This is a genomic window from Streptomyces tatrensis, assembly GCF_049310065.1.
GTDB lineage: Bacteria > Actinomycetota > Actinomycetes > Streptomycetales > Streptomycetaceae > Streptomyces.
The window spans coordinates 171,118-228,788 of record NZ_JBMDLB010000011.1 but is presented as its reverse complement, the minus strand read 5'-3'; the positions used below and the strand labels follow the sequence as shown (position 1 = coordinate 228,788).

Sequence of the window (57,671 nt, the reverse complement as noted above, 5' to 3'; positions counted from 1 at the left end):
CGAAAGGCTCCGACACATGGCCGACGGGCATCCCGCGCGTCGCGTGGTGGACCTCCTCACCGGCGCCTGGCAGGCACAGGCGCTCCACGCGGCCGCCGTACTCGAAATCCCCGACCACATCCACGCCGGCCGCACCACCACCGCCGAACTCGCCGAGGCGACCGGCTCCGGGACGGACGGGATCGAACGCCTGATGCACCTCCTGACCGCCATGGACGTCTTCACGGGCGGCGGAGCCGAGGGCTACCGGCTGACCAACGTCAGCGATCTGCTGCGCACGGACCACGAGCGTTCGATGCGGGACATGGCGGTGATCTACGGCGAGGAGTTCCACCGCGCGTGGGGCGCCGTCGTGCCCGCCGTCCGCACCGGGATCTCCGGGTTCGAGCACACCTTCGGCACCACCCTGCGCGGGCACCTGGCGGCGGACGCGGGAGCCGCCGCCAAGTTCCAGCGGGCGATGAACGCCGGGAACGTCTTCTTCCAGGACGTCCTGGACTCCTACGACTTCGACTCCGCCCGCACCGTCGTCGACGTCGCGGGCGGCGGCGGCATGCTGCTGTCCACCGTCCTCGGCGCCCACCCTGATCTGCACGGGGTGCTGTTCGACCTACCGCACGTCGTGCCCGTGGCCGAGGCCCACCTGACGAGCACGCTCGGGCCCGGCCGGCACCGAACGGTCGGCGGGGACGTCTTCGAAGAGGTCCCCGCGGGCGGCGACGTCTACCTGCTGTCGCGGGTCCTGCAGGACTGGGACGACGCGCACGCGGTACGCCTGCTCTCCTCGATCCGCGCCGCCATGTCCGACGGGGCCCGGCTGCTGATCGTCGAGCGGGTCATCCCCACCGACGGCACGGCGCTCCTTCCGCTGCTGTGGGACCTGCACCTGCTGATGGCGGCGGGCGGCCGGGAGCGCACCCTCGACGGCTACCGGACGGTGCTCGCCGCGGCCGGCCTCCGCCTCGAATCCGTGACTGAACTGGCCCTGGAGACCAGCCTGCTGGTCGTGGCACCGGCGAAGGAAGAACGATGAACGCACACGCCCGGCCCGGCGCGGCCGCCGACCGCCGCGTCCCCGTCCTGATCGTCGGAGCAGGCGGCTCCGGACTCACCTCCTCGCTGGCCCTGTCCGGCCTCGGCATCGAATCGCTCCTTGTGGAACGCCACCCCTCGACGTCGCTCCAGCCGAAGGCGCACATCCTCAACGCCCGCACGATGGAGATATTCGAGCACCTCAAGGTGGCCGAGGACATCTACCGCGAGGGCTCGCCGCCGGAGAACAGCGGGGCGATGGTGTGGCTGTCCAGCCTCGGCGGGGACGAGCCGTACGACCGCAAGGTGCTGCACCGTACGAGCGCGTTCGGCGGCGGCGAACTGGCCGCCCGCTACGCGAAGGCCTCCGCGCAGCCGCACGCCAACCTCGGCCAGCGCTGGCTGGAACCGCTGCTGCGCCGGCACGCGGAGGAACGCGCGCCCGGCAGCCTGCTCTTCCACCACGAACTGCTCGACCTCGCCGAGGGCGAGGGCGAGGACGAGGGCGGGGACAGGGAGGGGATCACCGCGACCGTGCTCGACCGCGGCACCGGCGAGAGCTTCCGCGTGCGCTGCTCGTACGTGATCGCCGCGGACGGCGGCAAGACGGTCGGGCGACTGCGGGACGACGTCGAGATGGAGGGCACCCCGACCTTCCTCGAGTGGATCAACCTCCACGTCCGGGCCGACTTCTCGCCGTTCATCCCGTACGACGACGCCGTCGTCAACCGGGTGTCGAGCCTCTCGCAGGACGGCACCCTGGAGCACTGCGGGGTGGTGCCCATGGGACCGCGCCGCTGGGGCCGCCACTCGGAGGAGTGGACGCTGATGTTCTCGCGCCCGCCGGGGGCCCGGGGAGCCGCCGAACTCGACGACGAGACCATCGTCAAGATGGTGCGCGGCACGCTCAAACTGCCCGACGACCACCCCATGGAGGTCGAGAGCATCAGCCGCTGGCCCGTCGAGGGAACCGTCGCACGCCACTTCCGCTCGGGCCGCGTCTTCCTGGTCGGCGACGCCGCCCACCGCCACCCGCCCTCGGGAGCACTGGGCCTGAACACCGCGGTCCAGGACGCCCACAACCTGGCGTGGAAGCTCGCCCTGGTCCTGCGCGGCCATGCGGACGAGCCCCTGCTCGACAGCTACGACGCCGAACGCCGCCCGGTCGCCGTCCGCGTCGTGGAGCGCGCGCTCTTCTCCCTCTTCAACCAGATCGCGTTCACCGCGGGCACCGGCGTGGTGCAAGGGGCCCGCCCGGAGTGGAACCGCGCCCAGATGACCGCCCTCTTCTCCGACACCCCGGACGGCGAGACCCGCCGCGCCGTCCTGCGCGAGTACTTCGACACCAACCGGATCACCACCGCGCACCTCGGCCTGGAGATGGGCTACGACTACGCCGACGCCGGCCGCGTCACCCCCGACGGAACCCCCCGCCCCCGGACGGACCCACTGGGCCTGCACTACCCGCAGACCGCCCGGCCCGGCTCCCGGCTGCCGCACGCCTGGCTCCACCGGGAGGGCCGGCGCGTCTCCACCCACCAGCTGCACACCGCACCCGGATCCTTCCTGCTGTTCGCCGGCGCCCACGGCCGGGCCTGGCTGGAGGCCGCCGAGCTGCTGGCCCGCCGCCACGGCCTCCGCATCGACGCGTACGCCGTCGGCTCCGGCGACGGGCTCGAGGACGCCGACGGCGATTGGCACCGACTGCGCGGCCACGACGAGGACGGAGCCGTCCTGGTCCGCCCCGACGGCTTCGTGACGATGCGCCTGCTCTCCGCGTGCCCCGATCCTGCGCAGGCGCTGGATGAAGCCCTCCTCACCGCCCTCGGGCGCACACCGGGCGCCCCACGCGCACCGGGCACCCCACCGACACCGGCCGCCGGCACGACCGGGCGGACGAGCGCCGGCGCGAAGGGGCGGTGCTAGATGGACGTCACCTCCGCCGTGCACACCCCCGTCGCGATCGTCGGCGGGGGACCGGTCGGCCTGATGCTGGCCCTGTTCCTCGACCGCCACGGCGTCCGCTCCACCGTCTTCGACGCGGCGCACCACCCGTACGGCGAGCCGCGCGGCAACACCCACAACGCGCGGACCATGGAGCACTACCGCCGCCTGGGCATCGCGGCGCCGATCCGCAGACTCGGCCTGCCCGTCGAACACCCCGCCGACATCGCCTACTTCACCCGCTACGACGGCCACGAGCTGGCCCGGCTGCCGCTCGCCTCCCGGAGCCGGCGCATGAGCCAGACGGCAGGCGCACCCGCCACCGACCAGACACCCGAGCCGGTCCACCGTGCCAACCAGATGTACGTCGAGCGGTTCCTGTACGAGCACGTCCGCACCCGCCCCCGCATCACCCTGCGCCTCGGCCGCACCGTCCACGGCCTGCGGCAGGACAAGACCCAGGTCGTCCTGAGCACCGAGGACGCCGAAGGCCGCACCGAGCACACCCGGGCGCGCTACGCGGTGGGATGCGACGGCGGACGCAGCTTCGTACGCCGCTCCCTCGGAGTCCACTACGAGGGCCCCGGCTCGCTCGACCAAGAGGTGCTGGGGCGCCGGGCCACCGCCGCCCACCTGCGGCTGCCCACCTTCCACACGGACGTCATGACCGGCCCGCGCGCCTGGAGCTACTGGGCGCTCAACAGCGAACTCGTGATGAACCTGATCGCCCTCGACGGCGCGGACGAGTTCTTCCTGCTCACCAGCTCCGTCGACCCCGACACCGCCGACCCCGGCCGGCTCACGGACCTGGTGCGCCGGGCCGCCGGCACCCCGTTGCCCGTGGAGGTCCTCGGCCACCGGCCCTGGACCCCGGGCGCGGCCCTGGTCGCGCAGCGCTTCACCATCGGCCGGGTCCTGCTCGCCGGGGACGCCGCGCACCTGTTCACGCCCAACGGCGGGTTCGGGATGAACACCGGCGTCGACGACGCCGCCAACCTGGCCTGGAAGCTCGCCGCGGTCCTCCAGGGCTGGGGCGGCCCCGGCCTGCTCGCCACCTACGAGGCGGAACGGCGCCCGGTGGCCCTGCGCAACACCGCCGCGGCCCGCGAACTGAACGCGGGACTCGGCTCCATCGACCGACCGCCCGCCCTGGAGGAGGACGGCCCGGCCGGGGAAGAGGCCCGGGCCAGGGTGGGCGCCCTGCTGCGCGACTACGGGGAACGCACCCATTCCCTCGGCGTCCAGCTCGGAGCCCGCTACGACGGCTCGCCCATCGTCGCCCGTGACGGGGAACCCCCGGCGGACTCGTGGGGTACGTACACCCCCTCCGGCGTCCCCGGCGGCCGGGCCCCGCACCTGTGGCTCGACGACTGGCACGGACAGGGCAGCTCGCTGTACGACCGGTTCGGCACCGGCTGGACCCTGCTGCGCCTCGGCGGCGGCGCACCCGACAGCAAACGGCTGGAGGCCTCCGCCCACGGGCTCGGCATGCCGCTGTCCGTCCTCGACGTGGACATCCCGGAAGCCCGGGACCTCTACGGGCGGGACCTCGTGCTGATCCGTCCCGACCAGCACGTGGCCTGGCGCGGCAACAGGCTCCCCACCCACCCGGGCGAACTCGTCGCCCAACTGACCGGCTCGGGGCGGGCCGGGGCGAGGGAGGCGGCATGAGCGGCACCACCGCGCTGGCGGTCTGCATCGTCGGGGCCGGTCCGCGCGGCCTGTCGGTGCTGGAGCGCATCTGCGCCAACGAGCGCAAGTCCGCCGCGCACGGCTCGGTCGTCATCCACCTCGTGGACCCCTATCCGCCCGGCGCCGGCCGGGTCTGGCGCACGGACCAGTCACGGCTCCTGCTGATGAACACCGTCGCCTCCCAGGTGACGGTCTTCACCGACGGGACGGTGGAGATGGACGGGCCCGTGGACCCGGGGCCGAGCCTCCACGAGTGGGCCCGCACCGTCGTGCCCTGCGACGACACCGGCGCGTACGACGAGGCGACCCGCGCGGAGGCACTGCGCCTGGGCGCCGACGACTACCCCACCCGCGCCTTCTACGGCCGGTACCTGGAATACGCCTACCGCCGCGTGACGCGGGAAGCGCCCACCCACTGCACCGTCGTCGAACACCGCACCCGCGCGGTCGCCCTGGAGGACGACGGTCCCGCCCCCGGCGGCGCGCAGACGCTCACCCTCGCCGACGGCACCCGCCTGGCCGGCCTGGACGCGGTCGTGCTCGCCCAGGGCCACGTACGGGGACGGCCGTCGCAGAAGGAGGCCGAGTGGTCGCGGAAGGCCGCCGCCCACGGCCTCGCGCACTTCCTCCCCGCCAACCCGGCGGACCTGGACCTCTCCGGGGTCACAGCGGGACGGCCGGTCCTGATCCGGGGCCTGGGCCTGAACTTCTTCGACCAGATGGCCCTGCTCACCCACGGCCGCGGCGGCACCTTCGTCCGCCGCGCCGGCCGACTCCGCTACCTGCCGTCCGGGCGGGAGCCGCTCGTCTACGCCGGTTCGCGGCGCGGCATCCCTTACCACGCGCGCGGAGAGAACGAGAAGGGCGCGCACGGCCGTTACGAGCCCAGGCTCCTGGACCCGGACACGATCCGCGCACTGCGGCGCCGCACCCTCGAAGGCGAGCGGGTCCACTTCTCCACCCACCTGTGGCCGCTGATCGCCAAGGAGGTGGAGAGCGTCTACTACGAGACGCTGCTGATCTCCCGAGGGCAGGCCGAGCGGGTCCCGGCCTTCGCCGAGGCCTACCTCGCGGCGCCCGGCAAGGCCGCCGAGCGCGAACTCCTCGACGCCCACGGCGTCGAGGAGGGCGCCCACTGGGACTGGGACGTGCTCGCACGCCCCGCGGGCTCCACCCGCTTCACCGACCGCGCACACTTCCGCCGCTGGCTCCTCGACTACCTGGCACGGGACATGCGGGAGGCCGCCGCGGGCAACGTCAGCGGCCCGCTCAAGGCGGCCCTGGACGTCCTGCGCGACCTGCGCAACGAGATACGGCTCGCCGTGGACCACGGCGGACTGGAGGGCAACTCCTACCGCGACGACCTGCAGGGCTGGTACACGCCCCTGAACGCCTTCCTCTCGATCGGCCCTCCCGTCTCCCGCATCGAGGAGCTGCACGCGCTCATCGAGGCCGGAGTGGTCGAGATTCTCGGACCCGGCCTGGAGATCGCCATCGAATCCGACGGCCCGGCTCCCGCGTTCGCGGCCCGCTCCCGGAGCGTGGACGCCGAACCGGTACGCGCGCCCGTGCTCATCGAGGCCCGGCTGCCGGAGCCCGACCTGCGGCGGACCGGCGACGCCCTGCTCCTCCACCTGCTGCGCACCGGCCAGGCCGTCCCGTACCGGCTGGAGGGCAGCTGCGGCACCGTGTACGAGTCCGGCGGACTGGCCGTCACCCAGCGCCCGTACCGGACCGTGGACGCGCACGGCCGCGCCCATCCGCGCCGCTTCGCCTACGGCGTGCCCACCGAGGCCGTGCACTGGGTGACCGCCGCCGGGATCAGGCCGGGCGTCAACTCGGTGACCCTCGGCGACTCCGACTCCATCGCCAGGGCCCTGCTGGAACTCGCCCCGTACCGGCCCCTCCCCGCGGCCGGCCTCCTGGAGGTACGCACATGACGGATCGGGCCGATCACTTCGACGGAGGGCCCGACGCGGGACTCCTTTCGCCCGTACGGGTGGGCACCCCGGTCGAGGAAGCCGTGGGCGAGCGGGCCTGGATCCAGGCCATGCTCGACGCGGAGGCGGCCCTGGCCCGGGCGCAGGCCCGGCTGGGCACCGTCCCGCCGGCCGCCGCACAGGCCATCACCGCCGCCGCCCGGGCGGAACGGTTCGACCCGCGGGCCCTGGCCGTCGCCGCCCGGGAGACCGCCAACCCCGTGGTGGGCCTCGTACGGGCCCTGACCGACCTGGTGGCGGCCGAGGATCCGGCGGCCGCCGAATACGTGCACCGCGGCTCGACCAGCCAGGACGTGCTGGACACCGGCGCGATGCTCGTGTGCGCCCGCGCCCTGCACCTGATCGGCGCCGACCTGGCACGCACCGCCGAGGCCCTGGCCGTTCTCGCCGAGGAGCACGCGGACACCGTCATGGCGGGCCGCACCCTCGCCCTGCACGCGGTCCCCACCACCTTCGGCCTGAAAGCGGCCGGCTGGCGGCACCTGATCCTGGACGCCGCGGCGCGGATCGCCGTCGTACGCGCCTCCCTGCCCGTCTCCCTGGGCGGCGCGGCCGGCACCCTGGCCGGCTACCTGGAGTACGCGACCCCGGCCCCGGACCGGTCCCCGGCGGACGCCTCCACCCTGGCGGAACCCCCCGGCCCCGAGGCCTACCCGGCCCGGCTGGCCGACGCCTTCGCCGCCGAAACCGGGCTGGCCCGACCCGTGTTGCCGTGGCACGCGCTGCGCACACCGATCGCCGACACGGCGGCCGCGCTCGCCTTCACCACGGGCGCGCTCGGCAAATTCGCGGTCGACGTACAGGTGCTGGTCCGCACGGAGATCGGCGAGGCCGCCGAGCCCGCCGTCACCGGCCGGGGCAGCTCGTCCGCGATGCCCCACAAACGCAACCCCGTGCTCTCCACCCTGATCCGCAGCGCCGCCCTCCAAGTCCCGCCCATGGCAAGCGCGCTGACCCAGTGCCTCATCACGGAGGACGAGCGTGCCGCAGGCGTCTGGCACGCCGAATGGCTGCTGCTGCGCGAGTGCCTGCGGCTGGCGGGCGGCGCCGCCTGGACGGCCGCGGAGCTCGCCCGGGGGCTGACCCCCGATCCGCGGCGCATGCTCCGCAACCTCGCCCTCACCGGCAGCCAGGTGGCCACCGAGCGCCTGGCCGCGGCCCTGACCCCCCGGCTGGGCCGGACCCGCGCCAAGGACCTCCTCTCCGCGGCCTCGCTCACCGCCGACCGCGAGAACCGTCCGCTGGCCGACGTACTGCGCGAACTGCCCGAAGTGTCCCGACACGTCACCGACGAGGAACTGAACCGCCTGCTCGACCCCACCACCTACACCGGCGCAGCCCGGGCACTGGTCTCCCGCGCGCTCTCCGAGCCGCCACCGCCCGTACCGCGTCCCGACAAGCCGGAGGAAATGTGATGTCCCGCCGCCTGTTCACCTCGGAGTCCGTGACCGAGGGCCACCCCGACAAGATCGCCGACCAGATCAGCGACTCCATCCTCGACGCCCTGCTGCGCGAGGACCCCGCCTCCCGCGTCGCCGTCGAGACCCTGATCACCACCGGCCTCGTGCACATCGCGGGCGAGGTCACCAGTCTGGCCTACGCGCCGATCGCCCAGCTCGTGCGCGAGAAGATCCTGGAGATCGGCTACGACTCGTCCGCCAAGGGCTTCGACGGCGCCTCCTGCGGAGTCTCCGTGTCCATCGGTGCCCAGTCTCCCGACATCGCCCAGGGCGTCGACACCGCGTACGAGAGCCGGGTGGAGGGCGATGAGGACGAGCTCGACCGGCAGGGCGCGGGGGACCAGGGCCTGATGTTCGGCTACGCCACGGACGAGACGCCCAACCTGATGCCCCTGCCCGTAGAAGTGGCGCACCGCCTGTCCCGGAGGCTGACCGCAGCGCGCCGCGACGGCTCGATCCCCTACCTGCGCCCCGACGGCAAGATCCAGGTCACCATCGAATACCAGGGCAGCCGACCCGTCCGCCTCGACACCGTCGTCGTCTCCTCGCAGCACGCGGCGGACATCGACCTGGAGAAGCTGCTCACTCCCGACATCCGCGAGTTCGTCGTCGAACACGTCCTGCGCGACCTGGCAGAGGACGGCATCAAGCTGGACACCGACGGCTACCGCCTGTTGGTCAATCCGACCGGCCGTTTCGAGGTCGGCGGCCCGATGGGCGACGCCGGCCTGACCGGCCGCAAGATCATCATCGACACCTACGGCGGCATGGCCCGCCACGGCGGCGGTGCCTTCTCCGGCAAGGACCCCTCCAAGGTGGACCGCAGCGCCGCGTACGCCATGCGCTGGGTCGCCAAGAACGTGGTGGCCGCCGGTCTGGCTTCGCGCTGCGAGGTCCAGGTCGCGTACGCGATCGGCAAGGCCGAGCCCGTCGGTCTGTTCGTGGAGACCTTCGGCACCCACAAGGTCGACGTCCGGAAGATCGAGGACGCGATAGCGGAGGTCTTCGACCTGCGCCCGGCCGCGATCATCCGCGACCTCGACCTGCTGCGCCCGATCTACGCCCAGACCGCCGCCTACGGCCACTTCGGCCGCGAACTCCCGTCCTTCACCTGGGAACGCACCGACCGCGCCGAGCAGCTCAAGGCCGCAGCCGCCCGGTGACGGCTCGCCTCCGGCGCCGTTCCCCTCCGGCGCCGTTCCCCCCATCCGGCCAGACCCCGCCGACAGCGTGAGCCGGCCCCAACCAGCCCAGGAGAACACGTGCGCATCGCAGTCACCGGTTCGATCGCCACCGACCACCTGACGGTCTTTCCCGGCCGGTTCCGCGACCAGCTGATCCCCGATCAACTCGACAACGTCTCACTGTCGTTCCTCGCCGACACCCTCGAGGTACGACGAGGCGGCGTGGCGGCCAACATCGCCGTGGGCCTGGCCCGGCTGGCCCTGACCCCCGTGCTCGTCGGCGCCGCCGGCCAGGACTTCGCCGACTACGCCGCATGGCTGCGGAACAACGGCGTGGACACCGGATCCGTACGGGTGAGCACCACCCTGCACACGGCCCGGTTCATGTGCACGACCGACGCCGACCACAACCAGATCGCCACCTTCTACGCCGGTGCCATGGCCGAGGCCCGGCACATCTCCCTGGCCACCGTCGCCGAACGCACCGGAACCCCCGACCTGGTGGTCATCGCCCCCAACGACCCCGAAGCGATGCTCCGCCACACCGACGAGTGCCGCCGGCTGGGGATTCCCTTCGCCGCCGACCCCTCGCAGCAGCTCGCCCGGCTCGACGGCGACGAGACCCGGCGGCTGATCACCGGCGCCCGCTTCCTCTTCACCAACGCCTACGAGGCAGCCCTCCTCCTCCAACGCACCGGCTGGAGCCGCGAGGAAGTCCTCGCCCGCGTCGGCACCTGGATCACCACCCTCGGCGCCGACGGCGCACGCCTCGAAACCCGCGACGGCCGACCCGACCGGATACCGGCCCTCCCCACACCCACCCCGGCCGACCCCACCGGAGTGGGCGACGCCTTCCGGTCCGGTTTCCTCGCCGCGATCGCACGCGGGGTGCCCGCCGCGACAGCCGCCCGGCTGGGCTGCGCCCTGGCCACCCTGGTCCTCGAATCGATCGGCACCCAGGAGTACAAGATCGTGCCGGCGGACCTCCTCCACCGCATCGCCCACACCTACGGACCCGACGAAACCGCTGTCCTGGAACCGATCCTGACGGACCTGCCGTGACGACGCCGGCTCCCGCCCCGCTCGCCGCCAAAACCCTGCGGGAGCACCTGGACGCGGGCCTCCCCTCCTTCTCCTTCGAGTTCTTCCCACCGAAGACCGAGAAGGGACACCGCACCCTGTGGGAGGCCGTCCGCCGGGTCGAGGCCCTGTCGCCCACCTTCGTGTCGGTCACCTACGGCGCGGGCGGTTCCTCCCGGGACCGCACCATCGAGGTCACCCGGCGCATCGCCGCCGAAACCACCCTGCGCCCCGTGGCCCACCTGACCGCCGTCGGCCACTCGGTGGCCGAACTGCGCCGGATCGTCGGCCGCTACGCGGACGCGGGCATCCGCGACGTCCTCGCCCTGCGCGGGGACCCGCCGGGCGCCCCCGGCGCCCACTGGACTCCCCACCCGGACGGCCTGACGCACGCCCACGAACTCGTCACCCTGGTCCGGGAACTGGGCAGCTTCACGGTCGGAGTCGCGGCGTTCCCCGAACGCCACCCCCGCTCGCCCTCCTGGGCCGAGGACATCCGGCACTTCGTCGCCAAATGCCGAGCCGGCGCCGACTACGCCATCACCCAGATGTTCTTCGACGCGGACGACTACCTCCGGCTGCGGGACCGGGTCACGGCGGCAGGCTGCGACACGCCGATCATCCCCGAGATCATGCCGGCGACCGACTTCCGCCAGATCCGGCGATTCGCCGAACTCAGCGACGCCCGCTTCCCGGACGCCCTCGCCCGGAAACTCGAAGCGGCGAAGGACACCCCGGCGACCGGCCACCGCATCGGCGTCGAGCACGCGACGGCCATGTCCGACCGGCTCCTCGCCGAGGGCGCCCCGGGCCTGCACTACATCACCCTCAACAAATCCACCGCGACCCTGGAGATCCACCAGAACCTCGGCATCACGCGGCTGTAACCCCCCACCCGCTCCCCTTCGTTAGGGGACGAGTGACCACCACCAATCCGAGCACGACCGAAACCCTGACCCGGTTCTACGCCGCAGAGACGGCCTACATCGCCGCGGGCGGCCCGGGCCGGGCCGGCTTCGAGGAGATCGCCGCCTGCCTCCACCCGCAGGTGGTGCTGCACCAGGCCCCCGGGCTGCCGTACGCGGGTGACTGGCGCGGCCCCGACGGCATCGAGCGGTTCATGGCGGTCATGGGGGAGGCCTGGCAGTCGGTCGAGTTCCTGGAGCAGCACCGGATGATCGACGGCCCCGATGTCGTCGTCACCAGCCGCGTCCGGTTCGTGGCCCGCGCGTCCGGCCGCGCCCTGGAGACCAGGATCGTCCAGCTGATGTCCGTACGGGACGGAAGGATCACCGAGATCCGCCCCTTCTACTGGGACCCGACGGCGGTGGCCACCGCACTGCGAACCCCCTGATACCGGCTCCCGGAACGCGACGTCGGAAAGCCGCCAGCACTGCGGCAGCCCGGCGCCGAGCATGGGAACCACCATGAACCTTTCCACACCGAGTACCCGCACGCGCACGACCGCTCCCGGCGCACTCGACCGGGACGAGCTGTTCCGGCAGCTGAACACCGACGGCGTGGCCCTCACCCCGCCCCTCCTCGACCGCGAGCAGTGCCGGGAGATCGCCGCCCTGTTCGACGAGCCGCGGCTGTTCCGCTCCACCGTGGTGATGCAGCGCTACCAGTTCGGCCGCGGCTCCTACAAATACTTCGCCGACCCCGCGGCGGTCCCGCTGGTGGGCCGACTGCGCGAGGAGTTGTATCCCCTCGTCGCCTGGATGGCCAACCAGTGGGCCCCGCAGCTGAAGGAGCGGAGCTACCCCGCCACCCTCGACGAGCTGCTCGCCGAGTGCGCGGCCGGCGGCCAGTCGCGGCCCACTCCGCTCATCCTGCGCTACGACAAGGGCGACTACGCCTGCCTCCACCAGGACGTCTACGGAGACATCGTCTTCCCCCTCCAGATCGCCGTCATGCTCAACGAGCCGGGCGAGGACTTCACCGGAGGCGAGAACGTCTTCGTCGAACAGCGCCCCCGCTCCCAGTCCCGGGCGCTGGTCGTCAAACCGTCCCTCGGACAGGGAATGATCTTCCCGGTCCGGCACCGGCCCGTCCGCGGCGTCCACGGCTTCCGCCGCCACCCCATGAAGCACGGCACCAACGCCGTCGACTGGGGCCGCCGCACCGTACTGGGCCTGATCTTCCACAACGCCCGCTGAAACAGCCGCTGAAGCGCCCGCTGAAACACCCGCTGACGAAATGGAAAGCCCGATGAAACTCTTCACGAGGACCGAAAGCCCCCTGGGCACCCTCCTCCTGGTCGGAGAGCGATCCACCCGCACCCCGGACGCCCTCACCCTGGTGACCCTGGCCATGCCGGACAGCCGCAACACCACCGCGCCGCACGCCGAGTGGCGGCACGATCCCGAGGCCTTCACCGGGGTGATCGGCCAGCTGGCGGAGTACTTCGAGGGCCGGCGCACCCGCTTCGAGGTGAAGTACGCCGCCGGGGGCACCGAATTCCAGGAGCGCGTCTGGGGCGCCATCGACACGATCCCGTACGGCACGACCACCACCTACGGCGCCCTCGCCGAGCGCCTCGACGTCCCCCGCGGCCAAGTACGCGCCCTGGGCGCTGCGATCGGAGCCAACCCCCTCCTGCTGCTCCGCCCCTGCCACCGCGTGATCGGAGCGGACGGCACCCTGCGCGGCTACGCCGGCGGCGTCGACCGCAAAGTCGCCCTGCTCACCCACGAGGGCGCCCTCCAGCCGATGCTCACGACCTGAACGAAAGAACCCGATGAAGCCCCAGAACTCTCCTCACCCCCTCGAGACGGCGGACTGGAAGGCCCTCGCCCAGGAACTCGACACCTACGGCTGCGCGCTGACACCGCAACTCCTCGACCCCGCCGAGTGCCGCGGCCTCACCTCCCTCTACGAGGACGCGCAACGCTTCCGCACCACCATCGACATGGCCCGCTACCGCTTCGGATCCGGGGAGTACCGCTACTTCACCCACGACCTCCCCGAACCCGTGGCAGCCCTGCGGGCCGCGCTCTACCCCCACCTCCTCACCATCGCCCGCGACTGGGCCGCACGCCTGGGCCGCCCCGCACCCTGGCCGGACACGCTCGACGAGTGGATCGCGATGTGCCACGCGGCCGGTCAGGACCGCTCGGCACAGATCCTGCTGCGCTACGACGAAGGCGACTGGAACGCCCTGCACCGCGACCTCTTCGGCGACATGGTCTTCCCGATGCAGGTCGTCATCGGCCTCGACGCCTACGGCACCGACTACACCGGCGGCGAGTTCCTGCTCGTGGAACAGCGCCCGCGCGCCCAGTCCCGGGGCACCACGACCCCGCTGCCCCAAGGCCACGGCCTGATCTTCACCACCATGGACCGCCCGGTGGGCACCAAACGGGGCTGGTCCGCGGGCGCCGTACGCCACGGCGTGAGCACGGTCCGCAGCGGCCGCCGCCACGCCCTGGGCCTGGTCTTCCACGACGCGGCCTGACCGGGTGTACCGGCTGACCGGGGCCGACGGCCGCCCGCACCCGTCCCCCACCCCGGGCCGGCTGGGCGGCCACCGGGGCGCACGCCTCTACGGACGCCTGGACTGCCCCTCGGCCCTGCGGGCCATCGCCCGCGGCGGCTACGTCCCGTACCGCGTCTTCTTCGCCGACGAACCCACCGCCCGGGCCGCGGGTTACCGCCCGTGCGCCCGCTGCCTCCCGCAGCAGTACTCCGACTGGAAGACCACCCGGAGAAACGGAGCCCAGGAATGAAGAGATCGCCCCTGCTCGGTCCGGCCGAGGCAGCTGCCCATGCCGCGCTCCCACCCCCCGCCCCGCACACCGAGGCCGAACTGGCGGCCCTCGTCACCCTCGTGACCCGATCCGGGGCCAGGACGGTGGTCATCGGCCACAGCCGCGACAGCGCTTCGGCCGCCGCCGCGTCGGCCTTCGCCACGGCCTGGCGCTCCCGCGGCGGCGAAGTCCTGGACACGGTCACCTGGCCGGAACGCGCCGCATCCTGGCTACGCCCGGCCCGCCGCCTGACGGCGCCCGCCCCCGACGCATGGGTGATCGCCGCAGCCCCTCTCGGCTGGGCCCAGATGACCCGCCGCCTGGTCCACAGCACCCCCTGGATCCCGTCGCGGACCTTCGCCTTCGACGGGCAGGGGTGGGCGGCGCCGGTTTCATCGCGCCGAGCCGGCCAGGGAGGGTGAAGGGGCGAAGTGGATCTTCTGGGCGCCCTTCCCGTCGCCCTTCCAGTCGAGGAACAAGATCACGTCGGTGAAGAGGCGGTGCCGGTTGGACCAGCTCGAGGAGTAGGCCGCGGGGGTCGTGGACCCGTCCTTCGTCCTGTTGAGTGCCTGGGCCAGGTCGGTGCGCCTGGTGACGGCCAGACCGCCTCCGACGATCATCGCCGTCACCTCGACGTACGTGCCCGTGGCGTGGAATACGGGTCCCGGGCTGGTGGAGGCTTCAGGCAGATCCCATGAGAGCGTCGCCCAGTGCCGGATGGTGTCGCCGGATTCGGTGACACAGGCTTTGACGGTGAACTTCCAGTTGTCGGGCCAGGCTCCGCTGTAGGCGGGGTTGTCAACGGTCTTGGACGACACCTTGCACCGCTCCACGGCATGCGCGGGGCTGACCCCCGCCGCACCCGCGATGACGGAGGCCGTCACAAGTACCGCCGAGAGCCGCCGGGCGGGGGATGTCCTGAGCATGGGGTGCGCCTCCAATGGTCGAGTGACCAGGTCAACGAGACGGCACCGAGAAGGAAGCGCGGCCAACGTCCTTACCTCGGCCCCCGCCGGCCGGCGGGGGCCGGACCCGCACCGGCCTCCGCGCGCCGCCCCGGACCCTCGGCGGGCAGCCGGCACTTGTCGTACGTACCCCCGCCGCAGGCCTGCGATTTTCGGACTCCGCACAGCACCTACCGCGGCCGGTCCACGTCGAGTTCGGCGGCGGATGCGAGTCGGTCCGGGGCGTCGCTCGGGGCCCCCGCGGGCGTGAACCGCCCTTCCCGGGGCACTGCCGGAAGCATTGTCCGAGGCTGCCCCTAGAGTCACACCAACGTGATCGCGGCGGCGCTGCGACCGGGGGTGTGCCATGCCGTGCCATGCCCCGGACCAGGCCGTCTGACCGAGGAGACAGCACATGGGGTGGGTTCCGGCCGGCGACTACGAAGTCGCCCTCGACGACGGGAAAGTGGTCTGCCGCAATGCGGCGGGTCGCCGGCTGAAGACGGTCCCGGGGAAACTCGCGGACGACCCGGTCGTGGTCGGACTGCGCCAGCTGGTGGAGTGGCTGGATCGGCACGAACGCCAGTGCGTCGCCGACGTGGAGCGCTGGATGGTGCGCTCGCTGTCCGTCCCCGCCGCGGTCATCGCCCAGGTGTGGCAGGACACGGCCTGGCGCTCCGCCCTGTACGACCTCGTCGTCACGGGCGAGGACGGCGAAGTCGCCGGATTCCTGCGTGACGCCGACCCCGTCCGGGGCCTCGGCCTGGTCGACCTCGACGGCGACACGGTGCGCATCAGCCCCGAGCTGGTCCGCATCCCGCACCCGGTGCTGTTGGCGGACCTGGAAGAACTCCGCGAGTTCGCGGTCGAACTCACCGTGGACCAGCGGGTGCAGCAGCTCTTCCGCGAGGTCTGGCACCGCCCGGCGGAACTGGACCCGGAGACCGCCTCGGTCGACGAGTACGCGGGCGGCGCCTTCAAGGAACTGCGGTTCCTGCACGGGCGCACCACCCAGCTCGGCTACCGGGCCCGCGGCGGCCAGGCGGTGTGCCCGGTCGTCGAGGACGGTGCGACGGTCGAGGCGCGCATCTGGATCGGCGACTACGACAGCTACGAGCGGACCGAGACCGGCTCGCTGACCTGGACCGACGCCGCAGGCCGGGCACTGACCGCCGGACAGGTCGGCCCGGTCGCCTGGTCGGAAGGCATGCGCATGGCGGCGGCCCTGTACGCGGGACGCGACATCGACGACGAGGAGCAGGCGGCATGAACACCGACGACATCACCCGGGCCGCGGCCCTGCTGGACGCCGGGGCGATCCTGCGCGCCGGCACCGTCGCCCGTGACGACGCCGACACCCTCACAGCCCGCACCTACACCCACCCGGCCCTGGACGACCGGCGCGTGGTGCGCCTGGTGGCGGGCACCCTGGGCGAGGCCGAGGACCTGGCACTGGACTTCCTGGGACTCGCCCGCGAGCCCGACGCCCCCGAGGTGGGGCAGGTGCGCCGCGAGACCCTGGGCTTCCCCGCCTGGGCCCTGGTCAACGATCCGGCCAACGGCCACCACGCGCTGGCCCTGGTCAAGGACATGGAACGGCTGGCCCGCCAGGCCAAGTCCCGGGCCGGCGCCGCCAAGGACGGCTTCGAGGCACTCGCCACCCGGCTCGGCCGCGCCGTACCGCACTTCCTGCCGACGTTCTACGAGCAGGCCGCGCGCGTCTTCCTCCAGCACGACAACAGCACCTACGCCGCGACGCTCTTCGGCAAGGCGCGCGCCGCCGAGCGCGTCCACGGCCTGCCGGTCGACGAGGAGCGGCAGCGGGCCGTCTTCCTGGAGTTCGCCTTCGCCGGGGCCCTGACCGTCAAGGCGCTCAAGGACCACGCGCAGGACCTGTCGCGTCGCCTCGACCCGGCCGAGGCCTGGGCGCAGTTCCGGCAGCTCGCCGTCGAACGCTGCGGTGCGGGCATGGCCCCGTACGCCGCCCTGCCGCAGGACGCCCGCGCACTCGTCAAGGCCGCGGGCCTGGACCGGGAGACCGCCGAGAGTGCCTTCGTCGGCGACCTGATCGCCTCACCGAGCATCGTCCGGGCCCCCGCGTCGTTCTGGACCGCCTACCGTCCGACCCTGGTGGCGCTCGCCGCCGCACGACCGGAGATCCGCACCCGCCTGCTGGAGATCATGCCAACCGGCCTCGGCGACGACCGGAAGGCCGACGAGGCCTGGCTGTCGCTCCTCGCGGAGACGGGCGCGGACGCCCTGCTGACCGACGCGGAGCCCACGGACGGCGTGGACCCCGCGGACTGGCTCAGCCGCTGGGCCCTGCACCGCAAGCACGGCTCGTCCAGTTCGCAGCGCTGCGCGCGCACCCTCGCCCTCGTCGAGCGCATGGCCCCCCGGCTGCGCTCCGACGGCCGCCCCGCCGACCTCTTCCAGGGACGCTGGCACGCGGGCGCCGACCTGGACCTGCTCGACGCCTGCGTCGCCTGGGGCATCCCCGTCACCGAACCGGCGGCGGGCGCCAACGTCCACCTCCCGCTGGAGCGCTGGATCGGCGACGACACCCCGGGCCGCCGCGACCTGACGGCCGTCGCCGGCCGTCCCCGCTTGCGCGGACTGCTGTACGACGCGCTGAACGGCATGAACGGCCATCGCTCGAAGGACTCCGTGCTCGCGGCGATCGCCGCCCACCCGGTGCTCGGCGCCGTGCTGCACGACTGGCTGCGCGACCGCGCCGCGGAACTCACCGGAGCGGCGGGACTGCCCGGTTCGCGAGCGGCGCTGCGGCGTCTGTCGTCCTTCCGCGCGGTCGCCGGCCAGGTCAACCCGGAGGCCATCGCCCGGATCGCCGCCCACGACCTGGCGCCGGTCCTCGGCGCCACCCTGCGCGCCGGCGTTCTGGACGAACTGGGCTGGCCCGCCCTGGAGGAGACCTACCGGCGGCTCGACACCGACCGGACCGACCGGAACCACTGGATGGTGGTCACCGAGGCCTGGCCCGCGCTGGTCCTCGCCAACCGCCACACGGCCGTCGTGGTCGGCCCCGAGGGGGTGCTGCTCGAACACGAGCTGCGCCTGCCCGCAGACCTGGACCGCTGGCGGCGCCCCCGCTTCCGGTACACCGACGGCGAACTGCTGGTCATCTGGGCGGAGGACGGCAAGCAGCGCGCGTACTGGTCGAACCGCCCCGCCGAACCCTTCACCCTCGGCGGCGAGCAGCTGCCGCAGTGGTGGAACGGGCAGGACGTCGGCTCCCCGTCGCTGCCGCTGCCCGGCGGCGGCCGCGCCACCGGCGGCCGCACCCTGCACGCGGGCGACACCACCCTGCCGTCCACCCGCCCCGTGCTGGGCGACGGCACCGGACACTGGCGCCAGGGCAAGCAGGGCCGCGACCACTGCTGGGTCGAGTACGACCCGGCGGGCGGCACCCACGGGCGTGCCTCGCTGCCCGCCTTCCTGCAGTCGGGAATCCGCGACGGCGCCCGCCTCGTGACCGAGGAATGCGAGGTGCTGCCGCTGCTCCCGGGCCTGGAGACCACGCCGTTCGGCACCGACGGCACCGTCCTGGGCCGCTGGGTGCGCGCCGAGGGACAGGACCCCGACCGCCGGGTCACGTCCGGGACCCCCGACGGGCGGACCGTCACCCTGGCCGTCGCGCCGGGCCGCCGCGACCATCCCGTACCGCTGGGCGCCCTGCGGCTGCCGGGAGGCGCCGCGCCCCTCGCCGCCGTCGTCGGCGGCGCCGTCGAGCTCTATCCGGCGGGCGCCGTCACCACCGACGCGCTGGGATCGGCCCCGCTGGGAGAGCAGGGCGGCGAGTACGCCGCCGGCACCCGGTACGTCCCGCCGCCCGCGTTCTGGCACGCCCTGCGCCCGCGCGACGAGCGGGGCTCGGCCGCCCTGCGCGCGGTCACCGACGCGCAGATCGCGTCCCTCCTGGACGCCGTCTCCACGGCACTGGCCGGGCGGAAGGCCGCGGTCGCCGCCGACAAGTCGTACGACGGCCCCTCCGCGGACGAGCTCATCGAGGCAGCCGTTGCCGCGGCGCTCCCGGCGCTGACCGAAGCCCGGCTGCTCACCGGCGTGAGCGTGCTCGTGCGGACGGCCGCCCGCCATCGCGCCGACATCGCCGCCTTCACAGCACCCCCGCGGGACGAGCCGCACGGCGGGAAGCGGCACGGCGACGGGATGTACGCCGACCACCGGCCCGTCCACGGGGACGACACGACCCTGACCGCCGCCGTGGACGGGATCGCAGCGCCGGGCCGATTCGGCTACTGGGGGCGCGAAGCGAAGTGGAGCTGTCTCCAGCAGATCCTCTCCGTCAACCAGGTCCTGTCCGGCAAGCCCGCCGACGGCAAGCCGCTGCCCGACCCCACCCCGTTGCCGGCCCTCGGCGACGGCTGGACGAGCGAGACCCGCACCGTCCCCGGCATGGAACTGGCCTGGCTGCCGATCCTCGACGCCCTGGGCCCCCTCGCCTACCGCGCCGCCGCCCCCATCACCACCGACGAACACCGGGAGGCGCTGCTGCTCCTCCTGGAAGCGGTCGCCACCGGCCCGCTCGCCAACCCCGCGGGCGCCCTGCGACAGGTCATGCTGTGCGAGGAGGACAGCGAGGACCAGGTCGGCAAGAAGCAGCGGCTCGGCCAGGTGCTGCGCCGCGGCGACCGCACGGTGGTGATCCTCGGCCGGGGGCACACCCAGCGCAACGACCGCGCCCACTGGCTCGCCCTCGACCACGACCCGGAAGGGGCGTTCGGCCAGATCGCGGGCTTCACCCACCACGAGGACCAGCTGTACACCCCCGCCCTCCCGCACGAGCGCCTGCTCCCGCTGATCCGTCTCGTCCGCGAGCGCGGCGCCGCGCCGTGGCGGCCCGAGGCGCCCGTCGCACTCGACGCCGCCACCGGCATCGGGCCTGCGCAGGCGGCCCTCCTCGTCGCGGCGGGGACCGATGAACCCGACGCGGCAGGGCTGGCCCTGGTGGGCCTCAAGGCCCGGCAGGCCGAACGGGCCGACGCCAGGCTGAGCGCGCTCGGGCGCACCAACCGGCTGGCACTGCTGGACGCGCTGCTGCCCGCCGACCCCGCCGACCTGTGGGAGACCGGCCCCGACACCACCGCGGCCGCCAAGACCTGGGCGGAGCGCCTGGGATCGCTGGTCCGGCTGCCGGAGGAGCTGGGAGACGTCCTGGCCGGTGTCTCCGTGGCGTCGGCGGAAGCCGTCCTCAACCCCGGCCACACCGCCTGGCTCGCCCGCACCACCCCGATGCGGCTCGACAAGGACGGCAACCTCGTGGCGGAGGACCCGGCCGCAGTCCCGGGCCGCAGCCACCTCACCAGCGCGGTGGCCGCGCTCAGCGGGCTCGCCTACGGACTGCCGTACGGCCATCCGCTGCGCGCCCACCTGCCGGCCGGACTCGCCGCGCTGCGCAGGCGCCTGGCCGATCCCGGCCTCATCCTCGATCTGGACGTCGAGTGGACGGAGAAGGGCACCGCGACCGCGGTCCCGCTGCGCACCGCGTACGGCCTGCCCGCGACGGGAGGGGCGGGAGCCGACGGCCTCACCCGGCTCGGGGACGCCCTCGTGCTGCGCCCCTGGTACGGCGACACCGAGATGACGCTGGTGCGTACGGCCGGGATCACCGGCGCGGACGACCCCGTCCTCGGACTGCTCGAAGGGCTGGTCGGCCCGGGCCGCGGCCACTCCCTGGCCGCCGTGCGGACCCTGCTCGGCGACGACTTCGAACAGGCCGTCCTGGCCGGGTCGGCTCCCGGCGGCTTCACCGGCTACGCCCAGGACCCCGCCCGCTCGGTCCCGGAGCTGGTCGCCGAGGTGGCCGCGACCCACGGGCTGGGCGACGACGCGGCCGCGCTCTACCTGCAACTGCTCGCACTGCCCGACCCGACCGACCGCGACCGCGCCCGGTGGACCGGCTGGACGCCGGGCCGGTCGAAGAAGGCCAGGACCGAACTGGCCGCCACCGGACTCGTCCTGGAGGCCAAGCGGTCCCGCGCGGGCCGGACCCTGTTCCTGCCCTGCGGCTGGCACGACTTCAAGGCCCCCGCCCTGCCGGTGGAGACCTGGAAGGAACTCCTGTACCCGCTCCGCGACCATACCCGGGCCGTGCCGCACCTGCCGGTGCCCGCCCTGTTCGCCCGCGCATGGGGCCGCGTCAAGGACGGCGACGCCCCCGCCTTCGAAGAACTCACCACCCGTGCCACCCGGAAGGGCCGCAAGCGATGACCACCGACACCCCCGGTACCACCGTTTCCACCCCCGCGTCCGCCCGGCAGGTCAGCCCGCCCGAGGACCGCCACGCCACCGAACTGGCCTTCCTCGCCGCCTACGACGACGGCCCCCGCCCGCCCGCCTGGCTGCTGAGCCCGCGCGCCGTCGTCACCTTCGTGATGGGCAGCGCAGGCGAGGCCCTGCGGCTGCCCGAGGGCGCCGCGGCGCCCGACGGCGTCCCGCGCAAGCTGGTGATCGAGCAGAAGTTCGTCGGCGACCGCGCCCTGGTGGAACGCTGCGTCGTCACCCTGGCCGGAGAACGGGGGCTGCTGCTGGTCGGCGAGCCCGGCACCGCCAAGTCGATGCTCTCCGAGCTGCTGTCGGCCGCCGTGTGCGGCACCAGCGGCCTGGTGGTGCAGGGCACCGCCGGTACCACCGAGGACCAGCTCAAGTACGGCTGGAACTACGCGCTGCTGCTGGCCCAGGGCCCCACCCGGCAGGCCTTGGTGCCCTCCCCGGTCCTCACCGCCATGACCCGCGGCGCGGTGGCCCGCGTCGAGGAGATCACCCGCTGCCTGCCCGAGGTCCAGGACGCCCTGGTCTCGCTCCTGTCCGAACGGCGCATCGCCGTCCCGGAACTGGCCGGCAGCGCCGACGCCCTCGCCCATGCCGCCCCCGGCTTCACCCTCATCGCGACCGCCAACCTCCGCGACAGGGGCGTCTCCGAGATGTCCGCGGCCCTCAAGCGCCGCTTCAACTTCGAGACCGTCGGCCCCATCGGCGACCTGGACGCCGAGACCGCCCTGGTACGCCGCCAGGCCCACGCGGCCGTCACCCGGGCCGGTGCCCCCTTCCAGGTGGACGACGCGATCCTCGAAGCCCTCGTGACCGCCTTCCGCGACCTGCGGGACGGGCGGTCGGCCGAAGGCTGGGACGTCGAGCGCCCCTCCACGGTGATGAGCACCGCCGAGGCGGTGTCCGTGGCGGGTTCGCTGGCCCTGGCCGCCGCGTACTTCCCCGGTGACCGGGACGTGCTGTCCCTGCTCCCCGGGCACCTGCTGGGCGTGGTCCGCAAGGACGACCCGGCCGACGCCGCCCGGCTGCTGGGCTACTGGGACGGCGCGGTGCGCCGCCGCGCCGAGCAGGGATCGGCGACCTGGCGCACCCTGTGGGACCTGCGCCCGGCCCTGGAGAGCTGACGCCATGACCGTTCCGTCCCCGGCCGCCGCCACCACAGCGCAAGCCTTCACCGCCCCGTCCGATGCCACCGTCCGGGCCGACTCCACCGGCCCGGCCGCAGCCGCCTCCACCGCCCCCGGCATGACTCCGGAAGAGGCGGTGGCGGCCCTGACCGACCCCACCACCCCGTACCTCATCGGCGTGCGCCACCACGCGCCGTCGCTGGCCGCCGTCATGCCGGAACTGCTGGACGCAGCGAGGCCCGAGGTGCTGCTCGTCGAGCTCCCCGCGGATCTGCAGGAGTGGCTGCCCTGGCTCGCCCACGCCGACACCCGGGCCCCCGTGGCCCTGGCCGCCGTCCCCGCCAACCACGGTGGGGGCGGCGCCGGGGAGGGGCGCGGGCCCGCCTTCTATCCGTTCGCCGACTTCTCTCCCGAACTCGTCGCCCTGCGCTGGGCCGCCCGCCACGACATCCCCGTGATCGCCTGCGACCTTCCGCTGTCCGCCCCGGCCCGGCACGAGCCCCGGCGCCCGGCCGGGGCGGGCCACGAAGGTCCCGGGCTGCGCGAGGCGCTCACCGCCCGCCTGACCGGCCGTCCCGGCGAGGACCTGTGGGACCGCCTGGTGGAAACCGCCGCCCCCGGCTCCACGCCCGAGGCGCTGCGCCGTGCGGCCCTGCTCACGGGCTGGGCCCTGCGTCACGACGCCGAACGGGCCGGGGCGGTGGCCGAGTCGGACCTGGCCCGCGAGCGCTGGATGCGCGCCCGGATCGACGAGGCCACGGCCGCCGGCCGCCGGGCCGCCGTGGTCGTGGGCGCCTTCCACACCCCGGCGCTGCTGGGCCCAGGACTCGGCCCGGTGCCGCCCGAGGACGCGCTCCCCAGCGGTCCGGCCTGGACCGCTTCCCTCATCCCGTACACCTATCCGCTGCTGGACGAGCGGTCCGGCTACCCGGCCGGCATCCGCGACCCCGAATGGCAGCACCTCGTCCTGGAAGCGGCGGGCCGTCCGGACGCCGTACACGAGGCACTGCTCACCACGGCCGTGCGGATCTGCGGCGAACTGCGTGCACAGGACCACCCCTCGGGGCCCGCGGACGCCCGCGAGATCGTCCGGCTGGCGGGCGACCTCGCCCGGCTGCGCGGTTTGCCCGCGCCCGGCCGCGGTGAACTCATCGAGGCCGTGCAGACCGTACTGACCCAGGGCGAGCCGCTCGGCCGCGGGCGCGCAGTCGCCCGATCGCTGGAACGGGTCCTGGTCGGCACCCGCTCCGGCCGGCCCGCGCCCGCCGCCCCGCGCAGCGGTCTGGCACCCGCCGTGGAGGACGCGGTCGCGGCCCTGGGCCTGCCCGGTCCCGCCGACACCGGCCCCGCCGCCCGCGACCTGCGGCTCGACCCCTTGCGCTCGGACCTCGACCGCCGCCGCGAACTCCTGCTGCGCCGGCTGACGGTCTGCGGCATCCCCTACGCCACGTCGACGCCCGTCACGGGCGCCGGCGCGGGCGAGGCCGTGACCACCCGGTGGGAGGTGCGCTGGACCCCGGCCACCGCCGCCATGCTCACCGCCGCCGGAATCCGCGGCGTCACCCCGGCCCAGGCCGCCGAAGGCCTGCTGCGCGAACGGCGCCGCGCCGAACAGGACGACGGCGGGCCCACCGCTGCCCAGAGCATCGACGGCCTCGCGGAGGCCGCTGCCTGCGGACTGCCCGCGCTGGCCGACGAACGGCTCACGGAACTGGGCGAGAGCGTCCCGGCCACCGGCACACTGCCCCAACTGCTGGCCGCCCTCGGCCTGCTGGACCGCATCCGGGCCGGCCACATCGCCGGACTCGGCCCGGACCCGGACCGCGCCGCGCGGTCGGCGGCGGCAGGCGAACTCCTCACCTCGGCCGCCGTCCGCCAGGTCGACGGCCTCACCGGCTCCGACGACCCCGAGGACGCCCGGGCACTGCTCGAACTCGCCCACCGCGCGGACGTCTTCGGCGGGATCCGGCTCACCGACGCCCTCAGCCGGCTGGCCGCCGACGGCTCGCCGCTGATGTCCGCCGCGGCCGGAGCCGTCCGCGTCCTGCTCGGCCACGAGGACGCCCACGCCTTCGGCACCCGTACCGCGTCCTGGGTGGACGCGGCCACCGACGCCGCCACCCGGACCGCGCTGACCGCCCGCCTTACCGGCCTGCTCACCGCGGCCGCCCCGCTCCTGGAGACCATGGCCCCCGTCCTCGACCCGGTGCTGGACCGAGTCACCGACCTCGCGGACACCGCCTTCCTGGACCGCCTGCCCGCACTGCGCGGCGGCTTTGACACGCTCAGCCCCGCCTCCCGCGACCGGCTGCTCGCGGCGGTGGAAGACCGGCTCGGCGACGCGGTCGGCCTGGTCACCGACACGGACGGCATCGACCCGGCCGCGCTGGCGCTGTGGACCCGCGCCGACCTGGCCGCCCGGGAGACCCTGGCCAGGCTGGGCCTCCTGCCCCCTGCACCCCCGACGGGTCCCGACGCCTGCGGACCGTCCGTGGCGCCGCCGCACGACGGCGATCACCGCCCCGGCGAACCATCACCAGCCCCCCTCACGGAGCCCACGCCCCCTGACCCGACCGGTATGCCACCGCACGCCCCTGGCCACCCACCAGCCCCGGACGCCGCGCCGCCCGGTGGCACCGCCGATCGCGCGCCCGGGAAGGCCGCACCCGCGCGGGACCGCGTACTGGCCCCCGCCGACCGCTGGCGACTGATCCTCGGCCGCCGTTCCAACCAACTGCCGCCATCGGCAGCACCGTTGGCCACCGCGCTGGACGAGCTGTACGGCAACGGCCGCGGCGAGGGCTCCCGCGGCGATCTCGGCGCGGGCAACCGCGGCGGCCGGCAGGCGCCCTACCCCGGCGTCCGCGAATGGTCCGAGGAACTGTCCGCCCTGTTCGGCCCCGGCATCCGCGAGGAGGTCCTCGCCGCGGCCGCCGCGGCCGGCCGCCGCGACGTCCTGGGCGAACTCGACCCCGCCGGCGTCCGCCCCTCCGTCGACCTGCTGCGCACGGTCCTCCAGCACGCGGGCGGCCTCCCCGAGGCCCGGCTCGGCGCACTGCGCCCTCTGGTCCGCCGGCTCGTCGACGAACTCACCCGGCAGCTGGCCACCCGGCTGCGCCCCGCCCTGACCGGCATGACGCTGCCCCGCCCGAGCCGCCGCCCCGGCGGACAGCTCGACCTGGCCCGCACCCTGCGCGCCAACCTCGCCACCGCGCGCCGGGCCCCCGACGGCAGCGTCCAGGTCATCCCCGAGCACCCGGTGTTCCGCTCCCGCGCCCGGCGCGCCGCCGACTGGCGGCTGGTCCTGGTCACCGACGTCTCCGGCTCCATGGAGGCCTCCACCATCTGGTCGGCCCTCACCGCCGCCGTCCTGGCCGGGGTGCCCACCGTCTCCACCCACTTCCTCGCCTTCTCCACCGAGGTCATCGACCTCACCGACCACGTGCACGACCCGCTGTCCCTGCTGCTGGAAGTACGGGTCGGCGGCGGCACCCACATCGCCGCCGGGCTGCGCCACGCCCGCACCCTGGTGACCGTGCCGTCCCGCACCCTGGTCGTCGTGATCAGCGACTTCGAGGAGGGCCATCCCGTCGGCGGGCTCCTCTCCGAAGTGCGCACCCTCGTCGGAGCCGGGTGCCATGTACTCGGCTGCGCGAGCCTGGACGACGCCGGCCGCCCCCGGTACTCGACCGGCGTCGCCGGGCAGCTCGTAGCCGCCGGGATGCCCGTGGCCGCCCTCAGCCCGCTCGAACTCGCCCGCTGGGTAGGGGAGAAGATCGCATGAGCCAACACAGCCAAGACAGCCAAGACAGCCAACAAGGCCAGCACCTGCCCGCTGTCGCACCCGCCGTGACCGCCGAGATCGTCGGCGCGCTCTCGCCCAGGCTGCGCAAGCGGCTCGACGTCGCCATCACCAAGATCGCCGACCGGCCCGTCACCCGCGACGGCGACACCGTACGGATCGCGGTCGACGACGAAACCGGCCTGGAACTCCACGCCCCCGCCGGCGTGGTGGCCACGGCGGACGCGATCAGCTGCGGCTGCCTCCTCGCCCCGGGCTGCCTGCACCGGGCGGCGATCGCGTCCGCCGCGCCGGTGGCCGACCCCGTGGCCGGCCCGCACTCCGACACGGACGCCGGGCCATCGTCCTCCGGCGAGGACGCCGGATCCCCGGCGCCGCCGGAGGCCGAGGCCACCCCCGAGCAGCGTGCCGCGGCCGGTCACCTGTGGGCCGCGGGCGCCGCCGTGCTCGACACGGGCATCGAAGGTGCCGGAGCGGTCCTGCAGTCCGAACTGCTGCGGGCGGCCCACACCGCCAAGCTCGGCGGTCTGCCCCGCCCGGCCGCGGCCGCCGTCTCCGTCGTCACCGCGCTGCGCTCCGCCCGCTCCGCCGACCCCGCCCACCGCCTCGCCGACCTCACGGCGGCCGTCCGCGAACTGCTCGGCACCGCCCACCGGCTACCAGACGCCACCGGCCCCGAACTGGCCGCCCTGCGCGGCACCGCCCGGCAGACCTACGTACCGGACGGATCCCTGCGCCTGTACGGCCTGTTCACCGAACCCCTGATCACCACAGGCGGTTACGCGGGCGCCATCACCTGGACCGCCGCCGCCGACGGCCGCCTCTACACCGTCTCGGACATCGCCCCGGGCGGCCCCGGCCGTGCCACGGCGGCAGCCGGGCGTACCGTACGCCTGGGCGATACCGCGCTCACCCACCGCCAGTTGTCCCACGCCGGGCTCGCCCTGTCGGGGGCCACCGTCTCGCCCACCGGCCGCCTCGGCGCGGGCGCCGGGAGCAAGGCGGTCCAGGCGGCGGGCGCGGCCTGGACGGACGAACCCCTTGCCGCCCTGTGGGGCCCGCCGGCAGCCGAACAGGCCGCGCGCGCCCTGCACTCCCAGGCGCCCGGCGGTAACCTGCTCTTCCTCGACGTGACGATCCTGGGCCCCGCCCGCGAGACCGGTGGCGACTGCCTCCTCGCCACGTGCGACGAGCTGACGCTCCGCCTCACCGCGGCCCACGAGCATCCCGCGCTGGCGTACCGCGACAACCTCAGGATGCTGGCAGCCCTGCCCGGTACGCGCCTGCGCGTCGTCGGCCGCCTCGTCCCGGACTCCCGGCCCAGCCTCCAGCTCCTGGCGGCCGCCCATCCGACGGATCCCGCCCGGCGCATCGACCTGGGCCTGGACCGGCTGCAACGTGCCGACCTCCCCGCCGCCCCGCCGCCGCCCGCCGCACAGGTTCCCCCCGGCCGGGGGGCGGATCCGGCCCCCCTCCACCTCCTGCGCCGCCGCCTCGAACAGGCCGTCGCCGCCGGACGCCCCTTCCTGGCCGTCCCCGGGTCACTGTCGGCCGACGCCGGGCAGCTGCGCCGCTCGGCCCTCCCCACCGCCGCCGACCTCCTGGCCGAACTGCAACGCACCGCCACCCGGCGCGCCCGCGACCCCTTCGGCCGCCTGCTCCCCGCCGACCCGACCGACTTCGCCCGCGCCTGGCTGGGCGCGGCCCTGTACGCCGAGACGGCCGAGACCTCCCTGTGTGCGGCGGCGTGGCAGTCGGCCCGGTCGGCCGGGGTGTCGGGCTCTCAGTAGGTGTGTCCCGTGTGGGCGAGCGCCTGCTTCAGCAGCACGCCGTGGCCGCCGGGGATCTCGTTGTGGACGGCGAGGTCGGCGGCCTCCTGGGGACTGAACCAGACCAGGTTCAGCGCGTCCTGCCGGGGCCGGCAGTCGCCTGCCACCGGGACGACGTAGGCCAGCGACACCGCGTGCTGGCGGGGGTCGTGATAGGCGGTGAAGCCGGCGGTGGGGAAGTATTCGGCGACGGTGAAGGGCTGGAGGGACGCGGGGACACGGGGCAGGGCCACCGGCCCGAGGTCCTTCTCCAAATGGCGCAACAGCGCGTCACGGACCCGCTCGTGGTGCAGGACGCGTCCGGACACGAGGGTCCGGCTCACCGTTCCGTCCGGACCCATGCGCAGCAGCAGCCCGATGCTGGTGACTTCGCCGCTCTCGTCCACCCGCACAGGAACCGCTGTCACGTACAGGATCGGCATTTGGGCCCTGGCCACTTCGAGCTCGTCCGTGGTGAGCCAGCCGGGCGTGGTTTCGGTCATGTCAGACATTGCTTGATCGTACTTTCCAGGGGGCGGTAGCCGCAGGACCCTCCGGCCGGTTCACCGCGGTTTGCGGTCGGGCCGACCTCCCCGGCCGCGCGCGGCGCCGTCCCGCGGCACGCCGCACCATGGGGCGGGGACGTCAGCCCTGGCAGAGGCCGCGGGCGTGGTCGTACGTCGCGGTGGCCTGGGAGTAGCGCCACTGCGGGTCCAGCAGCTCGCTCTTCAGCTGTGCGGCCGCGGCCGGGCTCTCGATGACGTAGCCGAAGTCCTGCAGCCAGGAGGGGTAGAGGTTCTTGGAACCGATGTAGAAGGCCGCGCCGTCGACCGAGACGAGCTTGTGGTGCTGGGCGTACGGCTTGCCGTCGGCCCAGGTCGGCAGGTCGGAAGCCCGGAACGTGGCCAACTGGAGGTTCTCGCACAGGGCTGTCCGCGCCCGGGCGCCGTCACCTGTCAGGGCCGTCACCCGGCCGCGCAGGGCGTCGCTCACCTCGGAGAGCGACTTGATCTGCGAGTAGCCGCCGCTGCCGATCGTGCCGCGGTTCGCCGGATCGCTCACGACGATGCGGACCTTCACGCCGGAGACGAGCTTCGCGGCGAGGGCGTCGTAGAGGCGAACGTCGTAGCGGGGCAGCGGCGGGCAGGTGGCGTGCACGTCCTGCTGGGAGATCTCGATGTGCGAGTTCGCGCTGGAGACGAGGGCGCGCAGCGCGCTCTCTTCCGGGTTGACCGTGTCGTAGTCCCGGTCGGCGTTGGTGTAGTCGTGCAGACCGATCCCGCACTTGGTGTCTGCGGCCGTCGGCAGGACCGGGCGGAACGAGGAGGAGGGGTCGCTCTGGCGGATGCCCACACCGAGTCCGCCGACGGCGAGCGCGGGCACGTCGCCCCCGCCCTGCGGCGAGGCGGGCCGGGGCAGGGCCGGCATGCAGTCCGCGCCGGGTGAGGCGGCGAACCAGACCGCGCTCCAACTGGTCTTGTTCCGGCAGGTCCAGTCCCAGACGGAGTCGAGGTAGCGGCCGGCCGAGCCCGCCGCGGGCCCGGAGAGCGCGAGGTCGACGTCGTTCACCGGGCGGGTGGTGTCCAGGTAGTCGTCCTTCCAGCTGTTGATGCCGCCGGTGATGACCGAACTGCCGTCCACCACAATGAGCTTGGAGTGGTTCCAGGAGAAGGCGGTCTTCGAGGTGGTCATCGAGGCCACGTTGAGCGTGATGCTCCCCGCGGCGGCCGGGCCGAGTCGCGTGAGCAGCTCGTCCCGGTAGGACGACGGGATCACCGTGGAGTGGTAGACGGGTGCGGCGCCCACCAGGATGCGCACCTTCAGCCGGTTGCCCTTCCGGGTCGCTTCCCTGAGGCCGGCGATGATCGCCTCCTGGTAGCCCCCGTTGGGGAAGGGGGCCAGAGTCGATATGTCCACGGTCTGCCGGGCATCGGCTATGTCCTGGCGCATCTTCTCCAGAAGACGGCGCGATCCGGACCGGTCGGCGCACGTGGCGTCGCCCCAGCAGCCGGGCGTCTGGAGCAGCCAGTCGGCGCCCCCGGGCTCGGACGAGCCGAGCCGGTTGCCGGAAGTGCGCTCCCACACCGAGCCCTCCAGGCCCGGCGAGACCTGACGCAAGGTCTGCTCGACCGCGTCCAGGTGGGGTGTGGGCGCGTCGGCGGCGGACGCGGGGGCGGCGGCGCCGAGGAGGGAGAGGGCGAGTGCGAGGGCGGACGTGGAGACGAGGGAGGTCGTCCGGGCGGTGCGTGCCAATGTGGTTCCTTGACCGAGGGGTGGGGCGACGCAGCGCGGGCCGGGAGCGTGGCCGGGCCGTGGCTGCGAGCATGATCAACTCGCGCAAGTTACCAGTTGGTACGCAACTGGTCCGCGACCTCGGGCGAGTTCCGGCCACCCCCGGAGCCGGGCATCCGGAGCCGGCTGTCAGAGCCCCCGGCAACGCGCCCCGATCGTCAGCCGGCGCCGATTACGAGGTCGGCGCGGTGGCGGCCGCGCGCGACGAGGCGGGCGTTGGGGGCGTCCGAGCGGGCGACCCAGGCGCGGGCCGACTCCGGGTCCTTGCCGTGGTGGACGTGCCGGTCGATGAGGCGCCGCACGCGCAGGCCCTCGTCGGGCGCCACGTACCAGGCCTGGTCCAGGAGCGGCCTTACAGGTGCCCATTCCGGCGCGTCGTGAAGGAGGTAGTTCCCCTCGGTGATCACCAGGGGCACGCCCGGGTCGACCGCGATGCTGCCCGCGATCGGCTGCTCGAGCGAGCGGTCGAAGGCCGGTGCGTAGACGGTGCGTTCGCCGGGTGCCCGCAGCCTGCGGAGCAGGCAGAGGTATCCGGCACTGTCGAACGTGTCCGGGGCGCCCTTTCGCCCGGCCAGCCCGAGCCTTTCCAGCTCGCCCTGTGCGAGGTGGAACCCGTCCATGGGCACCACCACGGCACGCTCCGGTCCGACCGCGTCCGCGATCAGCGCCGCCAGCGTCGACTTCCCCGCACCGGGAGGCCCGGCGATGCCAAGGATCCGCCGGGCGCCCTGATCGGCCAGTCCGGCCGCCCGCGCGATCAACTCCGATGTCTGCACCCGGCCATCCTGCCCGAGTCCTGGTCAACGGCCCCCGGCGGCCCGGATTCGGCGCACGAACTGTTCCCCGCCGGTGAACACGCCCTCAAATCCGTCCCCGTGGAATCGTGGCGAAGTCTGGTGGTAGCGCAGGTTCCCCGCGCTGATGTCCTCCAGGCGGTCGCAGTACTCGTCAGCTCCTGGCGTGAGGGCCCAGCGTGAGCGGAGCGCGACGTACTGGCGTTCCGTTTCCTCTATCGTCTCGACGAGCCGGTTCAGGGCTTCCTGCAGGCCCAGGCCGTGCACGTGTTGCAGCACCGAGACGGCCTGAACGTGCGCCTTCTTCCCGTTCCTGTCGTCCCGTTCCTTCCGGAACGAGTACAGGTCGTTGACGAGGCAGCAGTGATGCGCAGTCAGCCGGTCGAGTCGCCCCCGTTCGGCCGATTCCCATTCCTCCGAGGAAAGGCTCCGCTCCAGCAGCGCGGGAATGGTCGCGGTGAACAGCGGGACATCGAAGTTGACGTGCCGGTACTCCAGGTACTCTCCCCACCCCATGCGGGGTGAGCGGATCACCTGGTCCTCCTGGAACTGCGCTTGCGCCATGTACGCGATGCGCCGCAGGAAGTACCGGGCCAGCGACTCCGGGAGCGTCTCGGCGATCGTCATGGCCGCCGTCAGGTTGTACCGGGTCAGTCCGTCGCCCCAGTCACCGGCGGCGTACACGTCGTCGGCGTGAGACTGCCGGAAGAGCAGCGCGACCGTGCGTTCCCACAGCCGTTCGGTGCTGCCGGGCGCCGCTCGTCTCGTACAGGGCCTCCTGCTTGTTCTCCACGACCGTGTACAGCGCGTTGAAGCGGCACCACCGGGTCAGCAGGTCGGGGTCCACGTCGGGGAAGCACAGCGCCGCCCACGTCGTGTAGTTGTCGGCATGCACCGGCGCCGGCACCCGCGGGTCGTCGCTGAACAACCCGAAGGCCCACGCATTCGCCTCGGCGTCCATCTCGGGGGAGTGGTGTGGGTTCATGCGCCAGCGAAAGCGAGTCCGCACCGGGGGAATGGTGAAGGTCTGGGTTCTCATGGCCTTCCTTCGTGACGCCGATCTCCACCCAGAAGCTTCCCTGCGGGGTGCACTGCACACCCGGGTCGCGGCGGCCGTCATGACGAACGAACCCGGAGGCGCTCGCCTCCGGGTTCGTCACGCCGTGCGGGGACAGGTCAGTCGGTCAGGTACGCGCGCAGGACCGTGACTTCGGACTTGTTGCCCGCGGTGTCCACCACCGTGCCCCGCAGGGAGGCGTGGCCGCCCGACGGCGGGGTCTGCGTGATGACCGCCCCGTCCTGGACCGGCAGGGTCTGCCAGGTGTAGCCGTCGTCGTAGGAGACGGACACCGTCAGGGACTTCAGTCCCTTGCCGGCCGCCGGGCCCTGGACGGTGACGGGGACCCGGAACGGGTGGCCCCCGTTGACGGTTCCGTCCAGACGTGTCGCGGGAGCGAACCGGACGACGGAGGCGGGCAGCTGCGCCGGGGTGCCGGTCGGAGTGGTGCCGGAGCGGAACCACCAGGTCGCGGTCACCTTGGACGAGGTGCGGCTGACGCTCTCGGACTGGGTGGAAGAGGCCACCAGCTTGTAGGAGGCCTCACCGGGCGCGACGGAGAAGCGCTTGGCGTCGCGGAGTTCGGCAGCCTGGTTGCCGACGACGACCCCGTTGCGGTAGAGCACGGTCTTGCCCTTGGCGTGGAAGCCGGTGCCGTCGTGCCCGGCGCCGTCCGCGAGCAGTGGCAACGTGCCCCATATCCGATCGCCCTTGCGGTAGAGGCCGAGTCCCGCCGCGGTGTCCACCCGGGGCCCGGCGGCAGCGGTGTTGAAGCGTTCCCGGTGGGTGCGACCGCCCGCGTAGGCGCGTTCGACGGCGTACGAGGTCTCCGCGACCTCGTTGCCGTCCCCGTCCATGCCGAACTGGGAGGCGGACAGCGCCCACTTCACCCCGTCGACCGAGGAAAGGTGCAGCGTCACCGTGTACGGCAAGAGCCGCGGCTGCCACATGGAGCTCGGGCCGCCGTTGCCCGGAAGCCGGCCGACCGCTCGTACGATGCCCACCTTGTCAGGGGCCGAGGAGCCGTGATCGACGGTCACGGTGGCCAGGTCGGAGGCCTTCAGATGGCGGGTGTAGCCGGTGGCCAGAGTGCGCACCGGGCCGCCGAGCGTGGTGTGGTACTCCTCGGTCTCGGACACCGCGTGCTTGTCCCACCGCTGGGTCAGACCGGTTCCGGCGGCCGGCTCGGGACCCTGGCCGCGGGTGCGCAGGGGGATCGCGGCGTAGAGCCACCATCCGAAGGTGTAGCCGACGTCGCCGACGCGCAGCTCGTAGCTGGGGGTGATGAACCCGACGACGGACGGGTCCGAGGGCACCGTGATGTCCACCGGCTTGGTGGTGCGGGCGTCGACCGTGACCGTGGTGTTGCGGGTGATGTCGAGGCGGGGCTGGGAGATCCAGTCGAGGCCCTTCGCGCTGTCCTCCGGGTCGCCCCAGAGGTGCGAGTCGAGCATGTAGCTGCCCTTGGGGACACGGATGGTCTGGGAGCCGGAGCCCTCGTGGTTGCTGAAGTTCCTGCCGGTGGCCAGCCCGCTCACGCCCTGGAGGCTGCTGAAGTAACTGGCCGGCCGTTTGCCGTCCCGGCCGATGTGGCGGACGGTCAGCGCGTACGACTCGACCTCGCGATCGGCGACGATCGCCGTACGGACGCTCTGCCCGGCCGCGGTCGCCACCGCGTGCCCGGTGTACCGGCCGTTGACGGAGCCGCCGAGCCGGGTGTTCAGGGTGAGGTCCACCGACGCGGACTTGCCGGCGGGGACGGTGACGCTCGGTCGGGCGAAGGCGAGGAAACCGGCCGGGGCGGGCTTCCCGTCGGGGCCGGTGGCGGTGACGGACAGCTTCAGGGTGACCGGAGCGGTGCCCAGGTTGCGGTAGGTGACCTTGCGGGTGACGGGGGCGTCGTCCTCGTGCGGCCACAGCTGGTTGGCGAAGGCCAGCGCGAGGGGTTCGGCGACCACCGACTGGCCGAGCGCCTGGCCGACCGAGATGCGGCCGGTGCCCTGCTGGAAGGCGTTGTAGGGGCCGGGCTTGGCGGAACCGGTGAGGATGCCCTTGATCTGGGCACCGGTCCACTTCGGGTGCTGCTGCTTGAGCAGGGCGGCGGCGCCGGCCGCGTGCGGCGCGGCCATGGAGGTGCCCGAGAGGGTGAGGTAGCCCGCCGGGTTCTGGCCGACCTTGCGTTCGATGGCGCTGCCGACGGCGGCGGCCGCGGTGATGTCCACGCCCGGGGCCGTGACGTCGGGTTTGACGGCGCCGTCGCCGGCGCGGGGGCCGGTGCCGGAGAAGTCGGCGAGGACGTCGGCCTTGTCGACGGCGCCCACGGTGAGGGCGGCGTCGGCGCTGCCGGGGGAGTCGATCGTGCCCGGCCCGGACCTTCCGTCGTTTCCGGCGGCGACGGCGAAGAGGATGCCCTTGTCGGCGGAGAGCTGGTTCACGGCGGCTTCGACCGGGTCGATCTCGGGCGCGTCGGGCGCGCCGAGGCTCAGGTTGACGACCTGGGCGCCCTGCGCGACGGCCCACTCGATGCCGGCCAGGATGCCGGAGTCGCTGCCGTAGCCGTAGTCGTTGAGGACCTTGCCGTTGAGCAGCTTGGCCCCCGGCGCGACTCCCTTGTACCTCCCTCCCGACTTGGCCCCCGTACCGGCGGCGATGGAAGCGACGTGGGTGCCGTGGCCGTAGCGGTCCGCTGTGCTGCCGGATTCGGAGAAGTCCGCCGCGGCGACGACCCGGCCGGCGAGGTCGGGGTGGCCCGTATCGATACCGGTGTCGAGGATGGCGATCTTCACGCCGGTGCCGTCGTAGCCGGCGGCCCAGGCCTTGTCGGCGCCGATCTGACGCGTGCTCCTGTCCAGGCTCGCGGCGCGGATGCCGTCGAGCCAGACGGAGGCGATGCCGGAGGGGGCGGCCAGAGGGGCGGCGCCGCCCTGCCGGCCGGTGAGCCCGTCCCAGAGCGCGGCGGCGCTCACCGGGGTGGCGGTCACGGCCTCGGCGTTGAGCAGGCCGTACGTACGGTCCACGCGCAGGCCGCCCGTGGAACGCAGGGCCGACTTGGCGGCCGGGGCGGAGCCGTCGTAGCGGACGATCAGCTTCAGTTGGTCGCCGCGGGCCTTGCGGTACTCGGGGCGGGAGAGTTCGGTGAGGTCGAAGAGGCGGGGATCGAGCCGGCCGGACTCGATCAGGTGCCGGGCGTCGAGCGGGACGAGGCTGCTGCCGCCTTTGTCCCGGCGGACCGACACGGGTATCTTCTCCCGGCCCTTGGCCGGGGCGAAGCCGACCGGGCGGCCTTCGGAGTCCACGGTGACCTGGTCCCCTGTGATCAGGATCAGTCGGGTGAACCCCTGCCCGGCGGGCTGTTGACCCGCCTGTACGTCCGGGCGGCCGGTCATGGGCGCGGCGGCGACGGGTGTGGTGAGACCCGCCGCGAGCGCGATGGCGGCGACGGCTGCCGAGGCAGCCGCCCCCGATCTCCGAATGCGAGGTGTGCGCACGTCATTTCCCCCTGAAAGACAAGCGATCACCGACGGGAAGAGGACACCGCGGTGTCCTCGCAGTATTGCCCGGGGCCTGATGACCGATCCATGACCGTTTCGCAACGGTTGACGGAGGCGGGGAATCCACTAGTGCCGCATCAGGCAACGTCCGCCCGACTCCGATGACCAGCCTGCGATCATCCGTCGGGTCCTGCCGCAGCTCGTCGTGGTGCTCGCGGAGGGCGCGGACGAGCCGGAACTCATGGCCCGTGGACTGGCCGCGGCGGGCTGGTCGCGGTGGCCCCGCGAGCAGGCTGGGGCAGTGGCCGGTTTCCTGGAGGCGTGGTGGACGCAGGCCCTGCGGATGGAGTCGCCAACGACTCCGGTGTGCAAGGTCTTCGAGAGCTGTGCGACCGCGAGTTCCTCGGTCGCCCCGTGGCTCGCCTGCTGGGAGGCGGAGAGGGACGTGATCGCCCGCCGGCACCTGAATGAGAGCGTCGGCTGGTGGTGGGAGGAGCTGGCGTCCGATGACTCGCCGTTCTGGTGGCGGTGGGGCACCGAGGCGGAGGAGCGGGCCGCCTGGCACGAGGTCAAGACATGGCAGGCCGCTCAAACCCAGGCAACCGGGGCGCCGGACGGACCCGGACAGTGCGTCAACTGACAACGTTCCCGGCCCAGTCCCGACCGGAATGCCTTGACAGGCCAAGTGATTAGCCGACATATTATCTGCATGACGAGCGACGGCATCGACGGTGAGGCCCCCACGCTGGACCAGGCCAGGAAGCAGGTCGAGCACTACGGCCTGGAGGTCGATCCGCAGGCGGTGCTGGTCGCGGTGCGGCTGATCTCGGCCGGTGCGCGGGTCGGCAGGATGGCCGAGGCGCACTTCGCCCGGTTCGGCCTGTCGACGGGGCGCTACCGAGTGCTCGCCGACCTCGAAGACCACGGCGGGGAGAAGTCTCCGTCGCACCTTGCCGCCGACCTCGATGTCTCCAGGGCCACGGTCACCGGCCTGCTGGACGGCCTCGAGCGCGAAGGCCTGATCGCGCGCCGGCCCTCCCTGGAGGACGGCCGGGGCACGGTGGCCATCCTGACCGCGCGTGGTGCGCAGCTCCTGCGCGACATGGCGCCCGACCACTTCGGGCGGCTCGAGGCGATGGTGGGCGGGCTCTCCGCCGAGGAGCGCGCGGTGTTCCTGGATCTGCTCGCCCGAGTGGTCCGCGGCAGCGCGGCCCTGGTCACCGACTGACCGCACGCTCCGCTGTGTTGGTCCCGTCCTCAGGGCGGGCCCTTTTTCCACCCCCTATGGTTAGCCGCCTAATTATATGGGCGGCGGCGCGGGCTGACCTGCACCCCCGCCCCGCCCTTCGCCGCGATCCTTCGCTTCCCTCGCACGTACGAGAAAGAGGCCACCATGCCCGCAACGAAGGACAGAACCAGCCGCAATCGAGCAGCCACCCGGCCGTCACGGCCGTTCACCCTGTGGCGTGAGGTGCTGACCGCCTACGCCGCCCCCGCGCTGATGGCCGGTACCGCCGGTCTCGTCAATGGGCAGCGGGACCTGGCCGTGGCAGCCTGCACCTCCATCGCCGGTACCTCGGCCGTGGTGGCGTTCCTGGTCGGTGCCTGGCTGCGGCGCGGCGGGCGGCCCCGACGCTGGACCGTCACCACTCCGCGCCTCGTCCTGACCGCCGCACTCGTCATCACCACCGCCGGCGCGGCGGCCCTGCTGGGATGGTTCACGGCCCAATGGATACCAGCCCACACCCCGGTCCCCGCCGCCCCCTGGCTGGAGCGCCTGCGCATCGACCTGCCGGTCTCCGCAGCCCTCGCCACCACCATCGTCACCCTCCGCTGGCGCGCCACCACCCCGGCACTGCCGGGCTCCCCGGCGTGACCCGTCCCTCCACCGGGCCCACCCGCCCGACGGGCCCCGGCCCGACCCAGGCACCAAGGAACGAGCAAAGGAATGAGTACGCGATGATCGTTGTCATGGGAGCGACCGGAGCCACCGGGAACGCCCTGCTCCACAGTCTCCTCGCCCTCGGCGCACCCGTCCGCGCGCTGACCCGCACTCCGCACATCCCGATCCCCGGCGCAACCAGCACAACCGGCGCAACCGGCATACACCCGCTGCCCGTTGAGGTGCAGTACGCCGACGCCGCCGACCCCCGGTCCCTGCGCACCGCGTTCAAGGGCGCCGACCAGCTCTTCCTCGCCATGGCCAACGGCCCCGAACAGGTCGCGCTCGAAACCCGCGTCATCGACATCGCCGCCCAAGCCGGCATCGGACACATCGTCAAGATCTCCGCACCCGCCGCCGAAGCCGACTCCCCGGTCGCAGTCTCCCGCGGTCACCACGCCGTCGAGGAACACCTGCGCGCCTGCGGCCTCACCCACACCGTCCTGCGTCCCTACGCGTTCATGCAGAACCTCCTGCGCCTGGCTCCCGCCGTCGCCCGGGGCGTCATCCTCGGCACGATGGGCGAAGCGCCCTGCAACTACGTCGACTGCCGCGACATAGGCGACGTCGCCGCAGCCGCTCTCACCAGGCCCGGCATCGCCGGCGGCACCTACACCCTGACCGGACCCGAAGCCGTCGCGTACCCCGAACTCGCCGCACGGCTGACCACTCTGACGGGCCGTCCGGTCCGCTACGTCGACCTCGCGCCGGACGAACTGCGCGACAGCCTCATCCGTAACGCCCACATGCCCGACTGGCTCGCCGACCACGTGACCGAGATCCAGCAACTCGCCGTCACCCGGCCCGAGAACCCGACCACCACGGTCACCGACCTCCTCGGCCGCCCGCCCCGTACCCTCGACGCTTTCCTGCGGGAACACCACGCACAGTTCCGCTCCACGGACCTTTCAGCGGAGCCGCGACCTCGACCGGCCCCGGGCGTCCTCCCCGTGTGAGAACACACGGAGAGCCGTCGCGTCGGCGCCGGTCATGGCCGCGCCGGCCCGACCTGCGGTGGAGCGCCGGCGCTCCCGATCGCCCCGTCAGTCGGCGGGAGGGCCGGGCAGCCGGCGGAGTTCGAGCAGGGCCACCGCGATCTTCACTGCGGTCGAGATCGTCAGGGCCTGAAGGAACGGCATGCCCATGAGCCACAGGGCCACCATCATGACCGTGAGTACCAGGAATGCCGGGAGCAGATTGGTCCTCCTGAGCGCGGTCCGCAGGTGTCCGGCGGCTCTTCCCGGGCCCTGGTCCACCGTACCGATGGGGCGGGCGGCGACGTCTTCCTCCTCGGCTCGCGGCATGGGCTGCAGTCCTTCCTCGCGCTCGTCGTCTCTGGCGACGAGTCTCGGGCGAGACCCGCCGGGCTGCCACCGCTGCCGCCGGTCCCTGCGTCCATTCGGGCCAAGGCCTGCTCGCCGACCTGATGAGCGCCCCGGCGCAGAGGCCGCTCGCCGCAGCCCGCCCCCGCCCCGGGCGGCTGACGGACCCGTCGGGTCAGATGGCGAACCCGGGCCGCAGGAACTGCCGGGCCCCGCGCAGCGTGGTGCGCAGATCTCGCCGGGTGGCCCGGCAGTCGAGGCGTACGTCGAGGGCGCCGGGGAGCGTGCTTTCGGCCCGGAGGCCCGTGGGGAGCCGGGCGGCGTCGAGCCCGTCCCGCTCGGCGATGAGGATGCCCAGCTCGTGGCGGCTCACCGCGTCGGGGCCGGCGAGGTGGTGCATTCCGGTCGCGTCGGCGCCGGCCAGCTCCAGGAGTGCGGCGGCCAGGTCGGTGACGTGGACAGGGCAGCGGATGTCGTCGGTGAACAGGACGCCGTCGCGCGTGCCGTCGGCGAGTTCGTGCACGGCCTTCTCGTGTGCCGAACGGCCGTGGCCGATGATCAGCGATGTCCGAGCGACGGCGCCCTTCGGGTGCACCGCGAGGACACCGGTCTCGGCCGCGGCCTTGGCAGCGCCGTAGGGGGTGATGGGGTCGGGGAGGCTGGACTCGTCGTAGTGGACATGTGCGCCGGAGAACACCGCGTCACTGGACACATGGACCATGCGGGTCCGGTACCTCGCCGCTGCCATCGCGAGCCGGACGGGGCCTTCTGCCGTGGTCGCCCAGTCGGCCGAGCCACTCGAAGCGTTGAGGACGAGTTGCGGGCGAACCTCGGACATGACGGCGTCCAGACTGGCTGCGTCCCGCAGGTCAAGGTGACACCACCTGGTCGGGGAGGTGGGGCCGGGCTTGGTCGCGTACGTCGCGACGGTCGTGTGCCTCGCCGTGCTCGCCTGCCGGACCAGTTCGGTCCCGAGGAAGCCGCTGCCGCCGATGATCAGAACTGTCATCGCGCCACCGTAGACCGCCACCACGACGGTGGCGGCGGCCCTTTCCCGTTCGGCCAGCACGCCCGCGGTCGCGGTCCCCGGACAACCGCCGGCGGGTGCCCACCGGCCTCACCCCGCCCTGCCGTGCTGTCCTTGCTCGGCACCAGGGATGATGCCTCCGTGGCGACCAACCTCGAACTCTTCGCGGACTACTTCCAGATCCACGTCCTGGACGAGGGATCCGAAGGCGATTTCAGCGGCGTGTGGACCGAACAGACCGTCGCGGACGGGCTCGGCGTCATTGAAGACGCCCTGGCCATCGGTACCGCCGTCAACGACACCGTGGCAGTCAGCGTCCATGTCCTCGCAGATCAGCCGCACGACGACAGCGGCGACTTCGATCACGTCGTCGAGGCGAGCCTCCACGCGCCCTCAGGACGGCTCGTCGTGATGGGTTGCACCGACGACCTCGACGACGCGGCACGATTCGAAGTGCCCGCAGGCTGGACCCGAGCCCGAGCCTCTCGGCGCAAGCGATGGACCCAAGCCGACTAGGTTCTGTTTCTTGGATCTCCTGACGTGATCATGTTGTCGGGTTCAAGCTGGTCAGCATGGTGGGGCGGGGAGATCTGACGAGCGCGGAGTGGGAGCGGCTGGAGCCGTTCCTGCCCCGTGGTGGGTCGCGTGGTGGCCGGTGGAGTGAGCATCGGAAGGTCATCAACGGGGTGCTGTTCCGGGTGCGGACCGGTGTGCCATGGCGGGATCTGCCAGAACGATTTGGGCCGTGGGAGACGGTCTATAAACGGCATCGCCGCTGGTCGGCCGATGGAACCTGGCAGTTGTTGCTGACACGTGTGCAGGCCGCCGAGGCTGCGGAGGGCGGGATCGGCTGGGACGTGTCGGTGGACTCCACCATGGCCCGGGCCCATCAGCACGCGGCCGGCGCAAGGAAGGCGGCCCCGCCGCCGGTTGCTCCTCAAAAGGGGGCCCACGGCGGGGCAAACCCGGGCGATCCCGTGCTGCGGAAGCTGTCTGCCCGCCTGGCGGAGGTGGTGCGGCAGGCGAGTGCTTAGGGCGCTCGCGTGGTGGCTTCACCACGAGGATCCACCTGTCCGCTGACGGCCGGTGCCGCCCGCTCTCGCTGCTCCTCACGCCCGGGCAGTGCGGGGACAGCCCGCAGTTCGAGGCTGTGTTGGAGAAGATCTCGGTGCCCTGCGTCGGGCCGGGCAGGCCCCGCACCCGGCCCGACAGCGTCGGCGCCGACAAGGCCTACAGCTCCCGGAGCAACCGCCGCTATCTGCGGAAACGCAAGATCCGGCACACCATTCCCGAGCCGAAGGACCAACGCGCCAACCGCCGCAAGCGCGGCTCGGCCGGCGGACGGCCAACCGGATTCGACAAGGACCGCTACAAGAAGCGCAACGTCGTCGAGCGGGCGATCAACCGCCTCAAGAACTCCGGGCCGTAGCCACCCGCTACGACTGTGAGGATGGTCGGGTGCCGCTCCAAGCGGTGGCCTGGCTCGCGCTACGACTGGCCCTGGTGCCTTGCGTTTGATCTGTCGGCCACGGTTCGGGGCGGTACTTGCTGCCGTCGGGCAGGGGGACGTGTCCCGATAGGGGCCTTCGCGACAGGCACCGTCACAGTCTTGACCGCCCCCCGGCCCGGCGACGGCCACCGGTTCCCGAGGCGATCAGGAGAGGCGACCTTGACCAGCATCACGCAGCCCAATGCCCCATGTCACGTCCCTGCAGACACTGAGGACGTCTTGCTCGGGGTGGACACCCACAAGGACGTCCACGCCGCGGCCGTCATCACCGTTCTCGGCGCCGCTCTGGACGGCCGCAGCTTCCCCGCGACCGCTGATGGCTATCGACAACTCATCGACTGGGCACGATCCTTCGGCGTGCTGCGACGGGCTGGCGTTGAATGCACCGGCTCCTACGGAGCCGCCCTGGCACGGCACCTGCGCGCCGAAGGGATCGAGGTGACTGAGGTCAACCAGCCTGACAAGGCCGCCCGACGCCGCCACGGCAAGACTGATGCCATCGACGCCGAGGCCGCTGCCCGCGCCGTGCTGACCGGACGCGCCACCGCCGCGGCGAAGACCAGCGACGGTCCAGTAGAGATGCTCCGGCTGTTCAAGCTGGCAAAAGGGTCCGCGATCAAGTCCAGAACCCAGGCGATTAACCAGCTCAAGAGCGTTCTGGTCTCGGCTGACACCACCCTGCGCGAGTCGCTGGCGGGGCTGAGTAACCCGCACCTGTTCAAGCGGTGCGCCGAGCTGGACGCTCAGCACGCATCCGGGCCGGCCGGGGCTGCCCGCCACACCTTGAGGCTGCTGGCCCGCCGCATCCGGCACCTCACCGAGGAGATCGACGATCTCAACAAGCGGATAGCCGAGGCCGTCGAAGTCAGTACGCCGGGCCTGCTGGAAGTCCGTGGCGTCGGCCCAGACAGCGCCGCCGCCCTGCTCATCTCGGCCGGCGACAACCCTGAGCGACTTGTTAGCGAGGCGTCCTTCGCAGCCTTATGCGGCACCAGCCCGGTCGAGGCCTCCTCCGGGAAGACGCAACGGCGCAGGCTGAACCGCGGTGGCGACCGCCAGGCAAACGCTGCCCTCTACCGGATCGTCCTCAGTCGTCTGCGCTGGGACGACCGGTCCCGGGACTATCTGCGGCGACGTCTTGCCGAGGGCAAGACACGTCGCGAGATCATCCGCTGCCTCAAACGCTACGTCGCACGAGAGATCTACCGGCTCATCGTCCCGACACGCGCTCCCGCTGACCAGACAGGACCCACCCCAGTCGCTGTTTGACATCTATAGGGGCATCAAACGTGCCTACGTCTACCTCGGGACCGTCACGGTCGCAGCCCTCACGATCTGGCTCCGCACCTGATCCAAGAAACAGAACCTAGCCTCCGACTCGGTACGGCTCTGTGTGCTCACCGCGTCTCGCACACAGAACGTCGCTCAGCACTTGTCAGGACTTGTGGGGCGCCACCAGGCCGGATTCGTAGGCGAAGACCACGAGCTGGGCGCGGTCGCGGGCCCGGAGTTTGGACATGGCCCGGTTGACGTGGGTCTTCGCGGTCAGTGGGCTGATCACCATGCGGGCCGCGATCTCGTCGTTGGACAGGCCTTGCGCGACCAGGACGACGGCCTCACGTTCGCGGCCGGTCAGCCCCTCCAGAGGCGTCCCGGTGCCGGTGCCGGTGCCGCTGGAGGTGGGGGGCGGCTGGGCGACGTACCGGTTGATCAGCTTTCGGGTGATCGAGGGTGCGAGGAGGGCGTCGCCGCGCGCGGCGACCCGTACGGCGTGGAGGAAGTCTTCCGGGAAGATGTCCTTGACGAGGAATCCGGCGGCTCCGGCACGTAGGGCGTCGAAGGCGTATTCGTCGAGACCGTAGTTGGTCAGGATGACGACGTGCACTCCGGAGAGAGCAGGGTCGGCCGTGATGCGCCGGGTCGTCTCGATGCCGTCGAGGACCGGCATCTGGATGTCGATGAGTGCGATGTCGGGCAGGTGGACCCGGGCGAGTTCCAGGCCCTCCAGCCCGTTGGCGGCCTCGGCCACGACCTCGATGTCGTCTTCGAGGTCGAGGAAGGCGCGGAATCCGCTGCGGATGAGCGGCTGGTCGTCGACGAGCAGGACACGGATCATGATGCTCGTTCCACGGGGAGTTCGGCCTGGACGCTGAAGCCGCCTTCGCCTCGGGGTGCTGCCCGGAGCCGGCCGCCGAGGGCGGTGACGCGTTCGCGCATCCCCAGGAGCCCGATGCCGGGCTCCTGGGCACTGTCCGGTGTGGCTTTGCCGTCGTCGTCGATGCGGATCGCGAGGGTGTCCAGCCGGTAGTCGATGTGGACCGATGCCGTGCCGGCGTCCGCGTGACGGGCGATGTTGGTCAGCGATTCCTGAACGATCCGGTAGGCGGTCCTGCCCACTGCGGTCGGCACGTCGTGCCGCCGGCCCTCGATCGTCAGCGTCGCCTCCAGGCCGCTCCTGCCGGCCCGTTCGACGAGGTCGGGGACGTCATCGAGACCGTGCGGCGGGGTGGTGTCGTCGTCCCGCAGGGCCTCCAGGGTGGCGCGGAGTTCCCGGGACGCCTCCCGGCCGGCCTCCCGGATCGCCAGGAGGGCCTCCGGGACCTGTTCGCCGCGCTTGTGGGCCACGTGGACGGCGGCTTCGGACTGCACCTTGATGACCGAGATCTGGTGGGTGAGCGAATCGTGCAGCTCCCGCGCAATGTGCAGCCGCTCCTCGTCGGCGCGGCGCCGCGCGGTCTCCTCCCGGGTGCGCTCGGCTTCGTCGGCCCGCTGCTCGGCCTGCCGGAGGGCTTCGCCGGCGGCTCCGGCCGCGATGAGCCAGGCGATCTGGAGGGCGCCCCGGGCCTGCGCGAACGCCTCGCCGGTGTCGTGCAGGCCCGAGGCGAGGGCCGCGAGGGGGAGAGCGGCGAGCACGACCACGCTCACCGCCACCGTGACGATGCGGTGTCCTGCCCGCATGGCCGCGTACACCGCGAAGAGGAACGCGACGGCGGCCACGTCGAAGCCGGCCGCCTGGTAGCCCACCGCGCAGAGCCCGGTGACGGCGAGGACGGCGACCGGAGCCCGCCGGCCGAAGGCCAGGGCCAGGCCGCCGACGGCCAGCAGTACGTAGCCGAGCAGGCCGAGGCCCGCGCCGGGGTGCTGCCCGGACAGCCCGGTGACCAGCAGCGCCGCCGCCACGCCTACGGCGATCAGCCAGTCCCTGACACCCGCCCGAACGCGGAACCGCCCTTTGCTCATGCGCGCACCGTAGCCCGCGGCCGCGGCGGGCGGATCCCGCTCGCGGACGAGCGGTCGACTACCACGGGTGCAGTAGCTCGGCAGCGCCTGCCGCGTCCGTGGCAGCGCGAAGTGTCTGCGCCTGCGGGACGACCGGGCAGGGGCCCGGCGGACATGCTCGGACCACATCCATGCGCGGGAAGAGAAGGAGCACCCTGATGTCCGCTCGTACCCTGGTCGCCGCCTCCGTGACCGCCTTGCTCACCGGCCTCGCTCTTGCCACACCGGCAGCGGCCCACGCATCGGTCCCGCCGGTCGCCGCCGCCGTCACCGACTTCAGCCTCGGAAGGCTCGGAGCCACCACCGGCGGGCTGCTGGGGCTGGCCGCCGTGGTCATCGCCGTCCTCGCGTCGGCCCGACCCGCCGGTCGTCTCGGCACTGCCAACGGGCCGTTCGGGGCCGTGACCGCCATGGTCGCGGGGCTGATCGGCATCGCCCTCGGCGCTCTGGTCGCGGCCACCGCCGACGGCGGCCTCGGCACCGGCAACGGGCTCGGCGGCGCCTACGTGGCCCTGCTCCTCGGGCTGACGGGCACGGCCCTGGGATGGCGAGCTCTGGCACGCTCCCGGCGGGGACCGGCCGATCGCGAAGTTACCGAGGGGTAGTCTCGGGTGCAGCCGGAGCGCCAGCATCTGGCCCTGTGAAGGGGGAACCATGCCTCGTACGCTGACGGTGTCCGACAGCATCGTCGTCCGTGCCCGTCCCTCAGAGATCTACCGGCGCGTGTCCGATCCCGCGCGGATGGGGGAGTGGAGCCCGGAGAACCTCGGTGCCACCGTGCACGACGGCACCCGCGAGCCGAGCGTCGGGATGGTCTTCGACGGACGCAACAAGCGCGGAGCCTTCCGCTGGACCACCCGGTGCACCGTGACGGCGCTCGAGCAGGACAGGCTGTTCCGGTTCCGGGTGCATGCCATCGGTGTCACCCGGCCGCGGCTGCGGGGTCCCATCGCCACCTGGGAGTACCGCTTCGAGGAGGTACCGGAAGGGACCCTGGTGACCGAGACGTGGACCGACGACCGCCGGTCGTGGCCGGACTTCGTGGCGAACGCCTTCGACCGGATCGCGACGCGCGGAAGCCTCTTCGCCGACTTCCAGCGCAGGAACATCGGCACGACCCTGCGCAACCTCAAGAAGGCTCTGGAAACCGGCTGAACCGCCGGCATCAGTTCCCGGCCGGCCCCGGAGGCGATCGGCGTGGCCCCGGGGTGGTCACCGGGGCTCCGGCCGTCGCCCCGGGAGGAGGAGCTCCGTCGCGAGGGCGGTCCGCTGGTGCAGCATCCACCGGCCCGAGCGGTGCGAGGTGACCAGGTTGCAGCGGCGCAGGACGGCAAGGTGCTGGCTGACGGCCGCGCTGCTCACCCCCAGGTACGCGGCGAGCTGCGTGGTGGACACCGGAAGATCGAGGTGCACCAGCAGAGCCGCCCTGCTGCGGCCCATCAGCTCGGTCAGCGGCTGCGGCTGTTCGTCATCCCGGGCGGACCACAACTGGCCGATGCCGCGCGGCGAGTAGGTGAGGGTCGGCTGCTGCGGTGCGTTGTGCAGCACCAGGAGCCTGGGCCAGGCGAAGACGCAGGGCACCAGGAGCAGTCCGGCGCCGGCCGCGGAGCGCACCGCGTCGTGGCGGGGCTTGTCGATGTTCAGCTTCCCGGAGGCGTAGGTGACCTCCGGGTGGAGGTCCGCGAAGACCCTGTCCAGCCCGCCGGTGGTGAGCTGCTGTGCGCGGTGTGCGACATCGGCGTCGCTCAGGGAGCGCAGCCGCGGCCATACGGGTTCGATCGCGGCGCTCCAGTAGGCGGCCATGGTGGCGGCGAGTCGCGAGAGTTCGCGCTCCGGATGTTCGTAGAGGGGGCGCAGCGAAACCGGCAGGCCCTGACCGGCTTTCATCTCGTCGAGGGAGCGCACCACTTCTTCGCCGGGGGTGCTCGCCATCGCGTCGAGTTCGTCGGCGAAGTGCCCGGTCATCGCCTCGGGCGGGGGCGCGAGGAAGTCCGCTACGAAGCGGGGCCCCTGGGTGAGTGCTGCCAGCACGCTGAGATCGAGGTGGGCGACCGCGGGCAGGGCCCGGGTCCGCCAGGGCCGGTGCACCATGTGACGACCACTCCCCGTCAGCACGGGAACGCTCTGCGCGAGCTCTTCCAGAGGCGACAGGGCGAACCGTATGCGGGTCAGGTCGTCGGGCCCTAACAGAAGCTGGATCACGACTGCGAGCGTAGCTTCGCGTTGGATTAAGCAGGGGCGAAATCGTGGTGCGGGGCGCCGGGCCCGGCAAAGCTTGCACTCACCAACTCGTCCCTACCAGGGGGAAACATGTCGAAGTTACGCAGCCGCGTCATGCAAGGACTGCTGACCACCGCCCTGGCGGTGGGCACGCTCGTCGCCACGCCGTCAGCGGCGTCCGCGTCGACCTGCGGGATCAACGCGGGGGGCCACCAGGGCTACTACATCTGCGAGTACGAGCCGACGCTGGTGCAGTGGCCCGACGGCCACTACCAGTGGTTCGTCGTCGGAACCGACAACCACGTCTACGACTCCCACCAGTTGAGCCCCGGCAGCTCGAGCTGGGGCCCCTGGCACGACTTGGGCGGAGTGGCGAAGAGCGGGGTGGGCGTCACCTACCTGTCGTCGTCCAGGATCGACCTCAAGGTCTGGGGCACCTACAACGGCTACTGGTGCAAGCGCTGGACCGGGTCGGGTGGCTGGACCAACTGGTGGGACTGCTGACAGGACCTGTAACGGGTGCGGCGAGCGGACCCGGGGGAGGGCGGCGGCCGGTCGGGTGTCACAGGGGGAGTTCATGCCGCTGTCATACTCACCCCTTGCCACCCCCTCCTCCGCTCGCTGATGATCTGCGCATGCCAGCAGACCTCCGTGCCCACCGCGCGCCGGCTCCGCCACTGCCGCGCCGCGTGCGGATCGGGTACGGCCTCGGCTCCCTGTGCACCGGCACGTTCGCCACCGTGCCGGGCCTGATCCTGCTCTACTACCTGACCAACATCCTCGCGGTCCCGGCGGCCGTCGCCGGGGCGGCGGTCTTCCTGCCCAAGGCGTGGGACGTCCTGATCAACCCGCTGGTCGGCGTGGTGTCCGACCGCAGCCGGCTGCGCGGCGGCCCCCGCCGGCCCTTCCTCCTCGCCGGTGCCTGCACCCTGCCCCCACTGTTCGTCCTGCTGTTCGCGGCGCCTCCGCTCCGCGGTGCGGCCGCCGCCGGATACGTGGCCGTGGTCTTCCTGCTGGCCGCCACCGCGTACGCCGTCTTCCAGGTGCCGTACGTGACGATGCCCGCCGAGATGACCGAGGACCCCGCCGAACGCGGCCGGATCCTCGGCTGGCGCGTGGGCTTCCTGGGCGTCGCGATCCTGCTGTCCGGAGCGCTCGCCCCGGCCCTCGCGCAGGCCGACGGGGGCAGTCCGGCGAGCTACCGGCTGATGGGGGCCGCCGTCGCCGTGCTGCTGGCCCTCGGCATGTTCGGCGCCTGGTTCACCACCCGGTGGGCACCGCGGGCCGTCCGCAGCGAGTCCGAGCCGTCCCTGCGCGCCCAGTTGGCGACCGCCCGGTCCCACCGGCCGTTCCTCTACCTGGCCGGCATGTGGACGCTCCAGGCCCTCGCCGTCGGCGTGATGCTCGCCGGAGTGCAGTACTTCGCCACGTACACCCTCGGTTCGCCCACCGCCGTCACCCCGCTCTTCGCCTGTCTGATCGGCCCCCTCGTCCTCTTCATGCCGCTGTGGAGCGGGCTGTCCCGGCGGTGGGGCGTGAAGAACGCGCAGTGGGCCGCCTCGCTGCTGTTCCTCGCCGGCGCCCTGCTGCTCGCCCTCACCCCGACGGCCGGGGCCGGTCTCGGCTACGCGGCGGTCGCGGTCGTCGGAGTGGCGTACGCCGGACTGCAGCTGCTCCCGCTGACCATGCTGGCGGACACCCTCGCCGCGGACGCGGCCCGCACCGGCAAGCGCCGTGCCGCGACGTTCACCGGGCTGTGGACGGCCGCCGAAACCCTGGCGTTCGCGCTCGGCGCGGGCGTCTTCGCCCTGGTCCTCACGGTGACCGGGTTCCGCTCCTCCGACGCGGACCACCAGGTGGCCCAGCCCGAGGCGGCCCTCACCGGCATCACGGCGGGCATGAGCGTGCTCCCCGCCGCCCTTGCCGCCGCCAGCCTGTGGCTGCTGCACCGTTACCGCGAGGACCCCGCCGGGGCCACCGCGCACGACCCCGCACCCGTACCCGCACCGTCCGAATCGCCCCGGCAGGAAGAGAACAACACCCGTGTCGACTGAACCCACCCGCGCCCTGCCGGGCGGCCGCACCCCGGAGGACGTGCTCGCCGAACTGCGCACCCTGCGGGAGGGCGACGCGCCCACCCGGGGCGGCCGGACCTTCGCCTACGTCTACGACGCCGGGCTCGACGGCCTCGACGAGCTGGCCGCCGCCGCGTACACCGCGTACGCCACCGTCAACGGGCTCGACCCGACCGTCTTCCCGAGCGTGGCCCGGCTGGAGAACGACCTGGTGGGCGCCGTCGCGGCGGTCCTCGGCGCGCCCGGCGCCCAGGGCACCTTCACCAGCGGCGGGACGGAGAGCATCCTGCTCGCGGTGAAGACCGCACGGGATCACGCGCGGGCCGTGCGGGGGGTCACCGCGCCTCAGCTCGTGCTCCCGTCCACCGCGCACGCCGCCTTCCACAAGGCCGCCCACTACCTGGGCCTGGAGACCGTGGTCGTCCCCGTGGATCCGGTCACCTTCCGCGCCGACGCGGACGCCATGGCCGCGGCCCTCACGGACCGTACGGCGCTGGTGGTCGCCTCGACGCCCTCGTACGCCCACGGGGTGATCGACCCGGTGCCCGAGATCGCCGCGGCCGCCGCCCGGCGCGGCGTGCTCTGCCACGTCGACGCCTGCATCGGCGGCTGGCTCCTGCCCCACCTGCGGCGGGCCGGGCGCGAGGTCCCGCCGTTCGACCTGTCGGTGCCCGGGGTCACCTCGCTCTCCGTGGACCTGCACAAGTACGGGTACGCGGACAAGGGCGCCTCCGTCGTCCTGTACCGGGATGCCGAGCTGCGCCGCCACCAGTACTTCGCCCACGCGGGCTGGCCCGGCTACCCGGTGGTCAACCCCACGGTCCAGGGCACGAAGTCCGGCGGCCTGCTGGCCCAGGCCTGGGCGGTGCTCCAGTACGTCGGTGAGGACGGCTACACCGCGTTGGCCGCCCGGGTGGCCGAGGCGTCGGACCGGCTGCTCGCGGGGCTGCGCGGGATCGACGGCCTGCGCGTCCTGGGCGAACCGGCCGCCGGGCTGGTGGCGTTCACGGCCGGAGCCCCCCGGGGCGACGCCGTCGAGGGCGGCGGTGCGCAGGATGGAGGTGCGCAGGATGGCGGAACGGAGTACGAGGCGGCACCCGACCTCAGCCTCCTGCTGCACCTCGCCGACGAAATGCGGGAGCGCGGCTGGTACCTGCAGCCCCAGCTCTCCTTCGACGGCCTGCCGCCCAACCTGCACCTCACCCTGACCCCGGCCACCGTCGGCCAGGTGGACGCCCTGGTCACGGACCTCGCCGCCGCCCTCGCCGCGGCCCGCGTGCTCCCGCCGGTGACCGTGGACCCGGGTCTGGTCGAGCTGGCCACCGGACTCGACCCGGAGACCCTCGGGCCCGAAGAGATCGCCGGCGTCCTGGCCTTCGCGGGCCTCGGCGGCGACGGGAAGCTGCCCGCCAGGACGGCTCCCGTCCTCATGCTGCTGGACGCACTGCCGGGGCCGCTGAAGGAACGGCTCCTGGCGGAGTTCGTGGGATCGGTCTTCCGCGTCTGATCTGCGGCCCGGTCACGGGCCGGTCCGAAGCCTCACCGATTCGGGTGGTTCTCCGTACCGGCCGATTGTTCATGGCACCCCCTCCCACCGGCCGGTATGCCCGTCGGGCAGGTCCGGGACGTCAATCCGCGCGTTTGCTCCAGCTGTTGCCGAATGCGAGAAAAGGGCGGCGCAGGCGAGATTGCCTGAGGCAACGAGGGGAGCAGTACGTGGGCGGTATCACTCTGGTGACGGACGAGCAGGCCGCCCCGCGGCCCGCGCCGGTCCGCTTCGAAAAGAGGAGCCGTCCCGAGCCGGGAGGCCGGGACGCCGCGAGCGGGCCGCCGCCCTCCGCCGACGCGGGCCCGGCGCCCGGGGAGTTCAGCCCGCGCCGGGTCCGCCTGGTGTTCTTCGGGCTGATGCTGGCGCTGCTGCTCGCAGCGCTGGAACAGATGATCGTAGCCACGGCGCTGCCGAAGATCGTCGGGGAACTCCAGGGCCTGGACCGGATGTCGTGGGCCATCACGGCCTATCTGCTCACCTCCACCATCGGGCTGCCGCTCTACGGCAAGCTCGGCGACCTCTTCGGCCGCAAGAGCGTCTTCCAGTTCGCCATCGTGGTCTTCATCGTCGGATCCGCGCTGGCCGGCTGGTCGCGCACCATGAACGAGCTCATCGCCTTCCGCGCGGTCCAGGGCACCGGCGCCGGCGGGCTCATGATCGGTGTGCAGGCGATCATCGCGGACATCGTGCCGCCCCGGCAGCGCGGCCGCTTCATGGGGCTGATCGGCGCGGCCTTCGGCCTCGCATCCGTCGCCGGACCGCTGCTCGGCGGGTTCTTCACCGACCACGCGTCGTGGCGCTGGTGTTTCTACATCAACGTCCCGTTCGGGCTGATCACCATGGCCGTCATCGCCGTCGTGCTGAAGCTCCCCAAGCCCACGGTCCGGCCGCGGCTCGACGTGATCGGCGCCGTACTCCTCGCGGCGGCCTCGACCTGCCTGGTACTGCTGACCAGTTGGGGCGGAACCGAGTACGCGTGGGATTCGCGGATGATCCTCGGCCTCGCCGTCGGCGCTGCCGGAACGTCCCTGCTCTTCGTGATCGCAGAGCACCACGCGGCCGAGCCGATCATTCCGCTGCGGCTGTTCCGCGACCCGGTCTTCACGGTCACCGGTCTGGTCGGGGCCGTCGTCGGCATCGCGCTGTTCGGCGCGGCCAGTTATCTGCCGACGTACCTCCAGATGGTCGAGGGCGCCACCGCCACCGAGTCCGGGCTGCTGATGCTGCCGATGATGGGCGGGGTCGTCGTCGCCTCCATCGTCTCCGGCCAGCTGATCAGCCGGACCGGCCGCTACAAGGTCTACCCGGTCCTCGGCGGGGCGCTGTCCACCCTCGGCATGTGGCTGCTGTCCCGGCTGGAGACCGGCACGACCCAGCTCGCGTACAGCCTGTGGATGGCCGTCCTCGGCATCGGCATCGGGCTCGTGCTGCCGGTGCTGGTCCTCGCCGTGCAGAACTCGGTGCGGCCCACCGACCTCGGCACCGCCACCAGCGCCAACAACTACTTCCGGCAGATGGGCGGCAGCATCGGCGCCGCCGTTTTCGGCACGGTCTTCGCCGGCCGGCTGACGGACGCACTCGCCGCCCGGCTGCCCGCCGGCACCGGGCTCCCGGACCCCTCCGGCATCACCCCGCAGCTGGTGCACTCCCTGCCTCCGGCCGTCAGGGACGCGTACATCGCGGCCTACGCCGAGGCGATGCCGCGGATCTTCCTCTACCTCGTGCCGGTGCTCGTCCTCGGCCTGCTCATCGCCTGCTTCCTCAAGGAGAAACCGCTGGTGTCCCACAACGCCCCCGCAGCCGATTCGCCGCCCTCCGAGGCCCTCGCGCAGCCGCTCCCCGGCGAGGTCCCCGGCGCACGGACCTCGACCGACGCCTCCCGGCCGGGCGGACTGCCGGTCTGCGGAACCGTCCAGCACCCCGACGGCAGCACGGTCCCCAGCGCCGCCCTGACCCTGATCGACGTGAGCGGCCATCAAGTCGGCCGGGGCGCCAGCGGAGCCGACGGACGCTACGCGCTGAGCGTGCGCAACCCCGGTTCGTACGTCCTGATCGCGGCGGCCGGCGGTCATCAGCCACGGGCCGTCAGCGTGACCGTGGGCGAGGGGCCGGTCGAGCTCGACGTGGTGCTCGGCGGCACCGGGCGGCTGGCCGGCGCGGTCGTCACGGCCGACGGCGCCCCGGTCCGCGACGCGGCCGTCACCCTCACCGACGTCCGGGGTGAGGTGGTCGCCTCCACCCGGACCGGCCGGGAGGGCACGTACGTCATCGCGGAGCTGGTGGCGGGGGAGTACACCCTGGCCGCGAGCGCCCCGGCGTACAGGCCGGCCGCACTGCCGGTGAGCGTGCAGGCCTCCCGCGAGACCCGCCAGGACGTGGAGCTCGCAGGCGGCGCGGTCCTGCGCGGCACGGTGCGCGCCGGCGCGGGGCGGCCGGTCGAGGATGCCAGGGTCACCCTGCTCGACGCGGCCGGCAACGTCGTGGACACCCAGACCACCAGTGCGGACGGGACCTTCCGCTTCGTCGACCTGCCGTCGGGCGACTACACGGTCATCGGGGCGGGCTATCCACCGGTGGCGACAGTCCTGCAGGTCGCGGGCGGCGAGCGCACCGAGCGGGACGTACGCCTCGGGCACGCGGACTGACGAACAGCCACGCAACGGGCCGGGCTGCTCCTTCGGGGGCAGCCCGGCCTTCTCCGTCCCGGGGTTCAAGCTCGCGGGGCGTGGCGGCCGATGACGCAGGCGTCCGGGCGTCGTTGTCCGCTACGGCGTACGGCGTACGGCGTACGGCGTACGGCATGGGGCCGAGGGAATTGTGCGCTTGCCCGGTGCCGCTGATGGACCTGACCGTCGGGTTCTGGAGGTTCAAAGCACTTGCTGTTGCGATCGAGTGCGGGTTGTTCACCCGTCTGGCCAACGGAGGTGCCTGCACTCTGGAGGAGGCGATGGCTGAGCTGGGTATGCACGAGCGCCCGGCAGACATGCTCCTTGTCACCTGCGCGTCGTTGGGACTGCTGGAGAAGGACGGTGACAGCTAGAGCAACTCCGCGCTCGCGGAGGAGTTCCTCGTCGTGGGCTGCCCCCGGTATTTCGGCGGGTTCGTCCGCTACTGACCGTGCCCGCCACGTACCTGATCGCCGGGACGCCACGGGGTAGCGAGCACACCGATGCGCCGGCGTGAACTCTCCGACGAAGACCTCGACGTCCTCATCCACGGCCACATCGCCTTCCAGATACTCGGCTCGGCCCACGAGCTCGGGCTCTTCGACTACCTGTCCACCCACCCAGGGGCAAGCGAGCAGGAGGTCGCCGCGGCCACGGGACTCGCCGACTACCCCTTCTCCGTCCTTCTCGGCGGTCTACGGACCCTGGGCATGGTCACCGACGACGACGGCCACCTGGACAACGCGCGGCCGTCGAACGGGCCCTGGTAACCGGCAGCCCGGCAGAACGCACGGCACTCCTGGGCAGGCACCGACACCTCGTGTACCCGGCCGCCGGTGATCTCCTCGCATCGCTCCAGCAGTCCACCAACGTCGGCCTGCGTCACCTCCCAGGCTCCGGAGGGACCCTGTACTCCCGCCTGGCGGACCATCCAGGGATCGAGCAGACCTTCCACGACGGGCTTCAGACCTTTTCCAAGGCGGCCTTCGACGGCCTGATCCGATGCGACGTGCTCACCGCAAGCAAGCACGTCCTGGACATCGGCGGCGGCGACGGCTCGAACGCTTTGGCCCTGTCACGAGCACACGACCACCTCAACGTCACCATCGTCGACCTGCCATCAGTCCTGCGCATCGCCGAGAAGAACATCGCCAAAGCGCATCCGTCCGACCGGATTCGGCTCCACGCGGTCGACTTCCCCGCCGAACCGCTACCCGAAGGCGCGGACACGATCCTGTTCGCGCACGTACTGCCCATCTTCCCGCCCCGGATCAACGAGCAGCTGCTGGCGAAGGCACACCAGGCGCTGCCGTCCGGAGGCCGCGTGCTGATCTTCAACACCATGCAGGACGACACCCAAGACGGCCCCGCCATGGCCATGTTGTTCTCCGCCCACGGCTTGTGCGTCGCCACCAAACCCTGACCACGGCATCGACCTGACCAGACCCGCGGGTCAGGTCCCTTCCGGTCCGCTCGCCCCGTCGTACGAGCCGGTCACCGAGGACCGCCCAAGAACAGCTCTCACCCTCAAAGTCATGACCGCGGACCGAACCCGGCTTCCACGGGGTCTTCCACACGGTGAGGTCGACCGTGAAGTACGACGCCTCGTACGATGCCGACCCGTCCAGGATCAGCTGGGTGTCGCCGAGGTTGATCCCGCAGTCGGGAACCCAGTCGAAGGACCCGAGGACGAGGCCGATGACCGCCTCGCCGGCCGAAACGAGCGCGGCGCCCCAACCCAGCCTCCGGGCGGGCACGGCCGCGGAGTCGGCCAAGTCCTGCTGTCCTGCGCCCGCCGGAGCTCGATCGGCTGCGCGAAGCGCTCCGCCTCCTCGGCCCACGTGCCGTGCGCGAGCGTCACCACCGCCTCCGCGCCGACCACCCGACCGGGGCGCCCGTCTTCACCGAGGGACGGCAAGTTCCCCGCCGTGCTCACCATCGCCCGCCGCGCGCAGGCGGCGGCGTCGAGCAGGCCCCGGGGGCTTGATGTAGCCGTGTCGGCGCAGGGGACGTCGACTGGGCCGACACGGGCGAGAGCGGCACGATCACGACACCCCGCCAGTCGGCCACCAGCCTTGCCATCGGTGAGGTCCAGGTCCTCAACGTTCCTGCGCGGAACCCGCGTCCGTGACAGGAAGCGTTCAGTACCACTTGCGCTCACCCCGAACATCTTCCGGGGAGCGGCGGACTGCGGCGATGCTTCTGTTGCACCCGGAGAACACCGGGGCAAAGCACCGCAAACGAAGCCCCGCCCACCGGACGTGAGAGGAAGTGAACCGCCATGTTCTTCGGCTTCTTCGGCCTCATCTGGGACTGACTGACTGACCGACTGACTGACTGCGGTCGAGCGGACGCCCCCCCCGCAGACTTCGCACGCCCCACCCCCGGCCGGCACCCGTACTGCCTGAGCCCCGGTGGCCCCGCGGACAAGCCCCGCATCACGCACCCACCCCGAGGGACCCCACATGTCGAGCTCACGCATGCCCGCCGCCGGTACGGCCAGGACGAAGACCGTGCGACGCGGCGCCACCCTCGCCGCCGCCACCGTCCTGTTCGCCGGTCTCAGCCTCACCGGCGGAGCCGTCTCCGCACAGGCCGCCGGGCCCTGCGGCCAGCGGTCTGTGACCAACAACTCCAGCGCCAGCGGCTTCTTCACCAAGTCCGTGAACCTGAAGACCGCCGCCGCCGCCGAGTGCGGCAACGTGGCGCAGATGTCGGAGTACGACGGGTTCTACATCTGGTGCTACGTCTACAACGTCTACGGCAACCAGTGGGTCTACGGGCGTGTCGCAGGCACCAACGTCAAGGGCTGGACCTCCATGGACAACCTCAACGCGACGCCCGACGAATCGCTCAACCGCTGCTAGCGCCCCAAGCGGCCGTCACCCAGCACGCCCGATCCCACAGACCAGAAGACCCGATCCGAGAGGCAAACCCCGTGAAGCACATCGTCGGCACACTCCTGGCCGCGACGACCCTCCTGGCGGGCGGCATCGCCGCCGCGGCACCCGCATCGGCCGCGACCAGCTGCTACGCCACCAGCTGCAACGGGCTGGACCCCAGCAAGACCACCTGCAACAACGACGCGCGGACCGTCGAGGTCGGCAACGGCGCCGGCAACATCCAACTGCGCTACAGCCCCTCCTGCCGCGCCGCGTGGGCGCGCCTGCAGTGGAGCAGCGGCGCCGGCACCATCGAGGTCAACAACGACCGGGGCAATCGCTACACGGCGTCCGTGACCTCCTCGGGCAGCGTCAACGTGTACACCCGGATGGTCAACGACAAGGACATCACCTCCAACGCCATCTACACCTACAACGGCGGCCAGAGCTGGGACTCCACCCCCCGCTACTGACGGGTGACCCGGCCCGCGCAGCACGATCACCCGGCCCCGCTCCGGGGCCCTGGCGGAAGCGGCCGCGAAGGAAGGGGCCGCAAAGGAAGGGTCCACCACCCGCGTGGCGATCGCCTCGAACGGATCCTTTTCCGGCTGGACAAAGTCCTTCACGGACCCTCGCCTCTGCGCCGCCCTCGTCGACTGTCTCACCTTGTGAAACCTGGAGTTCAGGTCACGATCCCGAGCCCTGGGGTCCGTCAGGCCGGACGGATCCCAGGGCTCAGGGCTAAGGGCTCAGGGTTCGGGATCGTCAGGCGATGCTGTTGAACTTGGTGCCCTCGCCCGCGTACAGCGGCGTGCTCTGACGGCTGAACGGTGCGGTGGTGATCCCCGTCGAGCGGTAGACGTAAGTGCCGGCCGAGCCGTAGGCGATCAGGTCGGGGCGGCCGTCGCCGGTGACGTCCCCGGCGCCCACCAGCTGCGGGAAGGCGTTCCAGCCCCCGCCGATCTTCACGCGCGTGGCGAAGCCGCCCGCGCCGTTGCCCTGGTAGAGCCACAGGACTCCGGCGGTGTCGCGGGCGACGAGGTCCCCGGCGGCGGACCCGGCGATGTTGCCGAGCGCGGTGATCTGGTTGTAGATCTGCCATCCGCCGCCGATCTTGGTGCGGGCTGCGTAGGGGGCGGTGGCGCTGCCGGTGCCCTTGTAGAGCCACAGGACGCCCGCGGTGTCGGTGGCGACGAGGTCGGCTCGCCCGTCGCCCGTCAGGTCGCCACCACCGGTGATCTTGTTGTAGATCTGCCAGCTGGTGCCGATTTTCACGCGCGGGGCGAAGGTGCCGTCACCCTTGCCCGTGTACATCCACAGCACGCCGGAGCCGTCGCGGGCGATGACGTCGCCCGCCGCGCTGCCCGCGATGTTGCCCACGGCCTCGATCTGGTTGTAGATCTGCCAGCCGGTGGCCGCCTTCGTCCGCTTGGC

49 protein-coding genes and 2 pseudogenes (1 of these 51 running past the window's edge) are annotated in these 57,671 nt (G+C 72.7%); 38 read left to right on the top strand and 13 right to left on the bottom strand.

Annotated elements, in window-relative coordinates; translation table 11 throughout:
- Positions 1-16: 16 nt before the first annotated feature.
- From ACODT5_RS16730 to ACODT5_RS16665, 14 genes are all read left to right on the top strand, one after another.
- Complete coding sequence (locus ACODT5_RS16730) at positions 17-1,033, top strand: methyltransferase (protein ID WP_422520088.1); 1,017 nt, start codon at positions 17-19, stop codon at positions 1,031-1,033.
- A complete protein-coding gene (locus ACODT5_RS16725; RefSeq protein WP_422520087.1) occupies positions 1,030-2,958 on the top strand; it encodes an FAD-dependent monooxygenase in 1,929 nt (642 codons plus the stop codon). Before ACODT5_RS16730 ends, ACODT5_RS16725 begins: the two co-directional genes overlap by 4 nt.
- Positions 2,959-4,647, top strand: a complete 1,689-nt coding sequence (locus ACODT5_RS16720) for an FAD-dependent monooxygenase (RefSeq protein ID WP_422520086.1) — start codon at positions 2,959-2,961, stop codon at positions 4,645-4,647. It begins immediately after the preceding gene.
- Positions 4,644-6,608 (top strand): FAD/NAD(P)-binding protein, encoded by a 1,965-nt coding sequence (locus ACODT5_RS16715; RefSeq protein WP_422520085.1) that lies wholly within the window; start codon positions 4,644-4,646, stop codon positions 6,606-6,608. The genes ACODT5_RS16720 and ACODT5_RS16715 overlap by 4 nt, the downstream gene beginning before the upstream one ends.
- Positions 6,605-8,083: a nitrosuccinate lyase gene (locus tag ACODT5_RS16710; protein ID WP_422520084.1), complete on the top strand. Its 1,479-nt coding sequence runs from the start codon at positions 6,605-6,607 to the stop codon at positions 8,081-8,083. Before ACODT5_RS16715 ends, ACODT5_RS16710 begins: the two co-directional genes overlap by 4 nt.
- Positions 8,083-9,291: a methionine adenosyltransferase gene (gene metK / locus ACODT5_RS16705; RefSeq protein ID WP_422520083.1), complete on the top strand. Its 1,209-nt coding sequence runs from the start codon at positions 8,083-8,085 to the stop codon at positions 9,289-9,291. Before ACODT5_RS16710 ends, metK begins: the two co-directional genes overlap by 1 nt.
- 99 nt (positions 9,292-9,390) lie before the next feature.
- The gene (locus ACODT5_RS16700) at positions 9,391-10,374 is read left to right on the top strand and encodes a carbohydrate kinase family protein (protein ID WP_422520082.1); all 984 of its coding nucleotides are present in this window, start codon (positions 9,391-9,393) and stop codon (positions 10,372-10,374) included.
- A 35-nt stretch (positions 10,375-10,409) separates the two neighbouring features.
- Positions 10,410-11,279, top strand: coding sequence for a methylenetetrahydrofolate reductase [NAD(P)H] (gene metF / locus ACODT5_RS16695; RefSeq protein WP_422524939.1), 870 nt, complete (start codon positions 10,410-10,412; stop codon positions 11,277-11,279).
- A gap of 32 nt (positions 11,280-11,311) precedes the next feature.
- Positions 11,312-11,746, top strand: a complete 435-nt coding sequence (locus ACODT5_RS16690; RefSeq protein WP_422520081.1) for a nuclear transport factor 2 family protein — start codon at positions 11,312-11,314, stop codon at positions 11,744-11,746.
- Between the two features lie 73 nt (positions 11,747-11,819).
- Entirely contained in the window at positions 11,820-12,551 is a 732-nt protein-coding gene (locus ACODT5_RS16685; RefSeq protein ID WP_422520080.1) for a 2OG-Fe(II) oxygenase, read from the top strand.
- Between the two features lie 52 nt (positions 12,552-12,603).
- Positions 12,604-13,119 carry a methylated-DNA--[protein]-cysteine S-methyltransferase gene (locus ACODT5_RS16680; protein ID WP_422520079.1) on the top strand — a complete coding sequence of 172 codons (516 nt, stop codon included), beginning with the start codon at positions 12,604-12,606 and terminating at the stop codon, positions 13,117-13,119.
- Between the two features lie 13 nt (positions 13,120-13,132).
- Positions 13,133-13,849, top strand: coding sequence for a 2OG-Fe(II) oxygenase (locus tag ACODT5_RS16675; protein ID WP_422520078.1), 717 nt, complete (start codon positions 13,133-13,135; stop codon positions 13,847-13,849).
- A 4-nt stretch (positions 13,850-13,853) separates the two neighbouring features.
- The gene (locus ACODT5_RS16670) at positions 13,854-14,120 is read left to right on the top strand and encodes an Ada metal-binding domain-containing protein (protein ID WP_422520077.1); all 267 of its coding nucleotides are present in this window, start codon (positions 13,854-13,856) and stop codon (positions 14,118-14,120) included.
- Positions 14,117-14,563, top strand: coding sequence for a hypothetical protein (locus ACODT5_RS16665; protein ID WP_422520076.1), 447 nt, complete (start codon positions 14,117-14,119; stop codon positions 14,561-14,563). Before ACODT5_RS16670 ends, ACODT5_RS16665 begins: the two co-directional genes overlap by 4 nt.
- Here the strand turns inward: ACODT5_RS16665 and ACODT5_RS16660 are convergent.
- The gene (locus ACODT5_RS16660) at positions 14,534-15,067 is read right to left on the bottom strand and encodes a hypothetical protein (protein ID WP_422520075.1); all 534 of its coding nucleotides are present in this window, start codon (positions 15,065-15,067) and stop codon (positions 14,534-14,536) included. The two genes, ACODT5_RS16665 and ACODT5_RS16660, sit on opposite strands and share 30 nt — an antisense overlap.
- A 433-nt stretch (positions 15,068-15,500) precedes the next feature.
- Here ACODT5_RS16660 and ACODT5_RS16655 point away from each other — a divergent pair, with 433 nt between their 5' ends.
- The 5 genes from ACODT5_RS16655 to ACODT5_RS16635 are packed head-to-tail and all read left to right on the top strand — an operon-like array spanning position 15,501 to position 28,113.
- Positions 15,501-16,355, top strand: coding sequence for a DUF4132 domain-containing protein (locus ACODT5_RS16655; RefSeq protein ID WP_422520074.1), 855 nt, complete (start codon positions 15,501-15,503; stop codon positions 16,353-16,355).
- The gene (locus ACODT5_RS16650; protein ID WP_422520073.1) at positions 16,352-21,334 is read left to right on the top strand and encodes a hypothetical protein; all 4,983 of its coding nucleotides are present in this window, start codon (positions 16,352-16,354) and stop codon (positions 21,332-21,334) included. Before ACODT5_RS16655 ends, ACODT5_RS16650 begins: the two co-directional genes overlap by 4 nt.
- Positions 21,331-22,518, top strand: coding sequence for an ATP-binding protein (locus tag ACODT5_RS16645; protein WP_422520072.1), 1,188 nt, complete (start codon positions 21,331-21,333; stop codon positions 22,516-22,518). The genes ACODT5_RS16650 and ACODT5_RS16645 overlap by 4 nt, the downstream gene beginning before the upstream one ends.
- 4 nt (positions 22,519-22,522) lie before the next feature.
- Entirely contained in the window at positions 22,523-26,305 is a 3,783-nt protein-coding gene (locus ACODT5_RS16640) for a vWA domain-containing protein (protein WP_422520071.1), read from the top strand.
- Positions 26,302-28,113, top strand: a complete 1,812-nt coding sequence (locus ACODT5_RS16635) for a hypothetical protein (RefSeq protein ID WP_422520070.1) — start codon at positions 26,302-26,304, stop codon at positions 28,111-28,113. Before ACODT5_RS16640 ends, ACODT5_RS16635 begins: the two co-directional genes overlap by 4 nt.
- Here ACODT5_RS16635 and ACODT5_RS16630 read toward each other — a convergent pair.
- The 6 genes from ACODT5_RS16630 to ACODT5_RS16605 all read right to left on the bottom strand — a co-directional run bounded on the left by ACODT5_RS16630 (position 28,107) and on the right by ACODT5_RS16605 (position 35,762).
- Complete coding sequence (locus tag ACODT5_RS16630) at positions 28,107-28,643, bottom strand: NUDIX hydrolase family protein (protein ID WP_422520069.1); 537 nt, start codon at positions 28,641-28,643, stop codon at positions 28,107-28,109. The genes ACODT5_RS16635 and ACODT5_RS16630 overlap by 7 nt on opposite strands.
- A gap of 133 nt (positions 28,644-28,776) precedes the next feature.
- Positions 28,777-30,384, bottom strand: coding sequence for a phospholipase D-like domain-containing protein (locus tag ACODT5_RS16625; protein ID WP_422520068.1), 1,608 nt, complete (start codon positions 30,382-30,384; stop codon positions 28,777-28,779).
- 197 nt (positions 30,385-30,581) lie between these two features.
- Positions 30,582-31,199 (bottom strand): nucleoside/nucleotide kinase family protein, encoded by a 618-nt coding sequence (locus ACODT5_RS16620; RefSeq protein WP_422520067.1) that lies wholly within the window; start codon positions 31,197-31,199, stop codon positions 30,582-30,584.
- Positions 31,200-31,223: 24 nt separating this feature from the next.
- Entirely contained in the window at positions 31,224-31,901 is a 678-nt protein-coding gene (locus ACODT5_RS16615) for a terpene synthase family protein (RefSeq protein WP_422520066.1), read from the bottom strand.
- The gene (locus ACODT5_RS16610; RefSeq protein ID WP_422520065.1) at positions 31,885-32,256 is read right to left on the bottom strand and encodes a hypothetical protein; all 372 of its coding nucleotides are present in this window, start codon (positions 32,254-32,256) and stop codon (positions 31,885-31,887) included. Before ACODT5_RS16610 ends, ACODT5_RS16615 begins: the two co-directional genes overlap by 17 nt.
- 137 nt (positions 32,257-32,393) lie before the next feature.
- Entirely contained in the window at positions 32,394-35,762 is a 3,369-nt protein-coding gene (locus tag ACODT5_RS16605) for a S8 family peptidase (protein ID WP_422520064.1), read from the bottom strand.
- Positions 35,763-35,970: 208 nt separating this feature from the next.
- On the opposite strand from ACODT5_RS16605, the gene ACODT5_RS16600 reads away from it, so the two are divergent.
- From ACODT5_RS16600 to ACODT5_RS16585, 4 genes are all read left to right on the top strand, one after another.
- Positions 35,971-36,405: a hypothetical protein gene (locus ACODT5_RS16600; RefSeq protein WP_422520063.1), complete on the top strand. Its 435-nt coding sequence runs from the start codon at positions 35,971-35,973 to the stop codon at positions 36,403-36,405.
- Between the two features lie 69 nt (positions 36,406-36,474).
- Entirely contained in the window at positions 36,475-36,993 is a 519-nt protein-coding gene (locus ACODT5_RS16595) for a MarR family winged helix-turn-helix transcriptional regulator (RefSeq protein WP_422520062.1), read from the top strand.
- A 165-nt stretch (positions 36,994-37,158) separates the two neighbouring features.
- Positions 37,159-37,641, top strand: coding sequence for a hypothetical protein (locus tag ACODT5_RS16590; protein WP_422520061.1), 483 nt, complete (start codon positions 37,159-37,161; stop codon positions 37,639-37,641).
- 83 nt (positions 37,642-37,724) lie between these two features.
- A complete protein-coding gene (locus ACODT5_RS16585) occupies positions 37,725-38,663 on the top strand; it encodes an SDR family oxidoreductase (RefSeq protein ID WP_422520060.1) in 939 nt (312 codons plus the stop codon).
- An 87-nt stretch (positions 38,664-38,750) separates the two neighbouring features.
- On the opposite strand, the gene ACODT5_RS16580 is transcribed toward ACODT5_RS16585, so the two are convergent.
- Together ACODT5_RS16580 and ACODT5_RS16575 are read right to left on the bottom strand one after the other, a co-directional pair.
- The gene (locus tag ACODT5_RS16580) at positions 38,751-39,011 is read right to left on the bottom strand and encodes a hypothetical protein (RefSeq protein ID WP_422520059.1); all 261 of its coding nucleotides are present in this window, start codon (positions 39,009-39,011) and stop codon (positions 38,751-38,753) included.
- Positions 39,012-39,204: 193 nt separating this feature from the next.
- Positions 39,205-40,038: an SDR family oxidoreductase gene (locus ACODT5_RS16575; protein ID WP_422520058.1), complete on the bottom strand. Its 834-nt coding sequence runs from the start codon at positions 40,036-40,038 to the stop codon at positions 39,205-39,207.
- Between the two features lie 159 nt (positions 40,039-40,197).
- On the opposite strand from ACODT5_RS16575, the gene ACODT5_RS16570 reads away from it, so the two are divergent.
- The 3 genes and pseudogenes from ACODT5_RS16570 (at position 40,198) to ACODT5_RS16560 (ending at position 42,835) form a co-directional block, all read left to right on the top strand.
- Positions 40,198-40,572 carry a hypothetical protein gene (locus tag ACODT5_RS16570; protein WP_422520057.1) on the top strand — a complete coding sequence of 125 codons (375 nt, stop codon included), beginning with the start codon at positions 40,198-40,200 and terminating at the stop codon, positions 40,570-40,572.
- 59 nt (positions 40,573-40,631) lie between these two features.
- A pseudogene (locus tag ACODT5_RS16565) lies at positions 40,632-41,574 on the top strand (IS5 family transposase).
- 151 nt (positions 41,575-41,725) lie between these two features.
- On the top strand, positions 41,726-42,835 hold the full coding sequence (locus ACODT5_RS16560; RefSeq protein WP_422520056.1) for an IS110 family RNA-guided transposase: 1,110 nt from the start codon (positions 41,726-41,728) through the stop codon (positions 42,833-42,835).
- A gap of 166 nt (positions 42,836-43,001) precedes the next feature.
- Here ACODT5_RS16560 and ACODT5_RS16555 read toward each other — a convergent pair whose 3' ends face one another.
- Together ACODT5_RS16555 and ACODT5_RS16550 are read right to left on the bottom strand one after the other, a co-directional pair.
- Entirely contained in the window at positions 43,002-43,682 is a 681-nt protein-coding gene (locus ACODT5_RS16555; protein ID WP_422520055.1) for a response regulator, read from the bottom strand.
- A complete protein-coding gene (locus ACODT5_RS16550; RefSeq protein WP_422520054.1) occupies positions 43,679-44,806 on the bottom strand; it encodes a sensor histidine kinase in 1,128 nt (375 codons plus the stop codon). The genes ACODT5_RS16555 and ACODT5_RS16550 overlap by 4 nt, the downstream gene beginning before the upstream one ends.
- Positions 44,807-45,003: 197 nt before the next feature.
- Between ACODT5_RS16550 and ACODT5_RS16545 the strand changes: the two genes are divergently transcribed.
- Both ACODT5_RS16545 and ACODT5_RS16540 read left to right on the top strand, forming a co-directional pair.
- Positions 45,004-45,450 carry a DUF6223 family protein gene (locus tag ACODT5_RS16545; protein WP_422520053.1) on the top strand — a complete coding sequence of 149 codons (447 nt, stop codon included), beginning with the start codon at positions 45,004-45,006 and terminating at the stop codon, positions 45,448-45,450.
- Positions 45,451-45,499: 49 nt separating this feature from the next.
- Entirely contained in the window at positions 45,500-46,000 is a 501-nt protein-coding gene (locus ACODT5_RS16540; RefSeq protein WP_422520052.1) for an SRPBCC family protein, read from the top strand.
- Positions 46,001-46,057: 57 nt separating this feature from the next.
- Here the strand turns inward: ACODT5_RS16540 and ACODT5_RS16535 are convergent, their stop codons facing one another.
- Positions 46,058-47,047 (bottom strand): ArsR/SmtB family transcription factor, encoded by a 990-nt coding sequence (locus ACODT5_RS16535; protein WP_422520051.1) that lies wholly within the window; start codon positions 47,045-47,047, stop codon positions 46,058-46,060.
- 108 nt (positions 47,048-47,155) lie between these two features.
- Here ACODT5_RS16535 and ACODT5_RS16530 point away from each other — a divergent pair, with 108 nt between their 5' ends.
- The 10 genes and pseudogenes from ACODT5_RS16530 to ACODT5_RS16485 all read left to right on the top strand — a co-directional run.
- Positions 47,156-47,569 carry a DUF8189 domain-containing protein gene (locus tag ACODT5_RS16530; RefSeq protein ID WP_422520050.1) on the top strand — a complete coding sequence of 138 codons (414 nt, stop codon included), beginning with the start codon at positions 47,156-47,158 and terminating at the stop codon, positions 47,567-47,569.
- Between the two features lie 131 nt (positions 47,570-47,700).
- Entirely contained in the window at positions 47,701-49,119 is a 1,419-nt protein-coding gene (locus ACODT5_RS16525) for an MFS transporter (RefSeq protein ID WP_422520049.1), read from the top strand.
- Positions 49,109-50,647 carry a pyridoxal phosphate-dependent decarboxylase family protein gene (locus tag ACODT5_RS16520; protein ID WP_422520048.1) on the top strand — a complete coding sequence of 513 codons (1,539 nt, stop codon included), beginning with the start codon at positions 49,109-49,111 and terminating at the stop codon, positions 50,645-50,647. Before ACODT5_RS16525 ends, ACODT5_RS16520 begins: the two co-directional genes overlap by 11 nt.
- A gap of 209 nt (positions 50,648-50,856) precedes the next feature.
- A complete protein-coding gene (locus ACODT5_RS16515) occupies positions 50,857-53,334 on the top strand; it encodes an MFS transporter (protein WP_422520047.1) in 2,478 nt (825 codons plus the stop codon).
- Positions 53,335-53,528: 194 nt separating this feature from the next.
- On the top strand, positions 53,529-53,729 hold the full coding sequence (locus tag ACODT5_RS16510; protein WP_422520046.1) for a methyltransferase family protein: 201 nt from the start codon (positions 53,529-53,531) through the stop codon (positions 53,727-53,729).
- A gap of 129 nt (positions 53,730-53,858) precedes the next feature.
- A complete protein-coding gene (locus tag ACODT5_RS16505) occupies positions 53,859-54,125 on the top strand; it encodes a methyltransferase family protein (protein WP_422520045.1) in 267 nt (88 codons plus the stop codon).
- A gap of 50 nt (positions 54,126-54,175) precedes the next feature.
- Positions 54,176-54,778, top strand: a complete 603-nt coding sequence (locus ACODT5_RS16500) for a methyltransferase (protein WP_422520044.1) — start codon at positions 54,176-54,178, stop codon at positions 54,776-54,778.
- A 1,042-nt stretch (positions 54,779-55,820) separates the two neighbouring features.
- Entirely contained in the window at positions 55,821-56,222 is a 402-nt protein-coding gene (locus ACODT5_RS16495; RefSeq protein WP_422520043.1) for a hypothetical protein, read from the top strand.
- A 71-nt stretch (positions 56,223-56,293) separates the two neighbouring features.
- The gene (locus ACODT5_RS16490) at positions 56,294-56,710 is read left to right on the top strand and encodes a DUF2690 domain-containing protein (RefSeq protein ID WP_422520042.1); all 417 of its coding nucleotides are present in this window, start codon (positions 56,294-56,296) and stop codon (positions 56,708-56,710) included.
- Positions 56,711-56,813: 103 nt separating this feature from the next.
- Positions 56,814-56,903 (top strand): annotated as a pseudogene (locus ACODT5_RS16485) (IS21-like element helper ATPase IstB); the annotation flags it as partial.
- 99 nt (positions 56,904-57,002) lie between these two features.
- On the opposite strand, the gene ACODT5_RS16480 reads toward ACODT5_RS16485, so the two are convergent.
- Positions 57,003-57,671: the final stretch of an FG-GAP repeat domain-containing protein gene (locus tag ACODT5_RS16480; RefSeq protein ID WP_422520041.1), read on the bottom strand. Its footprint extends 1,569 nt past the window's final position; 669 of the gene's 2,238 nt are visible here — the last part of the coding sequence; the start codon falls outside the window, past its right edge — the gene reads right to left on this strand; the stop codon is at positions 57,003-57,005.

Excerpts from the sequence above, each read along its gene's own strand:
- ACODT5_RS16730 (WP_422520088.1), top strand. The coding sequence starts at position 17 with ATGGCCGACGGGCATCCCGCGCGTCGCGTGGTGGACCTCCTCACCGGC.
- ACODT5_RS16725 (WP_422520087.1), top strand. The coding sequence starts at position 1,030 with ATGAACGCACACGCCCGGCCCGGCGCGGCCGCCGACCGCCGCGTCCCC.
- ACODT5_RS16720 (WP_422520086.1), top strand. The coding sequence starts at position 2,959 with ATGGACGTCACCTCCGCCGTGCACACCCCCGTCGCGATCGTCGGCGGG.
- ACODT5_RS16715 (WP_422520085.1), top strand. The coding sequence starts at position 4,644 with ATGAGCGGCACCACCGCGCTGGCGGTCTGCATCGTCGGGGCCGGTCCG.
- ACODT5_RS16710 (WP_422520084.1), top strand. The coding sequence starts at position 6,605 with ATGACGGATCGGGCCGATCACTTCGACGGAGGGCCCGACGCGGGACTC.
- metK (WP_422520083.1), top strand. The coding sequence starts at position 8,083 with ATGTCCCGCCGCCTGTTCACCTCGGAGTCCGTGACCGAGGGCCACCCC.
- ACODT5_RS16685 (WP_422520080.1), top strand. The coding sequence starts at position 11,820 with ATGAACCTTTCCACACCGAGTACCCGCACGCGCACGACCGCTCCCGGC.
- ACODT5_RS16680 (WP_422520079.1), top strand. The coding sequence starts at position 12,604 with ATGAAACTCTTCACGAGGACCGAAAGCCCCCTGGGCACCCTCCTCCTG.
- ACODT5_RS16675 (WP_422520078.1), top strand. The coding sequence starts at position 13,133 with ATGAAGCCCCAGAACTCTCCTCACCCCCTCGAGACGGCGGACTGGAAG.
- ACODT5_RS16665 (WP_422520076.1), top strand. The coding sequence starts at position 14,117 with ATGAAGAGATCGCCCCTGCTCGGTCCGGCCGAGGCAGCTGCCCATGCC.
- ACODT5_RS16660 (WP_422520075.1), bottom strand. The coding sequence starts at position 15,067 with ATGCTCAGGACATCCCCCGCCCGGCGGCTCTCGGCGGTACTTGTGACG.
- ACODT5_RS16655 (WP_422520074.1), top strand. The coding sequence starts at position 15,501 with ATGGGGTGGGTTCCGGCCGGCGACTACGAAGTCGCCCTCGACGACGGG.
- ACODT5_RS16650 (WP_422520073.1), top strand. The coding sequence starts at position 16,352 with ATGAACACCGACGACATCACCCGGGCCGCGGCCCTGCTGGACGCCGGG.
- ACODT5_RS16645 (WP_422520072.1), top strand. The coding sequence starts at position 21,331 with ATGACCACCGACACCCCCGGTACCACCGTTTCCACCCCCGCGTCCGCC.
- ACODT5_RS16640 (WP_422520071.1), top strand. The coding sequence starts at position 22,523 with ATGACCGTTCCGTCCCCGGCCGCCGCCACCACAGCGCAAGCCTTCACC.
- ACODT5_RS16635 (WP_422520070.1), top strand. The coding sequence starts at position 26,302 with ATGAGCCAACACAGCCAAGACAGCCAAGACAGCCAACAAGGCCAGCAC.
- ACODT5_RS16630 (WP_422520069.1), bottom strand. The coding sequence starts at position 28,643 with ATGTCTGACATGACCGAAACCACGCCCGGCTGGCTCACCACGGACGAG.
- ACODT5_RS16610 (WP_422520065.1), bottom strand. The coding sequence starts at position 32,256 with ATGAGAACCCAGACCTTCACCATTCCCCCGGTGCGGACTCGCTTTCGC.
- ACODT5_RS16595 (WP_422520062.1), top strand. The coding sequence starts at position 36,475 with ATGACGAGCGACGGCATCGACGGTGAGGCCCCCACGCTGGACCAGGCC.
- ACODT5_RS16590 (WP_422520061.1), top strand. The coding sequence starts at position 37,159 with ATGCCCGCAACGAAGGACAGAACCAGCCGCAATCGAGCAGCCACCCGG.
- ACODT5_RS16585 (WP_422520060.1), top strand. The coding sequence starts at position 37,725 with ATGATCGTTGTCATGGGAGCGACCGGAGCCACCGGGAACGCCCTGCTC.
- ACODT5_RS16580 (WP_422520059.1), bottom strand. The coding sequence starts at position 39,011 with ATGCCGCGAGCCGAGGAGGAAGACGTCGCCGCCCGCCCCATCGGTACG.
- ACODT5_RS16575 (WP_422520058.1), bottom strand. The coding sequence starts at position 40,038 with ATGACAGTTCTGATCATCGGCGGCAGCGGCTTCCTCGGGACCGAACTG.
- ACODT5_RS16555 (WP_422520055.1), bottom strand. The coding sequence starts at position 43,682 with ATGATCCGTGTCCTGCTCGTCGACGACCAGCCGCTCATCCGCAGCGGA.
- ACODT5_RS16550 (WP_422520054.1), bottom strand. The coding sequence starts at position 44,806 with ATGAGCAAAGGGCGGTTCCGCGTTCGGGCGGGTGTCAGGGACTGGCTG.
- ACODT5_RS16545 (WP_422520053.1), top strand. The coding sequence starts at position 45,004 with ATGTCCGCTCGTACCCTGGTCGCCGCCTCCGTGACCGCCTTGCTCACC.
- ACODT5_RS16540 (WP_422520052.1), top strand. The coding sequence starts at position 45,500 with ATGCCTCGTACGCTGACGGTGTCCGACAGCATCGTCGTCCGTGCCCGT.
- ACODT5_RS16530 (WP_422520050.1), top strand. The coding sequence starts at position 47,156 with ATGTCGAAGTTACGCAGCCGCGTCATGCAAGGACTGCTGACCACCGCC.
- ACODT5_RS16525 (WP_422520049.1), top strand. The coding sequence starts at position 47,701 with ATGCCAGCAGACCTCCGTGCCCACCGCGCGCCGGCTCCGCCACTGCCG.
- ACODT5_RS16510 (WP_422520046.1), top strand. The coding sequence starts at position 53,529 with ATGGACCTGACCGTCGGGTTCTGGAGGTTCAAAGCACTTGCTGTTGCG.
- ACODT5_RS16505 (WP_422520045.1), top strand. The coding sequence starts at position 53,859 with ATGCGCCGGCGTGAACTCTCCGACGAAGACCTCGACGTCCTCATCCAC.
- ACODT5_RS16495 (WP_422520043.1), top strand. The coding sequence starts at position 55,821 with ATGTCGAGCTCACGCATGCCCGCCGCCGGTACGGCCAGGACGAAGACC.